Genomic DNA, 56,641 nt, shown 5'->3' on the forward strand with positions numbered 1-56,641 from the left:
GGGTCTGCGGCATCGGGCCGTCGGCCGCCGACACCACCAGGATCGCGCCGTCCATCTGCGCCGCACCCGTGATCATGTTCTTCACGTAGTCGGCGTGCCCGGGGCAGTCGACGTGCGCGTAGTGCCGGTTCGAGGTCTCGTACTCGACGTGCGCCGTCGAGATCGTGATGCCGCGCGCCTTCTCCTCCGGCGCCTTGTCGATCTGGTCGTACGCCGTGAACGTGGCGCCACCCGTCTCGGCCAGGACCTTCGTGATCGCCGCGGTCAGAGAGGTCTTGCCATGGTCAACGTGACCAATGGTGCCGATGTTGCAGTGCGGCTTCGTCCGCGAAAACTTTTCCTTGGCCATATCCATCACCTGCGGCAAGCCCGCCCACGACGTCCAGCCGGGCGGAAGGCGCGGCCCGCTTAGAGGGTTAGCGCCGGTTGATCAAGTCCGCCGTCGCGCGGGGTCCCCCTCAGGGGGTACCCGCGACGCGCCGCCGGTCGAGGCTGCGGGCATAGGCCTCCGCCGTCTCGCGCTCGTGGTCGGAGAGCAATTGCTCGACGGCCCCGACGAGGTCGGGCGCCTCGGTGAAGCCGGCCGCAACGAGGGCCACCGCCTTCGCCCGCGCCGCCTCGCGCTTGGCCGGCAGGCAGATATGCTGCGCCCGCACGGCGAAATGCTCCGCCGTCTCGTGGCGCATCCGCGCCGCGGCGGATTCCCGTGCCAGGCAGCCCTTCAGCCGTGCGATCGCCGCCCCCTCGCGGGCCGGCCGCGCCACCTCGATGGCATGCGTCGCGGTGACCTGTGTCGGACCCGCGAAGGCGACGAGCAGGAGCGGCATCACGGCGCGCATGGCGAGGTCCCGGCGTGTTTGTTCCTGCTATGTTCCATACCACCACTGATTCCCTGCTGCCAAGGTAAACGGGTGGACGGGTGGGGACAACGCAGGAGCCGCCCCCGCCGCGCGGCGGGGGCGGGAGAGGGTCAGGCCGCTTCCGGAGCCTTGCGGCTCTCCAGGAACGCCGCGTGCTCCTCGGCGAGCGCTCCCGACAGGGCGCGGGCGATCAGCGCCCGGGTCTCCTCGACGCCGTAGAGGGCGACGAAAGACCCGAAGCGCGGACCCCGCGCCTCGCCGAGCAGGATACCGTAGAGCGTGGTGAACCAGGTCTGCGACACGCCGGGCCGCCCGTCCGGGCTCTTCGACTTGCCCGACAGGTCGGGGAAGTGGCGCCGCCCGACCTCGTAGACCGCCGCCTGCAGGGCCTCCGGATCGGTCGAGCCTCCTTGCGTCGCCAGGGTCTCGGACAGATCCGTGAGCGCGGCGGCCTCCGCCTCGCTCGGCGTCCGGTAGGTCTTGGCCGGGCGCACGAAATCGCGGAAGTAGCGCACGGCGTGGTGGACCAGCCGGTCCAGGCGCGGATGCGTCTCGGGCGAGGCCTCGGGCGCGTAGCGGCGGATGAAGCCCCACAGCACCGCCGGATCCTCGGTATTGGCCACCGCCACGAGGTTGAGCAGCATCGCGAACGGGATCGCCCCGCCCTCCCCCACCCGCTCGGGCTCCGGCGGCGTGCCGGCATGCAGGTGCCAGGTCGGGTTGCCGAGCTTCAGCTTCGGTTCCTGGCCCGGAAACTTCTCCAGGAACGACAGGTAGTCGTCGACGTGGCGCGGGATGACGTCGAAATGCAGGCGCTTGGCCTCCCGCGGCTTGTTGTACATGAACAAGGCCAGGCTCTCGGGGGTGCCATAGGCCAGCCACTCGTCGATGGTGAGGCCGTTGCCCTTCGACTTCGAGATCTTCTGCCCCTTCTCGTCGAGGAACAGCTCGTAGTTGAAGCCTTCCGGCGGGTCGGCGCCGAGCACCCGGGCGATCTGGCCCGAGAGCTTGACCGAATCGATCAGGTCCTTGCCGGCCATCTCGTAATCGACGCCGAGCGCCACCCAGCGCATCGCCCAGTCGGGCTTCCATTGCAGCTTGGCATGGCCGCCGGTGACCGGGGTCTCGTAGGATTCGCCGGTCGCCGGATCTCGCCACACGATGGTGCCGGAGGACACCTTCACCTCGTCGATCGGCACCTGCATCACGTGCCCGGTGACCGGGTGGAGCGGCAGGAACGGCGAGTAGGAGGCGGAGCGCTCGGCCCGCAGCGACGGCAGCATCACCGCCATCACGGCGTCGTAGCGCTCGAGCACCCGCAGCAGCGTCGCGTCGAAGCGGCCCGCGCGGTAGCACGCGGTCGCCGACAGGAACTCGTAGTCGAAGCCGAACGAATCGAGGAAGCGGCGCAGCTCGGCGTTGTTGTGGGCACCGAAGCTGTCATGGGTGCCGAACGGGTCGGGCACCGCGGTCAGCGGCTTGTTGAGGTTCGAGGCCAGGAGCGCCTTGTTCGGCACGTTCTCCGGCACCTTGCGCAACCCGTCCATGTCGTCCGAGAAGGCGACGAGGCGGGTCGGGACGGAATCGTTCGTCAGCGTCCGGAAGGCGTGGCGCACCATCGAGGTGCGGGCGACCTCGCCGAAGGTCCCGATATGCGGCAGGCCCGAGGGGCCGTAGCCGGTCTCGAACAGCACCTCGCCTTTGCCCGTCCGCTCCAGCCGGGCGACGAGCTTGCGCGCCTCCTCGAAGGGCCAGGCGGATGCGGAGGCGGCGGCCTCCGCCAGGGCGGGATCGATGCGGAATGCGGACATGGCGAGGGGATTCGTGGCCTGACGAGGCCGCGCGGGCGCGGCCCTCGGTTGAGCGTTTCGGGAGCCCGGCACCCTATGGGCCGCGCCCCCGAGGGTCAACGCGAGGCGGATCGGAACCCCCGCAGCCATCGAACGGCCCCGCTCGACGGCTGCGGCCCGCCCGGACGGGTGCCGGCGCCTTCGCGCCGGCATCCCGCACGATCACGCGTGGGCGGGTTCGCGCTGGCCCGCACCGCTTCGCTGCGGATCGGCCATGATGTCGGCCAGGATCTCGTAGGAGCGCAGGCGCGCCCGGTGGTCGTAGATCGCGGCGGCGACCATCAGCTCGTCGGCCTGCGTACGGGCGGCGATCGCATCGAGGCCGCGGCGCACCGTCTCGGGCGAACCGACCACCGAGCAGGCGAGCATGCCGGCGGCCTGCACCTTCTCGTGGCCGGACCAGTAGGTCTCGATGTCGTCGATCGGCGGCGGCAGCTGGCCGCGGGTGCCGCGGAAGATGTTGGTGAAGGCCTGCTGCGCCGAGGTGAACAGGCGGCGCGCCTCCGCATCGGTCTCGGCCGCGATCACGTTGACGCCGACCATCGCGTGGGGCTTGGCCAACTGGCCTGAGGGCTCGAACCGGGCGCGGTAGACCTCAAGCGCCTGCATCAGGGCGTCCGGCGCGAAATGCGACGCGAAGGCGTAAGGCAGGCCCAGCATCGCGGCCAGCTGCGCCCCGAACAGGCTGGAGCCGAGAATCCACAACGGCACGTTGGTGCCCGTGCCCGGCACCGCCTGGATCACCCGGCCGGCATCGAGCGGCCCGAGCAGGGTCTGCAGCTCCAGCACGTCCTGCGGGAAATGGTCGGAGGCCGACGGATCGCGGCGCAGGGCCCGCAGGGTGCGCTGGTCGGTGCCGGGCGCGCGGCCCAGACCGAGATCGATCCGGCCCGGATAGAGCTCGGCCAGGGTGCCGAACTGCTCGGCGATCACCATCGGCGAGTGGTTCGGCAGCATGATGCCGCCCGCCCCGACCCGGATCCGGTGCGTGCCCCCGGCGATGTGCCCCACCACCACCGAGGTCGCCGCGCTGGCGATGCCGGTCATGTTGTGGTGCTCGGCCACCCAGTAGCGGGTGAAGCCCCAGCGTTCGGCATGCTGCGCGAGATCGAGGGTGTTGCGCAGCGCGTCCCCGGGCGTGGACCCTTGCGGGATCGGCGCGAGGTCGAGGATCGAGAGTGGCGGCATCGGCGGATCCCGGAGGTTGTGAGTGCATGTCCCCTGCTGGTGTCCAAGATTTGGCCTGGGGCATGCGGATACAAGCGCGCCGGGCCGATGCGTGACATGCGCGGGCAGCGCAGGCCGGTGAGCGCATCGAAGCCGGCAGCCGCCATACCGCTTGTTCCGACACGATCGAGTTCCCCCCTGCTCCGAACTGTTCCGGAAGCCCGAAATCCGGCCTTGCCCACCGTCGCGCATTCTCCGATGCTGTCCTGACGCCTGCGACGAGACGGGCGAATCCGGGGAGACTCCATGGCGGGCTTGTTCGATCTCACCGGCCGGGTGGCGGTGGTCACCGGCGGCAATGGCGGCATCGGGCTCGGGATGGCGGAGGCCCTGGCCGGCGCCGGCTGCGCGGTCTCGATCTGGGGCCGGGACGCGGCGAAGAACCGGCAGGCGCTCGACCGGCTCGAAGCCACCGGCGCCCCGGTCGCGGTGGAGATCTGCGACGTTGCCGACGCGGACGCCGTGCAGCGCGCCTTCGACGCGACCCTTTCGCGCTTCGGCCGGGTCGACGGGATGTTCGCCAATGCCGGCGTGGCCGGCGGCGGGCGGCGCTCGTTCCTGGACCGGGGGCTCGAGGAGTGGCGGCAGACCTTCGCGGTCAACCTCGACGGGGTGGTGACGAGCTTCCAGGTCGCGGCGAAGCACATGGCCGAGCGTGCCGGCAGCGGCGACGCCTTCGGGCGGCTCGTCGCGACGTCGAGCGTCGCCTCGCTGCTGGGAGCGGCCCGCAACGAGCATTACGGCGCCACCAAGGGGGCGCTCAACGCCATGGTCCGCGCGCTCGCGGTCGAACTCGCGCGCTACGGGGTGACGGCGAACGCGATCCTGCCGGGCTGGATCGAGAGCGACATGACGGCGGGCCTGATGGCGAACGAGAAGTTCGTGACCCTCAACCTGCCGCGGATCCCCGCCCGCCGCTTCGGCCGGCCGGAGGATTTCGGCGGCATCGCCGTCTACCTGATGAGCGGGGCGTCCGCCTACCACACCGGCCAGGTGCTGGTGATCGACGGCGGCTACACGGTCGCATGACGACATTTGCGCGCGAGGGCACGATGGCACGCTTCACCGGCAAGGCGGTCCTCGTCACCGGCGCCGGCAGCGGCATCGGCCGTGCCTCGGCCCTGCTCTTCGCCCGCCAAGGCGCGGCGGTGGCCTTGGTCGACCGGGATCCGGGCAGCGTCGAGGAGAGCGCGGCGTTGATCGCGGCCGAGGGCGGCCGGGCCCTCGCTCTCGCGGCGGATGCCGGCCGCGAGGCCGACGTCGCCGGTTTCCTCGCCTCCGCCGAGCAGGAATTCGGCCGGCTCGACGCGATCCACGCCAATGCCGGGATCGGCGGCGGCACGGTGCCGTTCACCGAGCAGAGCGTGGAGCTCTGGGAGGAGGTGCTGCGGGTGAACCTGATCGGCGCCTTCCTGGCGATCAAGCATGGCGGTCCCCTGCTCCTGCGCCACGGCGGTGGGGCGATCGTCTGCACCGCCTCGGTCGCGGGCCTGCGCGCCAATGCGGCGGGGGCGGCCTACAGCGCCAGCAAGGCCGGGGTGATCAGCCTGGTCCAGACCGCGGCCGACGCCTTCGCGGGCTCGGGCCTCAGGATCAACGCCGTCTGTCCCGGCCTGATCGAGACCGGCATGACGGCGGGCCTGTTCGCCGCGGCACGCGCGAAGGGCAAGGCGGACCGCATCGGCCAGCTCAACCCGCTGCGCCGGGCGGGGCTGCCGGAGGAGGTCGCCGCCGCGGCATTGTTCCTGGCAAGCGACGAGGCGGCCTACGTCAACGGCCAGGCGCTCGCGGTCGATGGCGGGTTGTCGAGCACGCATCCTTTCGTGCCGCGACGGGGCTGACGGTCCGTCGGCTCAGAACGGGCTGACCGGGAAGAACCGCAGGTACAGCTCCGCATACTTGCCCTCGTCCCATAGCCGCTGGAGCGCGTCGTCGAGGGCGCGGGCCAGGACCTCGTCCTCCTTGCGGGTCACGAAGCCGATGCCCTCGCCGAAATAGCGGTTCTCCAGGTAGTCGCCGCCCGCGAAGGCGCAGCACCCCGCGGCGTCGGTGCCGCCGATCCACAGGGACAGCGCCAGCCCGTCGCCGAACAGGTACGCGATCTCGCCCCGGCGCAGGGCCGCCTCAGCGGTGGCGAGATCCGGGTAGGTCTTCGGCGTGACGTGGAAGAAGGCCCGCAGGTAGGCCTCGTGCGCGGTGCCGGCGACCACGCCGGTCGGGTGTTCGGCGATCACCTTGGCGCTCGGCGCCGGCAGGCCCTTGTCGCCCCGCACCGCGAAACGGGCGGGCCAGCGGAAATACGGCCGGGTCGCCCGGTGGCCGGCCCTGAGGGAGGCGGTGAGCGGCACGGCCGCCGCCACCACGTCGCCCTGGTTGGCCTGGAGCGCGTCGAGCAGCGTGTCGAACCGGCGCACCTGCACGGTGCAGGTCAGGCCGAGCTTCTCGCAGGCGGCCCGGGCGAGCTCGACGGCGAACCCCGTCGGATTGCCGTCCGGCCCGGCGAAGTGCAGCGGCGGATACTCGTCGTCGGTGAGGAAGCGTACCGGCCGGGTGGTCTGCGGCGGTTCCGGCCGCTCCAGCCGGGCGCGGGGATTCCAGAAGTTCGGGATCGTCACCGGCTCGGCGGCCGCAGCCGGCACGGCCAGCGCCAGCAGCAGGGCCGCCAGCGCGCGGCGGGCATGACGCTGCGGCATCCGCGCCACGCTCGCGAGAAATCCGCCGGCAGAGGAACGCGACGCTGTCGCGGGAACGGGGAGAGCCATAGGCTCTCGTAGCACGAACCTCCGCCGGGGGAAGGCCGCACCATCGGAGTGCCCGATGTTCGTCGAGGTCCGATCCCCGCACGGCGCCGCCATCGTCCTGCCGGGCGAGCTTGCCTTCCTGCTCGGCCAGGGGGTCGATCTCGCCATCGTCCGGGAGGCCGCGATCCGGGCCGGCCAGGAGGGTACCGAGCCGGTGGCGGCCCTGCTGCGGGCCGGCCTGATGAGCGAGGCCGATTACTACGCGGCGCTCGCCCGGGCGCTCGGCCGGCCGTTCCGCGGTGCCGGCCTCGTCCTGCACCCGGCGGCACGGTTTCCCGAGGATATCCGCCTCGGCGCGGCGGCCGGCGACGCGGGCGCCGTCTACCTCGCCCCGCCGCCCGGGGCGGTGTCGGCCCTTCTCGAGACCGGCGCGCCGCCGGGGGCGGTGTTCACCACGCCGGCGGCGCTGGCGGCCGCGGTGCTCGGCACCGCCGGTCCCCGCGCCGCCGCAAGGGCCGCCGAGGCGCTGGAGGTGCGCGCACCGGATTGGGCCTACCGCCCGGGCCTGCATCCCGGACAGGCCCTGGCTCTGGTCCTCGCAATCGCCCTGATCCTGCTCGTCCTCGACGCGACGTCGTGGCTGCAGCTCCTCGCGGTCGCGGGCCTCAACCTGATGGTCCTGGCGGTGATCGTGTTCCGCCTCGCCGCGCCGCTGCTGCGTCCGGATCCGCTGCCGGACCCTGCCGGGATCCCCGACGCCGCACTGCCGGTCTACACGGTGCTGGTGGCGCTCTACCGGGAGACCCGGGTGGTGCCTCGCCTCGTCGGCGCGCTCGCCCGCCTCGATTACCCGGCCTCAAAGCTCGACCTGAAATTCGTGATCGAGGCCGACGACATGGCAACGGCGGCAGCGCTGGCCGCCCTGCCGCTGCCGGCCCGGTTCGAGATCGTGACCGCGCCCGCCGGCCTGCCCCGCACCAAGCCGCGGGCCCTCAACGTCGCCCTGCCGCTGGCCCGCGGCGAGCACCTGGTGGTCTACGACGCCGAGGACGTGCCGGATCCGGGCCAGCTCAAGGCCGCCGCCGCCCTGTTCCGCGCCAATTCCGGCAGGCTCGCCTGCCTGCAGGGCCGGCTGGTCATCGACAACACCGACGATACCTGGCTCACCCGCTGCTTCATCCTCGAATACGCGGCCCTGTTCGACGTGCTGCTGCCGCTGCTGACGGCCGCCCACCTGCCGGTGCCGCTCGGCGGCACGACCACGCATTTCCGCACCCAGACCTTACGCGAGGTGCACGGCTGGGACGCCTGGAACGTCACCGAGGATGCCGATCTCGGCCTGCGCCTTGCGCTCGCCGGCTACCGGGTCGGCGACCTGCCGCTCTCGACCCTGGAGGAAGCCCCGGCCTTCTGGCGCCCGTGGCTGCGCCAGCGCATCCGCTGGATGAAGGGCTTCGTCCAGACCACGATCACCCACAGCCGCCACCCGGTCGCGGCGTTCCGGTGCCTCGGGCCCCTCGGCCTGCTCTGCGCCGTGGCGATGGTGCCGGGTACGGTGGTCTGCGCCCTCGCCTACCCGTTCGGGCTCGCGCTCGCCGCATGGTCCCTGGCCACCGACCCGCTGCCGGCGACGCCGGATCTCCTCGCCAACCTGGTGACGGCGACCGGCGCCGCGGTCTTCGTCGCCGGCCTCGCGGCGATGTGGCTGCCGGCATTCGCGGGATGCCGGCGGCGGGGCTGGCCCGGGCTCGTCCCGTGGCTCCTCGCCCTGCCGCTCTATTACGGCCTCGTCAGCCTCGCGGCCTGGCTCGGCCTCCTCGAATTGCTGCTGGCGCCCTACCGCTGGAACAAGACCGAGCACGGCCTCGCCGCCACCTCCCGCACCGGGGCGATGCGGCGGACCTGAACCTCAGAGCTGACGCGCGACCTCGTCGGCGGCCTCCTTGGCCGGGCGCATCAGGTTCAGCGAGCCGACGAAGTGCCCGCGCCCGTCCATGATGTAGACGAGGGCCGTGTGCTCCATCGTGTAGTCGCCCTCCTTGAGCGGCACCTTGCGGCTATAGGCCCGGTAGGCCTTCACGGTGGCGGCGACCGCCTCGGGCGAGCCGGTCAGCCCGACGATGCGGGGATCGAAGCTCGACAGGTACTCCTTCAGCGCCTTCGGGTCGTCGCGCTCCGGATCGACGGTGACGAACAGCGCCTTCACCTCGCCGCCCTTCGGCCCGAGCGCCGCCAGCACGTCGGAGATCTGCTGCAGGGTGGTCGGGCAGATGTCCGGGCAATGGGTGAAGCCGAAGAACACGAGATGCGGCTGGCCGGCGAAGTCCCGGTCGGTGACCGTGCGGCCGTCCTGGTTCACCAAGGTGAACGGCCCGCCGACAACGCTGGTGCCGGTGGCGACGGGCCGGCCGAGCATCAGGCTGGCGGCCAGGCCCAGCACCGCGAGGCCGAGGGCGAAGACGAGGAGCGGGATCGCGGCGCGGCGCATCCGGGGCGTGAGGGGCATCGGCGGTCTCTTCCTGGCTTGCCGAGATCGGCTCCGGCCGAAAGCGGGTGCGGCCGGTGGAGCACCGCCGGACCTCGCCGGCAAGGGGGCACGGGGTCGCCCCGACGACGACGCGGGCACGGGGTCGCCCCAAGGCCGGATGAGCGCGGGGCTGCCCGCGCTGTAGGCGCAGCACTGCCCTGCGCGTGAGCAGGCCCCGGCGACCGGCCCCCATGTTGCGTTGCGGCGCGCGCTCTCCTATCGCTCGCGCCGACCGGCCCGCGCCTGCCGCGGTCTCCGCCCCATTCCCAAGACGACCCGTCAAGAAGACCCGCCATGGCCGACAAGCTCTCACTGCCCAAGGACAAGATTCGCGTCCTGCTTCTCGAAGGCATCAACGACAGCGCGGTGTCGCTGCTCGAAGCGTCCGGCTACGTCACCGTCACGCGGCTGGCCAAGGCCCTCGATCCGGCCGACCTGCACCAGGCCCTCAAGGGCGTCCACATCCTCGGCATCCGCTCGCGCACCCAGCTCGACGAAGCCGCCTTCGAGGCGGCCGACCGGCTGATGGCCGTCGGCTGCTTCTCGGTCGGCACCAACCAGGTCGATCTCGAGGCGGCGCGCCGGCGCGGCATCCCGGTCTTCAACGCGCCGTTCTCCAACACCCGCTCGGTGGCCGAGCTCGTCATCGGCGAGATCGTGATGCTCCTGCGCCGCATCGTGCCGCGCTCGGTCTCGGCCCATGTCGGCGGCTGGGACAAGTCGGCCAACGGCTCGTTCGAGGTCCGCGGCAAGACCCTCGGCATCGTCGGCTACGGCAATATCGGCTCGCAGCTCTCGAACCTCGCCGAGGCGATGGGCATGCGGGTGATCTTCCACGATCTCACCGACCGCCTGCGCCACGGCAACACCGAGCCGGTCGACAGCCTCACCGCGCTGCTCGCCCAGAGCGACGTGGTCTCGCTGCACGTGCCCGAGACGGCCTCGACGAACAACATGATCGGCGAGGCCGAGATCCGGGCGATGAAGCCCGGCTCGTACCTGATCAACAATTCCCGCGGCACGGTGGTCGATCTCGACGCCCTGGCCTCGGCCCTCAAGGACGGCCACCTGCGCGGGGCCGCCGTCGACGTGTTCCCGGTCGAGCCGAAATCGAACAGCGAGCGGTTCAACTCGCCGCTCCAGGGCCTCGAGAACGTCATCCTCACCCCGCATGTCGGCGGATCGACCGAGGAGGCGCAGGAGCGCATCGGCGCCGAGGTGGCCCGCAAGCTCGTCGACTATTCCGATATCGGCTCGACGGTCGGCGCGGTGAACTTCCCGCAGGTGCAGCTGCCGGCCCGGCCGACCGGCCTGCGCTTCATCCACGTGCAGCGCAACCTGCCGGGCATGCTCGGGCGGCTCAACGAAACCTTCGCCCGCAAGCACATCAACATCGCGGCGCAGTTCTACCAGACCGACGGCGAGGTCGGTTACGTCGTGGTCGAGACCGATGCGACCGACGTCGATCCGGAGGCCCTGCTCGAGGAGCTGCGCGCCATCGACGGCACGATCCGGGCCCGGCTGCTCTACGAGCGCCGCTGACCGCGATCGGTGCCCGGTTGCCGCGCGACCGGGCGCCGTCTCATGACGTCACGCCTTCAAGCGCCCCGGCCCGCCGGGGCGCTTTGTCGTGTCAGTGAGCCGCCGAGGCCAAAGCCTCGGCGACGACCGCCTCGCGCTCGCCCCGCCCGAGGGCATTGCCCACCATCACGATCGCCGGCCCCTCCAGGCCCGCCGCCTCGACCCGGTCGGCGAGGTCGCGGGCTTGCGCCTGCACCACCGCCTGGTCGGGGCGCGTGGCGTTGAACACCACGAGCGCCGGCGTCGCCGGAGGCAGGCCCTCGGCCACCGCCCTGGCCAGCAGGGCGCGCATCGTGCGCTTGGGCATGTAGATCACCGTCGTGACGGTGGGGTCGGCGAGAGCGGCCCAGTTGAGGTCGTCCGGCAGGGTGCCGCGGCGGTCGTGGCCGGTGACGTATTGCAGGCGCCGCGCCGCGTCGCGGTGGGTGAGCGAGAGGCCGAGGGAGGCCGCCGCCCCCTGCGCCGCCGTGACGCCGGGCACCACGGTCACCGGGATGCCGGCCTCGCGGCAGGCATCGATCTCCTCGCCGGCCCGGCCGAAGACCAGGGGATCGCCGGACTTGAGCCGCACCACCCGCTTGCCGCTCTTGGCCAGCGAGACCATCAGGGCGTTGATGTCGTCCTGGCGGCAGGACGGGCCGTGGCCGGTCTTGCCGACCAGCATCGTGCAGGCCTCGCGCCGGGCGTAATCCAGGATCTCGGGCGCGACGAGGTCGTCGTACAGGATGACGTCGGCGCTGCGCAGCGCCCGCAGGGCCTTGAGGGTGAGAAGCTCGGCATCGCCCGGACCGGCCCCGACCAGCACCACGCTGCCGCCGGTCGGCGCGGCGTCGCTCTCGGCGACCAGCGCCTCGAGGTCGGCGCGGACCGGCGCCCGCTCCGGATTGGCGAAGGCGAGGTCGGTGAAGCGCTCCCAGAACGCCCGGCGCTCACCGAACACGTGATAGCGGGCGCTAACCTCGGCGCGCCAGTCACGGGCGGCGGCCACCCAGGCCTTGAAGCCTGCCGGCAGCATCGCCTCGATGCGGGCGCGCACGGTCTGGCCGAAGACCGGGACCGCGCCCTCGGTCGAGATGCCGACGACGAGCGGCGAGCGGTTGACGATGGCGCCGAACGAGACGTCGCAGAGATGCGGCCGGTCGATGGCGTTGACGATGGCGCCCGCGGCGCGGGCCGCCCCGACGAAGCACTCGCACTCGCCCTCGCTCTCGAAGGCCGCGATGGCGAAGGCGGCGCCGACGAGGTCGGCCGGCGACCAGTCGCGCTCGTGCAGCACGACCTTGCCGGCGACGGCCTCCTGGGGGGCGCCGCGCATCTCCTCGGTGGGTTCCGGCGCGAACACGTCGACATGCGCGCCGGCGGCGGCGAGCAGCTTCACCTTCCAGGCCGCACCGCCATTGGCCCCGGCCAGGACCGCGCGTTTGCCCGTCAGCGTCACGAAGACCGGCAGCACGGCCAGGGGCTCGAGGCCGGGGGAGCGGGTCTCGCGGGGAGCACGGGGCGTACGCATGGGACGTTGGGTTTCTGGCACGAGTCTCGGGAAATCCTGCGCCATCAGATGCGCCTATGCGGAAGCTGGCGCAAGTTCCCCGGCCTTGAGGTCGGCGGCCAGCAGCTTGCGGATCTCCGGGATGCACGAGCCGCAATTCGTCCCGGCCTTGCAGGCGGCGCCCACCGCCTCGACCCCGTGCGCCCCGCCCTTGATCGCCGCCCGGATCGTGTCGAGCCCGACGGTGTGGCAGGCGCAGACCAGCGGCCCGGTGCCGGCGCTCTCGGCCCGCCCCGAGATCAGGGCCCGGCGGGCGGCGGGCTCGAGCATTTCCTGGGTGCGGAAGAACGCCTTGGCGGCGTCCCAGGTCGGACGTTCGGCCGCGGGGGCGAGCGCCAGGACGCCGAGGAGCTGACCGTCCCGGAAGGCGGCGGCGCGGTAGCGGCCGCGGGCCGGGTCGGCGTACTCGCTCAAGGACGCGCCGGGAAACAGCTCGCGCATCAGGGCGGCGGCTTCCTGCGCCCCGTCCTGGGCGGCGAAGATCAGGCCGGTCGCGCCCTCCAGGCTCGCCCGCGCCCACCACCAGCCGAAGGGCGCGGCCACCGTGTCGCGGGTGATGAGGTAGCCACGGGAGCGGTAGGGCTCGGGGGCGATCGAGGCCGGGGTCGCCTTGAGCTCGGGCTGGCCCGAGACCGGATCGACCGCCCCTTGCGCCAGCGCGCCGACGCGGCCGTCCGAGGTATTGGCCTCGCTCCAGTGCATCGGGGCGAACAGCGAGCCTGCTTGCGCGCCCGTCGTCACCATCACCTCGAGCACCGCGGCACCGTGGGCGGTACGCACCCGGGCGAGGTCGCCGTCGGTGACGCCGGCCGCCGCCGCGTCGTCGGGGTGGATCTCGACGAAGGGCACCGCCCGGTGGGCCGAGAGGCGCGGGCTCTTCCCCGTGCGGGTCAGCGTGTGCCAGTGGTCGCGCACCCGGCCGGTATTGAGGCGCAATGGCAGCGCGTCGCTGGTGGCTTGCGCCAGAACCGGCTTCTGCACCGCGACGAAGCGGGCCTTGCGGTCGCGGGTGAAGAAGCCGCCATTGGCGAAGAACCGCGTCTGCGGCGCCTTGGCCTTGCGGGTCAGCGGCCACTGCACCGGCGCGGCGGCCTCGTAGGCCGCGTCCGTGATGTCGGCGAGCCCGCCGAGGTCGAAGTCGCGGCTGCCGCGATTCTCGAACTCGGACAGGGCGGCGTGCTCGCGGAACACCGCGGCCGCGTTGCCCCAGGCGAAGGCCTTGGCGTGGCCGAGGCGCTTGCCCACCTGCGCCATGATCCACCAATCGGCCTTCGCCTCGCCGGGCGCCGCCAGGAAGGCGCGCTGGCGCGAGATCCGGCGCTCGGAATTGGTCACCGTGCCGTCCTTCTCGCCCCAGCCCAGGGCCGGCAGGACGATGGCGTTGCGCGCCCGCACTGTGTCGGTCTCCGCCACCACCTCGGAGACGACGTAGGTGTCGAGTTTGCCAAGCGCCGCCCGCACCCGGTCGGCCCGGGGCATCGAGACGGCGGGGTTGGTGCCCATCACCCACAGGGCCTTGATCTTGCCGCGCTCGATCGCCTCGAACAGCGCCACCGCCTTCATGCCCTCGCCGGTGATGATCTGGGGCGCGTTCCAGAACCGGCGCACCAAATCGACCTCCTCGGGGGTGAAGTGCATGTGGGCCGCCAGCATGTTGGCGAGCCCGCCGACCTCGCGCCCGCCCATGGCGTTGGGCTGGCCGGTGAGCGAGAACGGCCCCATCCCCGGCTTGCCGATGCGGCCGGTGGCGAGGTGGCAGTTGATGATCGCGTTCGCCTTGTCGGTGCCTTGCGCCGACTGGTTCACGCCCTGCGAGTACGCCGTCACGACCCGGGGCGTGGTGCGAAACAGCGTGAAGAAGGTCTCGACTTCCGCTTCGGTCAGGCCTGTGGCGGCGGCGGTGGCGGCGACCGTCGGGGCGATCTGCCGGGCACGCTCCAGGGCCGGCTCGAAGCCGGCGGTGTGATCGGCGATGTAGCGCGGATCGAGGGCGCCGTTATCGGCGAGGTGGACGAGGAGGCCGGAGAACAGCGCGGTGTCGGAGCCCGGGCGCACGCCGAGGAAGAGGTCGGATTCCTCGCCGGTCTGGGTGCAGCGGGGATCGATGGTGACGATCTTGGTACCGCGCTTCTCCCGCGCATCGAGCATGCGGCGAAACAGGATCGGGTGGCACCAGGCGGTGTTGGAGCCGACCAGCACCAGGAGGTCGGCCTCGTCCAGGTCCTCGTAGCAGCCGGGCACGGTGTCGGAGCCGAAGGCCCGGCGATGCGCCGCCACCGAGGACGACATGCACAGGCGCGAATTGGTGTCGACGTGCGGCGTGCCGATGAAGCCCTTCGCCAGCTTGTTGGCGACGTAGTAATCCTCGGTCAGGAGCTGGCCCGAGAGGTAGAACGCCACCGAGTCCGGCCCGTGCGCCGCGATGGTGCGCTTGAACCCCTCGGCCACCGCGTCGAGCGCCTCGTCCCACGCCACCTGCCGCCCGGCGATCTCGGGGTGCAGCACGCGATCGTCGAGGGAGAGGGTCTCGCCCAGCGCCGACCCCTTCGAGCACAGCCGGCCGAAATTCGCCGGATGCTGCGGATCGCCCGCGACGCTCGCGCCCCCCTGCCCGTCCGGCCGGGCGAGCACGCCGCAGCCGACGCCGCAATACGGGCAGGTGGTCCGGACGGGGGCGGCCTCGGGAGGGAGGGCCGGCACGTGCAGGTTCATCGCAGGAGCCTTTCGCCGGGCGTGGGGTGGGGACGGTGGTTGGGGGGCAAGCAAGCGGTGGGCCGTTGCGGCCCGCCGATCAGCCGAGCAGATCGTCCAGGCTGACGTTGAGAACCGTTGCGATCTTGCGATAGGTCTCGACCGTGCCGTCCCGTTTGCCGGTCTCGATCTGCGACAGGTAGGCCTGCGAGAGATCGGCCTGCTCGGCGAGTCCCGCGGCGCTCAAGGCCCGATGCTCGCGCCAGACCCGCACCCGGTTCTCGCCAGACAGAAGACGATCGACGATCGCCGCCGGGATCAGCTCCTCGTCCCCTGCGGCGAGGCGCTGGCGAAATTCGGCCACGGCGAGGCGGTCGGCGTTGTCCTCCGCAGCATCGAGGAGTGCCTGATAGTCGGTCTCGGCCAGGACGATCAGGGTGTCTCCGGCCGGGGTCGTGATCCGCTGGGTGTTCATGGGCGCGAGGTCCGATCAATCGTAGGCGCTGGAGCGCGGGGCGACCCGGATGACCGCCAGCACCACGCCATCTTCCGTGAACAGCACGCGCCAGTCGCCGACGCGCAGCCGAAAAACGCCGGGCTCCCCTTTCAGCGCCCTCACATTGTTGGCCTGCGCCTGAGGGGCGGAGGCATATTGCTCGACCTTCGCGCGGATGAGTGCCGACACATTGGTCGGCATCGGGCTCAAGGTCCGCAGGGCGCCCTTGCTGTAAGCGATCTGCAGCATGCCCAATCATAGCATATCGCTAATCGCTGCGCAGGCCCGTCCGCGGCTGCCAACCGTGACGCAGCGGTCTCAATACACGTCCGCCTGATACCGGTTCGCCTTCTTCAGCGCCGCGAGATAGGCCACCGCCTCCTCCGGGCTCTTGCCGCCATGGGTCGCCGCCACGTCGATGATCGCGCGCTCGACGTCCTTGGCCATGCGCTTGGCGTCGCCGCAGACGTAGAAATGGGCGCCCTCCTCGAACCAGCGCCACAGCTCGCGGCCGTTCTCGCGCATCCGGTCCTGGACGTAGGTCTTCTCGCCCCCGTCGCGCGACCAGGCGAGCGACAGGCGGGTCAGCACGCCCTGGTCCTTCAGGCCGTTCAGCTCGTCGCGGTAGAAGAAGTCCGAGGCCTGGCGCTGGTGGCCGAAGAACAGCCAGTTCTTGCCCGGCGCCGCGGTGGCGGCGCGCTCGCGCAGGAAGGCGCGGAACGGCGCGATGCCGGTGCCGGGGCCGACCATGATGACCGGGGTCTCGGGCGATTCCGGCAGGCCGAAGCCGTGGGCCTTCTGGAGGTAGACCTTCACCTTGGCGGTCTCGGACAGGCGCTCGCCGAGATGGGTCGAGGCGACGCCGAGGCGCAGGCGCGAGCGGTGGCTGTAGCGCACCGCGTCGACAGTGAGCGAGACCCGGCCCGGATCGGCCTTCGGTGAGGACGAGATCGAGTAGAGCCGCGGCTGCAACTCGTCGAGGGCCTCCAAGAAGACCTCGGCATCGGGGCGGGCGCCCGGGAATTTATGCAGGGCGCCGAGCACGTCGAGATAGGCCGCATCGCCATCCGGATCCTCGCCGGCGCTGAGCGACTGGGCCTTCTTGCGCTGCGCGCCGGAGGTGAGAAGCGAGAGGAGCTGGAACAGCCCGTCCGGCGCGCCGCCGAGCGAGTAGTTGGTGAGCAGGTGGTCGCGCAGGGTCTTCTCGCCGAGCTTCGTCGCGATGACCCGCTCCGGCCGGGCGCCGAGCTCGGCGATGACCGCGTCGGCGAGCGCCGGGGCGTTGGCCGGGAAGAGGCCGAGGGAATCGCCGACGACGTAGTCGATGCCGGTGCCGGCGAGATCGATCTCGATATGCCAGGTTTCCTTCTCGCCGCCCGGCGCGTTGAGGCGGCGGCGCGAGAGGAACACCGCCTCGGCCGGGTTCTCACGGCACTGGCCGTATGGGCCGACCGGCGCCTCGGCCTTCGGAGCCTCGTCGGAGGCCGCCGCAGCGCCGGCCGGGGCTGCGGTGCCGAACTCCGCCTCCAGCTTCTTCAGCATCCGGAGCGTCTCCTTGCCGCCCGGCTGGCAGAGGTTCAGGCGCTCCTCCTTCTTGAGGAACAGGGCGTTGGCATAATCGGCGCAGTTGTAGCCGCACTGGCCGCAATCCTGCTGGGCCATGGCGGCCATCAGCTTCTGCGGCTCGGAGCGGTCCTTGGCGAGCGCCATGCGGTCGTCGAGCCCCATCGACGGGTCGTGCCAGGGCGCGTCGCCATTGTCGGCCAGCGCCGGGCCGCCGGGCGCCTCGCCGGCCCCGAGCGCCGTGGCGCCCTCGATGGCCGGCCCGAGCAGGGCCGCGAAGTAGCCCGACAGCCAGGCGCGCTGGTCGGGGTTGAAGGGGGCGGATTCGGGGATCAGGACGAGCGGGGGAGCGACGTGCTGGGTCATCGGAGGGTACCGCGGAAGAGTGGCGTTCGACCGGTGAGGCACCGGGTTCTCCTCTCCCCGCGGGCGGGGAGAGGGTCACGGCCCCCTCGTCGGGGCCGTGACAAGCGCAGGCGAAGCCGGAGCGAGGGTGAGGGGGTGTTTCCGGAGGAGCCACATTCGGCACTTCCCCCTCACCCCCGCCCTGCGGGCTTGCCGCGCCCCCGACCGGGGGGCGCAGCCCTCTCCCCGCCCGCGGGGAGAGGAGGAAGACCGGAGGCTACTCGGCCGCCTCCAGCAGCCGCTCGCCGGCGAGGCCCTTCAGCGCCTCGGGGCCGCGGCGGGCGGTATAGGCCTGGAAGCTCTCCTCCGGGCCGGTGCGGTGGCTGAGGTAGTCGTTGAGCAGGGTCTCGACCCGGCCGGGGCAGTCCTCGGCCTTCACGGCCTTCCAGATCTCGGTGCCGATCTTGGCCGCCTCGCCGAAGCCGCCGCCGACCACGATGTCGTAGCCCTCGACGGTGTCGCCCTCCTCGCTCACCACCACCTTGGCGCCGATGAGCCCGATATCGCCGATATAGTGCTGGGCGCAGGAATGGTGGCAGCCGGTGAGGTGGACGTTGACCGGCACGTCGAGCCCCGGCACCGCCGCCTCGACATGGTCGGCGATGAGCAGCGCGTGGCCCTTGGTGTCGGAGGCGGCGAACTTGCAGCCGCGGTTGCCGGTGCAGGCGACGAGGCCGGCGCGGATGCTCGATGCCTTGGTGGACAGGCCGAGCGCCGCGACGCGCGATTCGACCTCGGCCACCTTGTCGTCGGGCACGCCCGAGAACAGGAAGTTCTGCCACACGGTCAGGCGGATCTGCCCGTCGCCGCATTCCTGGGCGATCTTGGCCAGCGCCCGCATCTGGTCGGTGGTCATCTTGCCGACCGGCAGCACCACGCCGATCCAGTTCAGGCCGGGCTGGACTTGGGCATGCACGCCGACATGGGCGTAGCGGTCGAACCCGCCGCGGGGCTTCACATGGGCCGGATCGACCCGATCCAGCTTGCGGCCGAGCTTCTCCTCGACGGCGGCGAGGTACTTGTCGTAACCCCAGGCGTCGAGGACGTATTTCATCCGCGCCTTGTTGCGGTTGGTGCGGTCGCCGTTCTCGATGAAGACCCGCAGGATCGCGTCGGCGACGGCGTTGCACTCCCGCGGCCGCAGCACCACGCCGGTGTCGCGGGCGATGTCGCGGTGGCCGGTGATGCCGCCGAGGACGAGGCGCATCCAGAGCCCCGGCTCGACCGCCGCTCCTTCCGTCACCTCGACCGCCTGGAAGCCGATGTCGTTGGTCTCCTCGAGCACCGGCAGCACGCCGCCGCCGTCGAAGGCGACGTTGAACTTGCGCGGCAGGCCGTAGAGCGAGCGGTCGTTGAGGATGTGGTTGTGCCAGGACTTGGCGAGCGGGCGGGTGTCGAGCAGTTCCTGGGCGTCGATGCCGGCGGTCGGCGAGCCGGTGACGTTGCGGATGTTGTCGGCGCCGGTGCCCCGCGCCGTGAGGCCGAGATCGATCAGCCCGTCGAGGAAGGGCTGGCCGTGCTCGGGCGAGATCTCCCGCACCTGGAGGTTGGCGCGCGTCGTGACGTGGCTGTAGCCGCCGCCATGGGCATCGGCGAGGTCGGCGATGCCGGCGAACTGCCAGTGGTGCAGGATGCCGTTCGGGATCCGCAGCCGGCACATGTAGGAGTTCTGGGCCGGCGCGACCCAGAACAGGCCGTGATAGCGCCAGCGGAAATTGTCCTCGGGCTTCGGCGCCTTGCCGGTCGCGGCCTCGGCGATCAGCCGGTTGTGGCCGTCGAACGGGTTCTCGGCCCGCTTCCATTTCTCCTGCTCGGCCAGCTTGCCGCCGTTCTTCACGGTGCGGTCCTGCGCCTTGAGGTGGATCGCGTCCGGGCCGGTCGGCTCCGCGGGCGGGGCCGAGGCGGCGCCTCCGCCGGCGAGGCCGCCGGTCATGCGGATTGCGGCGATGCCGTGGGAGAAGCCTTCGAGGTAGCGCTTCTGCTCGGCGTTGAAGTCGTCGACCATCACGGGCTCCTTCACGCTGCGAGGGGTTGGGGGGCAGGAATTTCGGGGGAGACCGGGCGCCCGAACATCAGGTCGTCCCGGTCGTCGGGGCCGAGTGCGTCGCCGGTGCGGATCAGGGTCTTGCACCAGCCCTGCTCGGCGACGTCGCCGACGAAGACCGCGCCGATCAGCCGGTCGCCGTCGATCACGAGCTTGCGGTAGAGGCCGGTGGCCGGGTCGCTCCAGGTCACCGCCTCGGCACCCTCGGGCACGTCGACCGCACCGGCGGAGAAGACCGGCAGTCCCGAGACCTTCAGGCTCGTGGCGAGCGAGGTGCCGGCATAGGCCGCCTCGACGCCGCAGAGGTGGCGGGCCAGCACCTCGGCCTGCTCGTAGGCCGGCTCGACCAGGCCGTAGGTCTGGCCGCGATGCTCGGCGCATTCGCCGAGCGCGTAGATGCCCGGCACCGAGGTCGCCATCGTGTCGTTCACGCGGATGCCGCGGCCGACCTCGAGCCCGGCGCTGGCGGCGAGCGCGGTCGAGGGGCGGACGCCGACCGACATCACCACGAGATCGGCCGGCAGCACCGTGCCGTCGGAGAGAACCAGGCGCTCGACCTTGCCGTCGCCCTCGACCGCGGCGGTGTCGGCTTTCAGGATCACCCGGACGCCGCGGGCCTCCATCGCCTCGCGCACCAGGCTGGCCGCGGCGTGGTCGAGCTGGCGCTCCATCAGCCGGTCCATGACGTGCAGCAGCGTGGTGTCGACGCCGAGGCGGGCCAGGCCCACCGCCGCCTCGAGCCCGAGGAGCCCGCCGCCGATCACGATGGCCTTCGCGCCCGTCACCGCCGCCCGGCGAATCGCCGCGACGTCGGCGAGGTCGCGGAAGGTGATGACGCCGGGCAGGTCCATGCCGGGTTTCGGCAGCCGGATCGGTACCGAGCCGACCGCCAGCACCAGCTTGTCGTAGGGCAGCACCAACCCCTCGCCGACCCGCACGATGCGCTCGGCGGTGTCGATCGCGGTGACCGGCGCGCCGGTGACGAGCGTGATGCCGTGCTCGGCGTACCAGTCGAGTCCGCGGAAGGTGCAGGCCGCCTCGTCGACCTCGCCGCCCAGCAGCGACGACAAGAGCACCCGGTTGTACGCCGCCACCGGCTCGGCCCCGACGCAGGTGACGTCGAAGCGGCCGGGGGCGGTTTCGGTCAGCCGCTCCAGGAAGCGGAGCGAGGCCATGCCGTTGCCGATGACGACGAGGCGATCAGACATGGCGCGCTCAGGCCGCGATCGCGGGCTTGGCGTGGCGGGCGTAGAGGAATTCCAGCACCTCGGCCCGGGCGTGGGTGTAGGTCGGGTCCTCGACCAGCTCGAGGCGCTTGCGCGGCCGGGAAAGCGGCACCGACAGCACCTCGCCGATCGTGGCCGACGGCCCGTTCGTCATCATCACGATCCGGTCCGAGAGCAGCACCGCCTCGTCGACGTCGTGGGTGATCATGATGACGGTGTTCCTCAGCCGCAGGTGGATCTCCATCAGCTGGTCCTGGAGATGCGCCCGGGTCAGCGCGTCGAGGGCGCCGAACGGCTCGTCCATCAGGAGCACCTTCGGCTCCATGGCGAGTGCCCGGGCGATGCCGACGCGCTGCTTCATGCCGCCGGAGATCTCGTGCGGCCGCTTCTCGGCGGCGTGGGTCATGTTGACGAGGGCGAGATTGTGCTCGATCCAGTCGCGGCGCTCCGCCCGGCTCTTCTTCGCCTTCAGCACCTTGTCGACGGCGAGCGCGACGTTCTCGCGCACCGTGAGCCAGGGCAGGAGCGAGTGGTTCTGGAACACCACCGCCCGCTCCGGCCCGGGGCTGTTGACCTCCTTGTCGTCGAGGAGGACGCAGCCGGTCGAGGCCTTGAGCAGGCCCGCCACGATGTTGAGCACCGTCGACTTGCCGCAGCCGGAATGGCCGATCAGCGAGACGAACTCGCCCTTCTCGATCTTCAGGTTGACGTCGCGCAAAACCTCCGTGGTGCGCCCGCCGCGGGTGAAGCTGATGCCGACCTGTTCGAGGCTGAGATGGGTCACGTTGGGAGTGGTCATCGGGGGCCTCCCTCAGGCCGTGGCGGTGCCGCGGGTGACGAGGTGGCCGAGGCCGGCGACGAGGCGGTCGAGCACGAAGCCGATCACCCCGACATAGACCAGGGCCACGATGATCTCGCTGATGTGCGAGGAGTTCCAGGCATCCCAGATGAAGAAGCCGATGCCGACGCCGCCGATCAGCATCTCCGCCGCCACGATGGCGAGCCAGGACAGGCCGACGCCGATGCGCAGGCCGGTGAAGATGTACGGCGCCGCCGAGGGCAGCATCACCTTGCCGAAGAACTCGAAGGCGTTGAGGCGCAGGACCGCGGCGACGTTGCGGTAATCCTGCGGGATGTTGCGGATGCCGACCGCGGTGTTGATGATGATCGGCCAGATCGAGGTGATGAAGATCACGAAGATCGCCGAGGGCTGGCCGTCGCGGAAGGCGGCGAGCGACAGCGGCAGCCAGGCGAGCGGCGGGATGGTGCGCAGGACCTGGAAGATCGGGTCGAGGCCGCGCATCGCCCATTCGGACTGGCCGACGAGCGTCCCGAGCAGCACGCCGGCCACCACCGCCAGGGCGAAGCCCAGCGCCACGCGCTGGAGGCTGGCGGTGATGTGCCAGAACAGCCCCTTGTCGGTGCCGCCATTGTCGTAGAACGGGTGGGCGATGATGTCCCACGCCTCCGTCACCACCCGCGAGGGCGGCGGCAGGCCGGCGCCGGGGCGCTGGCACAACACCTCCCAGAGCAGCAGGAACACCGCCAGCACCACGAGCGGCGGCACGATCCGGAGCGCCAGACCTTTGACGGCGGCGCGGGTGACGAGGGGCGCGCGGGCCCCCTCGGCTTTGGCGGCGCCGACGCGCCCGATGCTTAATCCGAGGGCCATCACGCCACCTTCTTGATGCCGAGGCTGTTGAGGTACGCGGCGGGATCCGCCGGATCGAAGACCTTGCCGTCGAAGAAGGTCTCCTTGCCGCGGGAGGTCGAGGCCGGGGCGGTGACGCCCATGCCCTTCGCCACCTCGCGCCAGATGTCCTCGCGGTTGACCTTCTCGATCAGCGCCTTTGCGTCGGTCTGGGGATCGAACTTGCCCCAGCGGATGTCCTCGGTGATGAACCAGAGATCGTGCGACTTGTACGGGTACGACGCGTTGTCGGCCCAGTACTTCATGATGTGCGGGCTGTTCGCGACCTTGCGGCCGTCGCCGTAATCGAACTCACCCTTCATCCGCTTGACGACGTCGGTGGCCGGGACGTTGATCCACTGGCGCTTGGCGACGATGCCGGCGAGCTCGTCGCGGTTCTCCGGCTTGTCGCACCATTGCTGCGCCTCCATGACGGCGGCGAGCAGGGCCTTGGCGGCGTTCGGGTACTTGTCGACCCAGGCGGCGCGCATGCCGAGCGCCTTCTCCGGGTGGTCCTTCCACAATTCGCCGGTGGTCAGCGCGGTGTAGCCGATGCCCTGCGTGATCAGCTGCTCGTTCCACGGCTCGCAGACGCAGAAGCAGTCCATCGTGCCGACCTTCATGTTCGCCACCATCTGGGGCGGCGGCACGACGATGGTCTCGATGTCCTTGTCGGGATCGATGCCGCCGGCGGCGAGCCAGTAGCGGATCCAGAGGTCGTGGGTGCCGCCCGGGAAGGTCATGGCGGCCTTGACCGACTTGCCCGACGCCTTCTTGCGCTCCAAGGCCGCCTTGAAGGGCTTCGCGTCGAGGGCGACCTTGTCGCCCATATGTTCCTTGGCGACCGAGATGCACTGACCCGCGAGGTTGAGCCGGGCCAGGATGTACATCGGGACGGGGACGTTGTTCTGCGTCACCCGGCCGGCGCTGATCAGGTACGGCATCGGGGTCAGGATGTGGGCCCCGTCGATGCCGTTGCCCTCGGATCCCAGCACCAGGTTGTCCCGGGTGGTGCCCCAGGAGGCCTGCTTCAACACCTCGACGTCGGGCATCCCGTGCTTGGCGAAGATGCCCTTCTCCTTGGCGACGAAGAGGGGAGCGGCGTCGGTGAGCGCGATGAAGCCGAGCTTGGCACCCTTCACCTCGGGCCCGGCTCCTTGCGCGAAGGCGCCGCCCGGCAGGGCGACGCGGCTGGCCGCCGCCAGCGACAGGGCGCCGGCCGCCCCCTGGAGGAGGCCGCGACGCGTGGTGTGCTCAACGCTGCTCATCGATACTCCGCCCTCAAAGCCCCGCGCCGTGACGGCGCGCGATCCGGTGCCGAACGCAAAAAACCGCTGCCCAAGGTCTTCCGCCGGCCGCGCAGATGCGGGCCCACAGGGGAACTCGGGTCAGCGGCTCTGCTGACGGTCGGTGCCCGTCGACGCTGACGGACAGGGGAGGAGGAGCAGGTTCCGTGCCAACTGCCTCGTGGGCCAATCAAGTGGTTGAAATTGGTATCATTCGCAGCTTGGCCGGAATGCCCAGGATAGCGGCTGGGCCGGCGGGTGCGATGCACAAAAGGTAGGCTGGACGGGTGGGGAAATGGGCAGCCGTGCCGTGATCGGGGATAGCGCCCGCTCTTCGGGCAATGCCCGTCAGCAAGCCCGGGCGTGGGGCCGCTTGCGTCCCGGTCCCGGCGGCTCCGTCACGGCCGGGCCGCGGGCGCTCGGCATCGTTCGCGAGGATGCCGCGTCGACGGCGTCGCGTCGCCCGACGACGGGTGTGCCCGTCCTGGCGCCCTTCCCTTCGGCCGCTCCCTCAGGGTCGGAGCGAGGTACCAGACGACGGCGGCCAGAACGATCACGCCGCCCAGCAGCGCGCCCGGGCTGGGATCCTCGGACATCACGATCCACACCCAGAGGGGCCCGAGCACCACGTCGAGAAGGCCGATCAGCGCCGCCTCGGTCGACGGGATGTGACGGCTGCCCAGCAGGAACAGCAGGAAAGAGAGCGCCGTCGTCAGGATGCCCAGGGCGGCGAGAAGCGCCAGGGTGGTCAGGCCCGGCACGGGACCCGACGACAGGGGCAGGGCCACCAGCACGCACCAGAATGCCGCGACCGCGTTGACCCGGACGAGATCGATCCGCTCGAAGCGGCGCGCCAGGATCAGAAGCCCGGCGAAGGCGACCGTCATCACGACCGCGAGCCCGTTCCCGGCCACATCGTCGACGCGCATCGACTGACCGGCGACCGCCAGGACTCCGGTCAGGGACACCGCGCTCGCGATCACGATCCGCCGCGACGAGCGTTCGCCCAGCAGCAGCCACGCCAGCCCCGCCGTGGCAAAGGGGAGCGTCGCGTAGACGATCAGGACGTTGGCGACGCTCGTCAGGGTGAGCGACGCGGCATAGGCGGCCATCGTGACGGCGGCCAGAACCGACGCGCCGAGACCGACCCACCCGAATGTGGCGTCGCGGGCGGGTCGGAGGATCGAGAGCGCCAGAAGGGCGAGGCCGGCGAACACCGAGCGCCACGCGATCAGGTCCCAGACCGGCAGATCGATCAGGCGCACGAACAGCCCGGCGAGGCTCCAGAGGAACGTCGCGGCCGTCACGAGGACGAGCCCGTACCGGCGTCGGTGATCCATGCCCACATTCCCTCAAGCGTCGACGATTAAGACGACCGGTCTACTTGTAGCGTTGACGCGTCGAGACGACCAGTCTAATTTTTGCGCCATGGCACGACGAGACACGCGCGACCTCCTGATCGCGGAGGGCCTCAAGGCCTTCCTCGCCCGCGGCTATGAGGGGATCGGCATCCAGCCCATCCTGTCCGGGGCGGGCGTTCCGAAGGGATCCTTCTACAACTTCTTCCCGAGCAAGGAGGCCTACGCGCTCGAGGTCATCGACGCCTACGCGGCGCGCTACGAGGCCTTCCGGCTTGCCTGCTTCGCAACGGACGGCCCACCCCTGCGACGCCTGCGGCATTACTTCGAGGCGCTGGAGGCGGAGATGGCCGAGGCCGGCGAGACCGGCGGATGCCTCTACGGCGTCCTGGCCCAGACCAGTGCGCCGCACAGCGAGGCGCTTCGCTCACGGCTGAAGGCGGCCTTCGCCCACTGGCGCGCCCAGATCGCCGATCTCCTCGAGACCGCGAAGGCGGCTGGCGAGCTGGCGCCCGCGACCGAATCCGTCGCGCTCGCGGACGCCATCATCGACGCCTACGAGGGCGCCGCCGTACGCGCGCGGGCGGAGGGTGACACGGCTCCGATGCGACGCTTTCGTCGAGTGACGATGGAAGCGCTCCTGTCGGCCGCCACGATGCCTTGAGCACGATCCCATCGACGACCTGACCGCAACCCGCTGCGCAGACGGCAGCGGAATGGATGGGGGTCCTATGAATTAGGTTCTCTTGGCTACGGGATTGCGGACCGGCTCACGCCGCCGCCAGCAGATCCGGCCGGTAGAGGTCCGCTGCCGCCTCCGGCACCGCCCCCGCCTTGACCTGGCCCGCCGCCGCCATCTCGTCGGCGAGCCAGGACAGGGCGGCCGGGTCGGGGGTGAGCTCCGGCTCGCCGAGCACCAGGTAATCTCCCGCCTCGGCCATCGGCCCGCCGGGGCCCAGGTGCAAGGCCCCGACCAAGCCCCGCAGGATCAGCGCCGGATCGAGGCCGAGATGGCGCGGGGCGCCGAGCAACGCCGCCAGATCCGCGCGGTTGTCCGGATCGCCGCACCAGCGGGCGCTGCGCTTGAGAGCGCGCAGCAACGGGGCGGCGCGGTCCTCCATCTCGGCGGGGAGGGCCAGCACCTTCTCCGGGCAATCCGGGGCGATCGCGCTGCCGAGCGCCACGATGCGGCCGACCCCGGCCTCGACCGCGACGCTGCTCCAGGGCGCGCCGACGCAGAATCCGTCGATCCGGCCGCTCTCCAGCGCCGCGACGGTGCGGGGCGGCGGCACCACCACGAGGCGGACGGAGGCGAGCGAGCTGCCGCCGGAGGCCAGCAAGCGCCGCAACTGGTAGGTGTGGCTGGAATAAGGATGGACGGTGGCGAGCGTCAGCGGGCGTCCCTCCGCCGCCCGGGCTTCCGCCACCCGGGCGAGCGCGTGCGCCACGTCGGCCAAGGCGTCGGATTTTGCATCGAGTGCCTGCCAGAGCGGCAGCGACAGGGTCACGGCATTGCCGTTGCGGGCGAGCGCCGCCGGGGCGATCAGGCGGGCCTGCGGACCGCAGAGCCCCAGGTGGCAGGCGAGCGCCAGCGGCGCCAGCATGTGGGCGCCGTCGAGGAGACCGAGCGCAAGGTGGTCGCGCAAGGTCGCCCAGGAGGGTTCGGCCACGAGATCGACCTCGAGCCCCTCCCCCGCCGTGAAGCCGCGCTCCACCGCCGCGATCAGCACCGCGGCGTCGGTGAGCGGGACGTAGCCGAGCTGGAGCCTCATCCGAGCAGGTCCGCGGCGGTGACGATGGCGCGGGCGATGTCGACGATCTTGCGCTTCTCGTTCATGGCCTTGCGCCGGAGCTGCTTGTAGGCCTCGTCCTCGGTCAGCCCCTTGGCGCTCATCAGGATGCCCTTGGCGCGCTCGATCAGCTTGCGGTCGGCAAGCTCGCTCTTCGCCTCGGACAGCTCGCGCTGCAAGCGCGCGAAGGCGTTGAAGCGCAGGATCGCGATCTCGATGATCGGCTTGATCCGCTCGGCGCGCAAACCGTCGACGATGTAGGCCGAGATGCCGGCATCGACCGCCGCCTGCATCATCGGCGCGTCGGTGCGGTCGACGAACATCGCCACCGGCCGCTCGACCAGGCGCGAGACCCCGAACATCTGCTCCAGCAGGTCGCGGCTCGGGCTCTCGAGATGGATCACCACCACGTCGGGCGAGAGGGCGGAGAGCCGGTCGAGGAGGTCGGCGGTGTCGGGGATCACCACCACCCGGGCGCCCTCGACGGCCCGCAGGCCCTCCTCCAGGATCGCGGCCCGGGCGCGGCTCGGGTCGACGACGGCGATGGTGAGGGACTCGCCCGGGGACGGGCCGGGAGAGGCCGGGGCGGGAGAGGCCGAGGAAGGCGTTGCGCGGTCGGGCATGTCGGCGTCGGATCACGCAAGTGTTGGGCCTGAGGGCGCAGGACCGCGCCTTCGACCGCCCCTTACCGCAAGGAGACCCCGAGCGGGAGGGCCACGATGGGCGGAGCGCGGGCGCGCAGCCCTGGCGATCCGCCGGCCGACACGAAAGCGCAAAGAAACGGCCCCGCTTCGGCCCGAAACCCGGGCTTCACTCCGACGCTCTTTCGGCAGGGAGGTTCGGATGCGGCAGAACGGGCGGAGGGGCGACATCGCGGGTGTCAGCATCGGAAGCCTGCCCGGCGCGTCGCGGGGCACCCTGCCGCTGTTACCCACCGCCTGCGTGGCGATCTGCCTGGCGGCGGGCTCGCTCTACTGGCGCGAGGCGCCGCCGCGGGCGCCGGAGGGCCAGGTCGCCGCGATGCAGCCGCTGCCGCCCGGCGCCGACCTGTTCCGGATCGTCCCGGACGGCGAGGGCCGGGTGCGGGCCCCCTACCCGCTCGAATTCGAGCAGCCGTTCCCGCTCGTCGCCGGCCTGCCGGCGGAGGCGGCGGCGCCGGTGCTGCCGGTCGTCGAGAGCCGGGAGCCCGAGGTCAAGGAGACCGAGAGCAGGGCCCCGCGCCGCGCCGCGCCGCATCGCCCCCGGGCGGTCCCCTCCCTCGCGGGCGTAAGGCCGCCGGCCCGGCCGGACGACCTCAAGGTCGCCAAGGCGGTTCCCGACAAGGGGCCGGGCGCCGAATCCGCGTCCCGCACGGCGAGCGCCGCCGAACGTCCGGCGCCGTGGCTGCCCTTCGCGCCGACCGGCCGGCTGGTGACCCAGAGCATGGTGGCCCTCGGCGAGGGCGTCACCAATGCGGGCGCCGCGATGATCGACCTGATCGACCGGCGGCGCTGAAGCCAGGGTCGGGCCGGAGGAGCGGATGCCCGATCGGGATCGAGAGGGCGTGAGCCCGGGTTGGACCTAAGGGGAGGGCCGCTCTAGCTAACGGCGTCACGGCACTGATCGGGACGCACCATGGCGTTGCTCATCGAGGATTACGCGCTCGTCGGCGACGGGCGCAGCGCGGCGCTGATCGGGCGCGACGGCAGCGTCGACTGGCTGTGCTGGCCGCGCTTCGATGCCTCGGCCTGCTTCTCGGCCCTGCTCGGCACCCGCGAGGATCACGGCCACTGGCGCATCGCCCCCGCCGGCGAGGCCACGAGCAGCCGCCGCTACCGGCAGGACACGCTGGTGCTGGAGACCACCCACGAGACCGCCGACGGCGCGGTCCGGGTGATCGACTACATGCCGGTCGAGGACGGCACCCATCTCGTGCGCATCGTCGAGGGCGTGCGCGGCCGGGTGGCGATGCGCATGGACCTGGTGGTGCGCTTCGATTACGGCTCGGCCATCCCCTGGGTGTCGCGCAGCGAGAACGACGACCTGCGGGCGATCGCCGGACCCAACAAGCTGGTGCTCCGCACCCGCGCCCCCCTCAAAGGGGTCGGACAGACGACCGTGTCCGAGTTCACGGTCGAGGCCGGGCAGAGCGTGTCCTTCGTGCTGAGCTACGGCCTGTCGCACGAGGAGGACCCGGCCCCGATCGAGCCGCGCAAGATGCTCAGCGGCACCACCGCCTGGTGGCGCTCCTGGTGCCAGCGCTGCCAGGGCGGCACGCCCTGGGACGACGTGCTGACCCGCTCGCTCCTGACCCTCAAGGCGCTGATCTACCGGCCGACCGGCGGCATCGTGGCGGCGCCCACCACCTCGCTGCCGGAGCAGATCGGCGGCGTGCGCAACTGGGATTACCGGTTCTGCTGGCTGCGCGACTCGACCTTCACGCTGCTGGCGCTGATGGATGCGGGCTATATCGACGAGGCCCGGGCGTGGCGCGACTGGCTCACCCGCGCGGTGGCGGGCAGCCCGTCACAGGCCCACATCCTCTACGGCATCGCCGGCGAGCGCCTGCTGCCGGAAATCGAGCTCGACTGGCTGCCCGGCTACGAGGGCTCGCGCCCGGTCCGGGTCGGCAACGCGGCGGCCCAGCAATTCCAGCTCGACGTCTACGGCGAGCTGTTCGACGCGCTCTACCAGGCCCACCAGCGCGGCATGCGGGCCGACGAATCCGGCGTGCGGGTCGGCCGCGCCCTCCTCGACCACCTGGAGCGGGTCTGGCGCGAGCCCGACGAGGGCATCTGGGAGGTGCGCGGCGGGCGCAAGCACTTCGTCCACTCGAAGGTGATGGCCTGGGTCGCCTTCGACCGGGCGATCCGGTTCTATGAGGCCCAAGTTTCCCCGGCCCATGTCGGCGACGACGAGCCGACCGCCGGCGACGACCAGGCGGTGGCGCGCTGGCGCGCCGCCCGCGACGAGATCCACCGCGAGGTCTGCGAGAAGGGCTTCGACAAGGACCTCAACAGCTTCGTGCAGTATTACGGCTCGAAGGACCTCGATGCGAGCCTGCTGCTGATCGCCCATATGGGCTTCCTGCCCCAGGACGATCCGCGGGTCGTCGGCACCGTCGAGGCGATCGGCCGCGACCTGATGCATGACGGCTTCGTGCTGCGCTACGACACCAGCGGCCAGAGCACCGACGGCCTGCCCGCCGGCGAGGGCGCCTTCCTGCCGTGCAGCTTCTGGTACGCCGACAACCTGATCGGCCTCGGCCGGTGCGACGAAGCGAGGGCGCTGATCGAGCGCCTGCTGTCGCTGTGCAACGACGTCGGGCTGCTCGCCGAGGAGTACGACCCGGTCCGCAAGCGCCAGGTCGGCAATTTTCCGCAGGCGTTCAGCCACGTCGCGCTCGTGAACACGCTTCTGAACTTCAGTCGGGCGACCGGACCCGCTAAGGAGCGCGGCGGAGACCCGGACGCCTCGGGCCATCCGGGCTGACGGCCCGCGATGCCCCCGCGGGCGGCCCAAGGCGCCGCGACCTGACCCGTCGCGGCACCCAGACCCCCATTTCGAGACCACGAGGCGACAGATGAGCGCAGCTGACACCAAGCCGAAGGCCGGCACCAGCGAGATCGACCAGCGCAGCATCGACACGATCCGCACGCTGACGATCGATGCGGTGCAGAAGGCGAATTCGGGCCATGCCGGCGCGCCTCTCGGGCTTGCCCCGGTGGCCTTCACCCTGTGGAACCGCTACCTCCGCTACGACCCGGCGAACCCGCACTGGCCGAACCGCGACCGCTTCGTGCTGTCGGTCGGCCACGCCTCGATGCTGCTCTACAGCCTGCTCCACCTCGCCGAGGTGGCGGAGAAGGACGGGGCGAACGCCCCGGCGGTGAGCCTCGAGGACATCAAGAAGTTCCGCCAGCTCGACAGCCGCACCCCGGGCCACCCGGAATACCACTTCACCACCGGCGTCGAGGTCACGACGGGACCGCTCGGCCAGGGCGTCGCCAACTCGGTCGGCATGGCGATGGGCGCCCGCTTCCTCGGCGAGCGCCTGGCCTACGGTGACCGCCCGATCTTCGACTACAACGTCTATGCGATGTGCAGCGACGGCGACCTGATGGAGGGCGTGGCGTCGGAGGCCGCCTCGATCGCCGGGCACCTGCGCCTGTCGAACCTGTGCTGGATCTACGACAACAACACCATCACCATCGAGGGCCACACCGACCTCGCCTTCAGCGAGGAGGTCGCCGCCCGCTTCCTGGCCTATGGCTGGCAGGTGCTGCGCGTCGCCGACGCCAACGACACCGTGGCGACCGCCCATGCCCTGGAGACCTTCCTGCAATCGGGCGACCGCCCGACGCTGATCATCGTCAACTCGGTGATCGGCTACGGCGCGCCGACCAAGCAGGGCACCCCGAAGGCCCATTCGGACGCGCTCGGCCCCGACGAGGTCAAGGGCGCCAAGCGCGCCTATGGATGGCCGGAGGACGCGCAGTTCCTGGTGCCGGACGGCGTCTACGACAACTTCCGCAACGGGATCGGCGCCCGCGGCAAGGCCCTGCGCGAGCAGTGGCTGGCCCTCGTCGAGGAGGTGAAGGCCGGGGATCCCGACCTCGCCAAGGACCTCGCCGCCTACCTCGCCGGCGAGCCGCCGGAGGGCTGGGATGCCGACATCCCGGTCTTCCCCACCGATGCCAAGGGCCTCGCCACCCGCGAATCGTCGGGCAAGGTGCTGAACGCCATCGCCAACCGGGTGCCGTGGCTGCTCGGCGGCTCGGCCGACCTCGCGCCCTCGAACAAGACCAAGCTCGAGAGCCCGGAGGCCGGCACCCTCGGCCCGTTCACGCCGGGCGGGCGCAACATCCATTTCGGCGTGCGCGAGCACGCGATGGGCTCGATCGTCAACGGGCTCGGCCTCGTCGGCCTGCGCGCCTTCGGGGCGACCTTCCTGGTCTTCTCCGACTACATGCGCCCGCCGATCCGGCTCGCCGCCCTGATGGAGCTGCCGGTCTTCCACGTCTTCACCCACGACTCGATCGGGGTCGGCGAGGACGGGCCGACCCACCAGCCGGTGGAGCACCTGCTGGCGCTCCGCGCGATTCCCGGTCTCATCACCTTCCGGCCCGCCGACGCCAACGAGGTGGCGGAGGCGTATCGCGTCATCATGCAGCTCAAGCACCAGCCGGCGGTGCTGGCGCTGAGCCGCCAGCCGCTGCCGACCGTCGACCGGGCCACCTACGCCCCGGCCTCCGGCGTGGCGAAGGGCGCCTACGTGCTGGCCGGCGCCGACGAGGCGAAGCCCGACGTGATCCTGATCGGCACCGGCTCCGAGGTGCAGCTCTGCCTCGGCGCCTACCAGACCCTGAAGGCCGAAGGCGTGAAGGCCCGGGTGGTGTCGATGCCGTCCTGGGAGCTGTTCGAGCAGCAGGACGAGTCCTACCGCAACAGCGTGCTGCCGCCCGAGGTGACCGCCCGCGTCGCCGTCGAGCAGGGCTCGGTGATCGGCTGGGACCGCTATGCCGGCAGCGCCGGCACGATCCTCGGCATGCACACCTTCGGCTCCTCGGCGCCGATCAAGGACCTGCAGTCGAAGTTCGGCTTCACGCCCGAGAAGGTGCTGGAGGCCGCCCGCGCCCAGCTGGCCAAAACGAAGGGCTGAGGCGATAGACAGTGGGAGCCCGTCGGATCGTCTCCGGCGGGCTCCCGATCCTCCGCGTCAGTCCCGGAGCAGCGCAGCGGAGCCCGGATTCCCGGCCAGCCGATCGATTCAGGGTGCATCCCGTCTCATACCGCCGCGCCGTCGAACGGATCGGTTCGACGGCGCAAGGCAAGCCCGAACGGGCGTCGGCGCCGATGCGCCGGACGCTTTCGCATCGACGTGTCGATGCCAAGGCGCGAGGGTATCATTCGGCCGACTTGCGCTTCCGGTTTCCGGGGCTCGCCGCCGGCGAGCCCCGGACTGACCCGGTGGCTCCGGGAATCGCCGGCGGCATCGGAAATTTCTACCGCACCGCCGGGACGTCCACCGGCGGTCCTCGAACGCCCCGGCGGTGAGCATGGCCGCCGCTTTGCGGGACGCGGCCGGCCCGATCAGGCGACGGCCTGGACCGGCGTGATCGACCGCACCGCCTCGGCGTCGAGGTAGCGCAGGGTCTCGGCGAAGCCCATCGGTCGGCTGAAATGATAGCCCTGCATCAGCACGCAGCCCAGATTATCGAGTAGGCGAGCCTGCTCGGCGGTCTCGATGCCCTCGACCACGCAGTCGAGCTTCAGGTTGCGGGCCAGGCCGACGATCGACGTGACGATGTCGCGGCTGGCCGGGCTCGCGATGATCTCGCTGGTGAAGCTGCGGTCGATCTTGAGCTTGTCGAGGGGCAGGCGGTGGACGTAGCCGAGGGACGAGTAGCCGGTGCCGAAATCGTCGAGCGCGATGGCGATGCCACTCGCCTTCAGGGTCTCGAGCACCGTCTGCGCCTGGGCCACGTCCTGGATCAGGGCGGTCTCGGTCACCTCCAGGATCACCCGCCCGGGACGAAGGCCGCTCGCGCGGATCGCCGCGACGAGCCCCTCGGCCGCCTGCGGCGAGGCGATGTCCGCCATCGACAGGTTGAAGGACAGGGCGACCGTCTCGGGCCAGGCCTTCGCGGCGGCGAGCGCCCGGCCGAGCAGCACGGCGGTGATGCGGGTGATCAGCCCCGAACGTTCGGCGATCGGCACGAAGACCGAGGGGGAGACCGGGCCGAGATCCGGACTGGTCCAGCGCGCCAGCGCCTCGAACGCCACGGTGCGGCCGCGCCGCACGTCGACGATCGGCTGGAAGACCAGGCTCATCTCCCGGGACAGGTCGGCGTGGCGCAGAGCCTGCTCGATCACGCTCTGGGTGCGGAGCCGCCGCTCGTGCTCCTCGGTGAACAGCACGGCGGTGCCGCGGCTGTTCGCCTTGGCATAGTACAGGGCGTAATCCGCCCGCTCGACCAGCACGGCCGCCCGGGAGCCGGCCTCGGGATAGGTCGCGAAGCCGATCGAGGCACCGATCTGGGCGGAGCCGCCATGCGGCAGCCGGAACGGCGCGCCGAGCGCGGTCCGGATCGCCTCGCCCATCGCCCCGGCCGCGCCGCCGGCGCCGCGCAGGACGAGGCCGAACTCGTCGCCGCCGAGCCGTGCCACCGCGCCCGCCTCACCGACGACCTCGCGCAGGCGCCGGGCGGCCTCCTGCAGCACCGCGTCGCCAGCGCCGTGCCCGTGTGCGTCGTTGACCGGCTTGAATCCGTCGAGATCGACCAGCCCGACGACGACCGGCTCGCCGGCGCGCTCGGCCTCGACCAGGGCCTGATCCAGGGAAGCGAAGAAGCTGCGGCGGTTGGGCAGCTCGGTCAGCGTGTCGAGATTGGCCAGTCGCAGGTTCTCGCGGCTCAGGCGCTCCAGCTCGACCTGCTGCCCGATCAGGCGGGTGAAGTCGCGGTAATAGGCCATGAGCACGAAGGCGACGCCCCCCATGACCATCAGCAGGTTGAAGGCGATCGCCTTCATGACGAAGCTGTCGAGCTGACCGACATGCAGGCAGAACGGGATGGTCACGATCAGCGTGACCAGAAGCGCCGCCGGCCGCAGATGTGCGATGCAGAACACGCAGGCGATCATCGTGGTGCCGACATAGAACAGGGTGTGGGCCTTCGCGACGGTGTCGCCATACACGAACAGCGTGTTGGACCAGGCCATGAAGCCGAGAGCCAGGACCGCGGAGAGCCCGAGGGTGAGACGTAGCTTGGCGGCGAGCCGCGTCTCGTCGATCGATCTCCGGCTCCGGCGCAGCCACAGCGCGAGGCGCACGACGCACAGGGCCAGCAGGCCGCAGAGCGGGTAGAGGGTGACCCAGTTCGGCGCCACCCCGTGATAGGTCACGGCCAACGCCGCCGAATTCATCGCGAGAATCACGTAGAGCAGCGGCACCTGGTTCTGCAGGGCGCGCATCTGCGCCCGCATCAGGTCCGGGTTCGCGGCATCGATCCGGAAGAGATCGATGATGGTCAGCAACCTGCGCACAGCGCGTCCACCCCTATCGGACCAGCCGAGCCCGGCATTGCCCCGTCAGCCAAAAACCATGCCGGCTTGAATGAAGGGTTACCCCGTGATGCTGTGCCAGCAAGTCACGGTTATGACCCCAGAATGCTGCCCGATAGGCCAGCGCCGCGGATACCGCAATAGGTCTGCAAATAACGTTCAGGACGGGCGGGACGGGTTTTTGTTTCGGCACGTTTGAGCAGAATTGCTTCGAAGATGGCTGCGAGACCTCGGGACTACGCGAGGGATGGGGGAATTGCCGCCGATGGCGATCTTAGGACGATAATCCTTCACCCGGCCCCGGTCCGCCCCGGCGCGCGGCATCCAGCTGGGGTCGCTCCCGCCGGGGACACATGCGCCGCTGGCCGCCCTATATCCCGGTCGCAGCCCCTGGCCGCGACGGGAGACGCGATCCCTTGACCGATACCGCCTACGCCCTCTTCCTCGATTTCGACGGCACCCTGGTCGAGATCGCGCCGCGCCCCGACGGGGTCGTGGTGCCGCCGGCTCTGCCGCCCGCCCTCGCGCGGCTCCGCACCCGCCTCGGCGGCGCGCTCGCCCTGGTGACCGGCCGGCCGATCGCCACCATCGACGGCTTCCTGACGCCGGAGCGCTTCGACGTCGCCGGCCTGCACGGGGTCGAGATGCGCCGCGGCGGCCCGGTGACGGGCGGGGACCCGGCGGAGCACCCCGCCCTGCGGGCCGGCGTCGCGACCCTGCAGCGGGCGGTGGCCGATCTCGACGGGGTGCTGATCGAGGACAAGGGCTGCTCGGTCGCGGTGCATTGGCGCCTTGCCGGCGAGGCGGAGGCCAGGCAGGCGCAATCCGCCGCCGCATCGGTGGCCGGCATCCTCGGCGAGGCCTACCGGCTGCAGCAGGGCAAGGCGGTGGCGGAGATCCTGCCGGCCAGCGCCACCAAGGGCCACGCCATCCGGGCCTTCCTGCGCGAGGCGCCCTATGCCGGCCGCCGGGCGATCTTCATCGGCGACGACCTCACCGACGAGAAAGCGTTCGTGCCGGTCGACGAGGATGGCGGGATCACGATCCGGGTCGGGCCCGGCGAGACGGTGGCCCGCCACCGCCTTGCCGATCCGGCGGCGGTGCGGGCGCTGCTAATGGGCTGGGCCGAGGGCGGGACGATCGATCCCGAATCGCTGCCGGCGGCCTGACGGCCTATCCGCCGGGGCGGCAATGCCCTAACTCGTCTCCCGACGTCACGCACAGGAACGATCCCGTCGATGCGCCGTTCGCCGTTCTACCTTGTCGGAGCCCTCACGATCGCCATGACCGCTTCAGCCTCCGCCGCCTCGTTCTCCACCACCCCGTCCGGCCTTCAGGTCAAGGACGACGTGGTCGGCACCGGTCCGCAGCCCAAGGCCGGCCAGACCGTCAGCGTCCACTATACCGGCTGGCTCTACCAGGACGGCAAGAAGGGCGCGAAGTTCGACAGCTCGCTCGACCGCAAGCAGCCGCTCAACTTCGCGGTCGGCACCGGCCAGGTGATCAAGGGCTGGGACGAGGGCCTGTCGACCATGAAGGTCGGGGGCAAGCGCACCCTGATCATCCCGCCCGAGCTCGGCTACGGCGCCCGCGGCGCCGGCGGCGTGATCCCGCCGAACGCCACGCTGATGTTCGACGTCGAGTTGCTCGGCGTGCGCTGAGGCCGGTCCGGACGCGGCGATCACCGCACGCGTCGCGACCGTCCCACCGCACAGGGTCGTCCCGGGTCCGCGACAGCGGAGCCCGGGACGACGCGCAGAATGTCTCGACCCGGGCGCAGAATCGGCCTGCACTCGTCGGGCGAACCTACACCTCCAGCCACTCCCGCCGGACCGCCTCGTTGGCGGACAGCGCCGCCGGCGTGCCGGCGAACACCACGTGGCCGTGGCCCATCACGTAGAGGCGCTGCGACAGCTTCAGCGCGATGGTCAGCTTCTGCTCGACCAGCAGCACCGCCACGCCGCGGGCGGCGATCTCGCCGATCATCTCGGCGACGCGGGCGACCATCTGGGGCGACAGGCCCTCGGTCGGCTCGTCGATCATGATCAGGTCGGGGTCGCCCATCAGGGTGCGGCAGATCGTGAGCATCTGCTGCTCGCCGCCCGACAGCACGCCGCCGGGCGTGTCGATCCGCTCCTCCAGCCGCGGGAACAGCCGGAAGATGTCGGCGTAGGACCAGCGTCCGCCACGTCTCCCGCTCTTCTCGCCGAGCGCCAGGTTCTGCCGCACCGTGAGCTTGGGAAAGATCGCCCGCTCCTCCGGCACGTAGCCCAGCCCCCGGCGGGCGACCGTGTAGGGCTTCAGGCCGGCGATCGGCTGGCCCTTGAAGCGGATCTGCCCGCGGGGCGGCACGTCGCCCATGATCGCCTTGAGGGTGGTCGAGCGCCCCACCCCGTTGCGGCCGAGGATCGACACGATCTCGCCGGCCCCGACCCGGAAGCTCACCCCCTGGAGGATGTGGCTCTTGCCGTAATAGGCGTGCAGGTCCTCGACCTCGAGGAGCGCGGGGGCGGTGGCAGACGACACTGCCGGCATCGCGAGGGCGGCGCTCACGCGGCCTCCTCCCCGGTGGCGACCCCGAGATAGGCTTCCTGCACGGCGCGGTTCTCCCGGATGCGGGCGGGCGTGTCGGTGGCGATGATCCGGCCGTAGACCAGGACCGAGATGCGGTCGGCGAGCCCGAACACCACCGCCATGTCGTGCTCGACCATCAGCAGCGTGCGCCCCGTCGTGACCTCGCGGATCAGTTGCGTCGCGTGCTCGCTCTCGCTGTGGCTCATCCCGGCCATCGGCTCGTCGAGGAGGATGACCTTGGCGTCGCTGGCGATGGCGATGCCGATCTCCAGCGCCCGCTGCTCGGCATAGGCGAGCAGCCCCGCGGCGATTCCGGCACGGTGGCCGAGGCGGATGCGGGTCAGGATCTCCTCGGTGCGCTCGGCGACGCCGGGCAGCCCCTCGACCCCGCGCCAGAAGGACGGGCCGTGGCCCATCGCCCGCAGCACCGCGCAGCGCACGTTCTCCCACACGGTGAGCTTGGGGAAGATGTTGGTGACCTGGAAGCTGCGGGCGAGGCCGGCCCGGTTGATCGCGGCCGGGCGCCAGCCGGTGATGTCCCGCCCCTCGAGCCGGATCGTGCCGCTCGACGGGGCGAAGCGGCCGCTGATCAGGTGGAACAGGGTCGACTTGCCGGCACCGTTCGGCCCGATGATCGCGTGGCGCTCCCCCGTCGGCACCGACAGGTCGACGCCGTTGATGATCTTGGCCGGACCGAAGCTCTTGTGGACGCCGGACAATTCGATCGCGGGGGCAGTCATGCCAGCTTCTCCTTGGCGGCTTCGGAGGCGTCGTGCCAGGCGGCCGCAACCCGCGGCAGCACGGCCCGCAGGGCGAGTGCGCCGCCGGCCGCCATCGCACCGGCGACGAGCCACGGCAGCACATGGGCGGCGTCGAAGGAGATGCCGGCGAGCGTCATCTCGGTCCCGTCGGAGGCCTTCACCAGCACGCGGAACGCCATCTCGATCAGCGCGATCGTACCGGCCAGCAGGAGGAGAAACGGCCCGAGGGCCAGGAGGTAGGCCGGGACCAGCCGGTGGGCGGTGCCAGCGCGCAGGAGCGGGCCGTGCATCAGCGCCAGGCCGGCGATGCCGCCGGGGGCGAACATCACGATGGCGATGAACAGCAGCCCGAAATAGAGCTGCCAGATCTCGGTCAGGTCGCTGAGCGAGACCTGGAGCAGGGTCACCACCACGGCGCCGACGACCGGGCCGATGAAGGTGCCGATGCCGCCGATGAAGGTCGCGAGCAGGACGACGCCCGATTGGTGCACGCCGAGATAGGCCGAGTTGGCGATCTCGAAGTTGATCGCGGCGAGCGCGCCCGCGACACCGGCGAAGAGCGCCGACAGGCAGAAGGCGGTGACGCGGATCGTCTGCGGCTCGTAGCCCAGGAACTCGACCCGCTCCGGGTTCTCGCGCACCGCGTTGCACAGGCGGCCGAGCGGCGTGCGGGTGATCGCGTACATCGCGAGCGCGCAGATCAGGCACCAGGCGGCGATCAGGTAATAGACCTGGATCTGCGGCCCGAAGCTCACGTCGAACAGGCGCAGCATCTTGGTGCGGTTGGCGGTGATGCCCTCCTCGCCGCCGAAGAAGCTGTGCAGGATGTGCGAGCCGGAGGCCACCAGCTCGGCGATGCCGAGCGAGATCATGGCGAAGACGGTGCCGGCACGCCGCGTCGAGATCAGCCCGAACAGGATGCCGAAGGCGAGGCCGGCGAGCCCGCCGACGAGCGGCATCACCGGCAGCGGCACCGGCAGGCGGTTCGCCGCCACGACGTTCATCGCGTGGACGGTGAAGAAGGCCCCGAGCCCGTAATAGACCGCGTGGCCGAAGGACAGCAGACCGGTCTGCCCGAGCAGCATGTTGTAGGAGAGCGAGAACACCACCATGATGCCCATCAGGCTCATCATGGTCAGCGCCGTGCCGCTGGTGAAGACGAGAGGCGCGGCGACCAGGATCCCGGCGGCGACGAGCCAGGGCAGCACCTGGGCGACGAGGCCCAGCCCCCGCGGGCGGATCGACGGGCGGGAGCCTGCCTGCGCGAAGGTCCCGGACGGCGCGATGTCGGCGAGGTCGCTCATGCTTCGCGGTTCCCGAGGAGGCCGGTCGGCCGCGCGATCAGCACGATGACCAGCAGGAGATAGGGGATGATCGGCCCGATCTGGGCGATCGTCACGGTCCACAGATCACCAAGCACGCCGCCGGACGGCGCGGCGTCGATGCCGGCGGCCTGGAGCACGCTGGCGACCGAGACGTCGAGGGAGATGGCGAAGGTCTGCACCAGCCCGATCAGGAGCGAGGCCGCGAAGGCGCCGGTGAGCGAGCCGAGGCCTCCCACCACCACGACCACGAACAAGATCGGCCCGAGCAGGCCCGCCATGTTGGCCTGGGTGACGAGGGCCGGCCCGGCGATGACGCCGGCCACGGCGGCGAGCCCCGTGCCGACGCCGAAGACCAGCATGAAGACCTTCGGCACGTCGTGGCCGAGCATCGCCACCATGTTGGGATGGGTCAGCGCCGCCTGGATGATCAGCCCGACCCGGGTGCGCGTCAGCACGGCAAGCAGCGCGATGAAGATCGCTACCGAGATCACCAGCATGAACAGCTTGTAGGCCGGGTAGTTGGTGCCGAAGACCGTGAAAGCGGGAAAATCAAGGATCGCCGGCACCCGGTAATCGACCGGCAGCTTGCCCCACACCATCTGCACCACCTCCTCGATCACGTAGGCGAGACCGAAGGTGAAGAGCAGCTCCGGCACGTGGCCGTGACGGTGGACGTTGCGCAGGCCGTAGCGCTCGACCAGCGCGCCGATGCCGCCGACGACGACCGGCGCCGCGACGAGGCCGACCCAGAAGCCGGTGAACTTGCTGATCTGGTAGCCGAAGAACGCGCCCAGCATGTAGAAGCTGGCATGGGCGAAGTTCAGCACGCCCATCATGCTGAAGATCAGGGTCAGGCCGCTCGCCATCAGGAAGAGCAGCATCCCGTAGAGCACGCCGTTCAGCGTCGAGACGATGACGAGTTCGAGCACGCGGGGGTCTCCTGCCGGTGCGAGGTGCAGTGTCTTGGGACAGTGTGCGGTCGGCGAAGCGCCCGCCGGTCTGGGCTGTATCAGCTCCGCCCTTTCCCGGACGACTGAAACGAAGTGGAAGGAGATCCGGGATCCAGCACGAGGAGCGCCGCGAAGCGGCTCAACCTTTGCTAGGTGGCAACCACAAAGACGCTTCGCGACTTTTTGTGCTGGATCCCGGGTAACATGCGCCCGGGAAAGGGCCGTTGCGTTTCAAGGGCGAGCCCGAGAGCAAAACGAACCGACGCGGCACCCCGTCCCCCGGAGCGCCGCCCCTCCCCCGCCCTCAGCTCGGGCGGTCCATCTTGCAGGTGGTCGGCAGCAGGGTGTCCTTGGCCTCGACCACGCCGTCGCCGGTCCAGCCCCAGCCGGTATTCTCGCTGTCGAGCACCTTCGCCGTGTCGACCGGCCCGAACCGCGAGATGTAGATCGGCTGGAAGATCTGATGGTCGTCCGGCCGGATGAAGCTGTCCTTGCCGTAGAGCGTGTCGTTGTGGATCGAATCCATCGCCTTGGCGATCGCCTTCGGGTCGGTCGACTTGGCGGCGAGCGTCGCCTTGGCCAGGATGTTCATCAGGTTGACCACCCGCGGGTAGGTCAGCTCCTGGCCGGTCTTGGCGCGGAAGGCGGCCTCGAAGTCGTGACCGGGCTTGTAATCGATGTTGGCGTAGCCCTCGGAGATCTGGAACACCCGGTCGGGCAGGTTCGCCTGCTTGATCGCCGTCGGGCCGCCGCTGCCGCCGCCGTAATAGGTGTAGAAGTTCGCCGGGAGCCCGGCATCGCCCGCCGCCTTGAGCAGCAGCGCCATGTCCTGCGCCCAGTTGCCGGTGATCACCGTGTCGGCACCCGAGGCCTTGATCTTGGCGATGTAGGGCGAGAAGTCGTTGACCTTCTGCAGCGGCGCCACCTCGTCGCCGACGATCTGGATATCGGGCCGCTTCTCCTTCAGCATCGCCCGGGCGGCGGCGCGCACCGCCTGGCCATGCGAGTAGTCCTGGTTGATCAGGTAGACCTTCTTGATTTCCGGCTTGCCCTTGATGTAGTTGGTCAGGGCCTGCATCTTGATGTCGGAATTGGCATCGAACCGGAAGTGCCAGTAATTGCACTTGGCGTTGGTCAGCGCCGGATCGACCGCGGCGTAATTGAGATACAGGATCTCCTTGCCGGGGTTGCGGTCGTTGTACTTGCCGACGAAGTCGATCAGCGCCGCCCCGACCGACGAGCCGTTGCCCTGCACCACCACGCGGGCGCCGGAATCGATCGCCTTCTGGAGCTGGACCAGGCTCTCCTGCGGGTTGAGCTTGTTGTCGTAGCCGGTCACCTCGAGCTTCAGGTCGGGGTTCTTGGCGTTGATCTGGTCGGCCATGAACTGGAAGGTCTTCAGCCCAGCCTCGCCGGTGCTGGCTCCGCCGCCGGAGAGCGGATCGACGAAGGCGATCTTCAGGCTCATCGGCGCGGCGAGCGCAGTCGAGGCCGCCAGGGCCACGAGGCCGGCGGCCGTGATGCGCGCGAGGGTCTTGACCAAGGCGTCCTCCTGGAATGGCGTTCCCGGTATTCTTGAGGGCGCGCCGCGTTCGGCGTCGCCGACGGATCCTGTGCCCGCCTTGCGCGAACACTGCCTCCCGGCCCGGAGCGGGTCAAGATGCGAAATTCCGATCCGCATCGCGAAACATGTTGCCGAGCCGGCGCGCCATCGTCACCTTAGGGCGACCTCGGGCGGCGCCGTCGGCGACCGCGCGCGCTCGAGCGTTCCGGGACCGCGAACGACATCGGGCGCAAGGCAAGACTTCGGGTCGACGAAAAGACCGCGGGCCCGAGAAGAGACCGGGGACCCGAGACAAGATCTGGGGTCCGACAAGAGGCGTGGGATCCGGGACGACGGCACCGAGAGCACGGCCGAATCGGGGGAGGCGGCAGCATGGCACAGGCGATGGCGGCGCGCATCGGCGCGATCAACCAGGACCCGGCGGAGGGCGAGGACGGCGACCGGCAGTTCGTCACGGCGCTCGCGCGCGGCCTTCAGGTGCTGCGCGTCTTCGGGGACGCCGCCGAGATGCTGGGCAACCGCGAGATCGCCGCCCGGACCGGGCTGCCGAAGCCCACCGTCTCGCGCCTGACCCACACGCTGCTGTCCCTCGGCTACCTGGTCCACGACCCGGAGGGCGAGCGGTACGGCCTCGGGCCGGCAGTGCTGGCGCTCAGTGCCGCCTTCCTGCGCCAGAACTCGTTCCCGCAGATGGTGCGGCCCTTCCTGCAGGACCTCGCGACGGCGGTGCAGGCGCACGTGGCGCTCGGCCTCCTCGACGGGTTGTCGAGCGTGTACGTCCAGCTCTGGCGCGGCCAGGGCCAGCGCATCGTGCTGTCGAGCGAGGTCGGCTACCGTCTGCCGCTCGCCCGCAGCGCCATGGGCATGGCGACGCTGGCGAGCCTCGACGAGGCCGAGCGCGCCGCCCTCGTCACCCGCCTGCGCCGCGACGGAACTGACGCGGCGCGGCTGGACCAGACCTACGATCGCTGCGCCGGCGAGATCGCCCGGCACGGCTTCTGCGTCGGCATCGGCATCTGGCACCAGGACATCAACGCCGTGGCGGCGCCGATCCACGCGCCCGGCGGTCGTGGCCAGTTCGCGGTCAATGTCAGCGGCCCCGCCTTCCTGCTGACCGAGGAGGTTCTGCGCCGCGACACCGGCCCGAAGCTGATGGAGACGATCGAGCGGATGCGCGCCCTCGGGATCGTCGATTGAGCGGGCGCGCCTCTCACCCCTCCAGCCCGGCGAACCACTCGGCATAGGGCGTATTGCGGGCGAGGCGGCGATTGTAGTCCGGGGCACCGTCCGTCCACCAGGGCGGTCCGCGCTCGCCGAGGCCGTGCTTGGCCGCATCGACCGCGGCGCGGGCCGCCGCCAGGGCCGCGCCGCCCTCCGGCTCTCCGGCCCCCTTGGCATCGCGCACCGCGCGGCGGGCCCGCATCAGGTCGTGGACCAGCGCCTCGCGCCGCTCCGGCGCCAGGCCCGGATCGCTGCGCCGCCACAGCCGCCCGCGCACCACGATGTAGCGCCCGTCCGGCGTCACCGGCACCTCGTTCCGGGACATCACCGTAAGCTCCGCGATTGCGCGCACCACCTTGAGGGGGCGTTAAACCTTCGGGCGCAACCTTTTCGCGGGAAGCGGGGGCCCGTCCTCCTGCCTGGGGGCGTCATGCACATCGTCGTCGTCGATCCGAGCCGGGTGGTGCTCAAGGTCATCAGCGGGCTCCTGACGCCCCGCGGCCATACCGTGGACGCGTTCACGGATTCGCGCGAGGCACTCGATTTCGTCACCGGCAACGCGTCGGTCACGGCGCTGATCACCAGCCTCGAGGTGCGGCCGTTGAGCGGCCTCGAACTGTGCTGGTCGGCCCGCCTGCTCGCGGACGCGCACCGGCCGCTCTACATCATCACCATGTCGTCGGCCCGCAACGCCCGCAACCTGGCGGAGGCGCTGGACAGCGGCTCGGACGACTTCATCGACAAGCCGCCGGGCCCGGAAGAGCTTTACGCCCGCCTGCGCGCCGCCGAACGGATGACCGGGATGCAGCGCGAGCTGATCCGGCTGGCCGAGACCGACGCGCTCACCGGGCTCCTCAACCGCCGCGCCTTCCTGCAGCGGGTCGGCGAATCGGCCGACCGGGCCGGTGCCCATGGCCGGCTGTCGATGGTCGTCGCCGATATCGACCACTTCAAGTCCATCAACGACCAGCACGGGCACGAGGTCGGCGATACGGCGATCCGGGGCGTCGCCCAGGAGATGCTGTCGGAGGCCGGCGGCATCGCCGGGCGCCTCGGCGGCGAGGAATTCGCCGTGGCGCTCCCCGGGCGCAGCCTGGAGGAGGCGGAGGCCGCCGCTGGGCGCCTGCGGCTGCGCTGCACGCAGCTGCGCTTCAAGGGCCAGCGCGGCCCGGTCCAGCTCACCGCGAGCTTCGGCGTCAGCACCTGGTCGGAGGGCGAGACCACCGGCGGCCTGCTCAAGCGCGCCGACATCGCCCTCTACGAGGCCAAGTCGACGGGCCGCAACCGCGTCGTCTCGGCGGCCACCGACCTGATCCTGGCGCGGGCGGGGTGAACCGCCCTACGGCTCGCCCGGCCCGTAGATCGCCAGCCTGAGCGCGGGGTCGCCCGTCGCCTGGAAGGTCGCGTAGTCGTAGGCGAGCCGGCCGTGCCGGGGGTGATGCAGCACCTTGCGGCCGGCGCCCCCGCCGCGCACCTCATGGGCGTCCCACCATTCCGCGAAGGACCGGCAGCCCGCCGTCAGGCGGCCGAGGAGATCGGTGAAGGCCGGATCCGCCGCCGCGAGGTCGTGGACGGCGCGGAACTGCGCCACCATGCGCTGTGCCTCCTCCGCCCAGCCCGGCCCGAACAGCCCCCTCGCCCGCGGATCGGTGAGGACGAAGAGCAGGATGTTGCGCTCTTCCTCCGGAAGGTCGTCGAAGCCGAAGAGGTCGGCGGCGGCCGCGTTCCAGGCCAGCAGGTCCCAGCGCCGCCCCGTGACGTAGGCCGGCTGCGGCAGCGCGCCGAGGAGGCGCCGGATCGTCGGCGGCACCTCCTCGCGGACGAAGGCGCGCGGCCGGCCGCGGCCCGCCAGGGCGCGCAGATGGGCGTGCTCGGCCTCGGTCAGGCACAGGGCTCGGGCCAGGGCGTCGACGGTGGTGGCCGAGGGGCTCACGTCGCGCCCCTGCTCCAGGCGCACGTACCAGTCGATGCCGATGCCGGCCCGCTCGGCGACCTCCTCCCGGCGCAGGCCCGGCGTGCGGCGGCGGCGCCCGGACGCCGGCGCAAGGGCGGCAGGGTCGAGCTGCGCACGGCGGGAGCGCAGGAAGTCGCCGAGGGCCTTCTGCCGGGGATCGCTCACACGGGTCTCGCGCAGCAGGAGGGTCGGCCACGGGGCGGGCCAGGCGATGGCCAGGAGAACGGGCAGGTGGGTAGGCCTGCCCCATCCCAGGATCATACCAGTCCTTCCCGCCTCCCGCACGACCGTCATCCTGCTCCCGTCGCGACCCTGCTCCCGTCGCGACGAGGAGACGCGTGAGATGAAAGCTGCCGTGCTCAAGGCGTTCGGGTCGCCGCTCGTCGTCGAGGAGGTGCCGGACCCGGTGATCGGAACCGGCGAGGTCATCGTCGACGTCGCGGCCGCCCCGGTCCTGGCCTACGCCGACGAGGTCTTCTCCGGCGCCCGCCGCTACCTCCTGCCACCGCCCGTCATCCCCGGTTGCGGAGCGATCGGGCGGGTGCGCACGGTCGGACCGGACGCGACGGTGCTGCAGGCCGGCGACTGGGTGTTCTGCGACCCGACCGTGCGCTCCCGCGACGACGCGCGCATGCCCGACATCGTGCTCCAGGGCTGGAGCGCGCGGGGCGACGGCGGGCAGAGGCTCCAGCAGTACCACCGCCACGGGGGCTTCGCCGAGCAGCTGCGGGTGCCGACCGAGAACGCGATCCGGATCGGCCCGATCACCGAGGCGGAGGCCGGGCCCTGGTGTGCGCTCACCACCCTGCTCGTGCCCTATGGCGGCCTCCTCGCCGCGGATCTCCGGGCCGGCGAGACGCTGCTGGTGAGCGGCGCGACCGGCCATTTCGGCAGCGCCGCCGTCGCGGTCGGCCTCGCCATGGGGGCGGCCTGCATCGTCGCCCCGGGCCGCAACCGGGCCGTGCTCGCCGATCTCGTCCGCCGCTTCGGCGACCGGATCCGCCCGGTGACCTTGACCGGCGACGAGGAGACCGACCGCGCCCGCATGAGGGCAGCCGCGCCCGGCCCGATCGACTGCGTGCTCGACACCCTGCCGCCCTCGGTCGGATCCCCGGTCGTGCGCGCCGCCGTGATGAGCGTGCGGCCCGGCGGACAGGTGGTGCTCATGGGCGGCGTCGGCATGCTCGGCGGCGACGACCTCGCGCTGCCCTATCCCTGGATCATGCGCAACGACGTCACGGTGCGGGGGAAATGGATGTACCCGCCGGACGCGGTGGCTCGCCTGGCCGGCCTCATCCGCGCCGGGCTGCTGCGCCTGGAGGATTACGCGGTCGCGGAATTCCCCCTCGCGGCGGCGAACGAGGCGGTCGCGCATGCCGCCGGCCATGGCGGGCCGTTCCGCCTGACGGTGCTGCGCCCCGGGCCGGCATGACGGCGGCCGTCCCGCCACCTCTTCCGGGCGGCCTTCCCACCGGCTAACCTCCCGCCATGGCCAAGGCGGCGAACATCGGGGTGGAGACGTCCCTCCAGGACGACGTGACCGGGCTGCTGGCCGAGGCGGCGGCGGTCGCGGCGCGGCTCTATCCGGGGGAGCCGCGCCGGCCGATCACGCCCGGCAGCCTGGCCGCGCCGGGCATCCATGTCCTCGTGGCGCGCGGCGACGGCGCGGCGCTCGGCCTCTGCGCTATCATCGAGCGCGGCGACGGCGAGGTCGAGCTGAAGCGCCTGATCGTCACGGCCGATGCGCGGGGCCGCGGCGTCGGGTCCGCCCTGGTGCGGGGCGCCGAGGCGCTGGCGCGCCGGCTCGGCGCCCGGGCGATCGTGCTGGAGGTCGGCATCGAGAACCGGGCGGCGCAGGCGCTCTATCGCCGGGCAGGCTTCACGCCGCGCGGGCCGTTCCCACCCTACCGCGACCTGCCGGTCAGCCTGTTCCTGGAACGCCCCGTCCCGGCTTGACCCAATGCGGGAAAATACCGAGGGCCACGTTCCAAACTGGCCCGCGCCGACGGGCCCGATCTTAACGGCCCCGCGCCTCCGCGAGCCCCGTGACCGCGACATCCCGCCGCGGAGTCGGTCTACCTAGGCACTCCTCCCCTCGGGGGCGCCGCCGACCGGTCGCCGATCCCGTCCGGATCGGCGCAAGTCCGGCCAAGTGGAACAGGGCTTGATCAGTCTCCTCCGTAGGCAAGGCGCCTGTATCGCGCTGGGACGGAGGCAAACGGCATGAGTGACGCCGTCAAGGTTCTGATCATCAACGAGCCGGCAGATCTCGGCGCCGCCTTTCGGGCGACGCTGGAGCACGCCCCGGCCCTGCGGACCGTGGGCGAGGAGGAGCTGGACGAGTCAGGCACGCCGTGCGTGGTCCTGGCCTTCGCGCCGGAATTCGGCCCGGCGGATCTCGCCGCCCTGCGCGAGCGGGCGCCGGAGGCGCGCATCCTGGTGGCGTTCCAGGCCGCCGAGGCGGCGGAGCTCGGCCGCTTCGCCGGCGCCGGGGCCGATGCCTTCGTGGCCCGCTGCGCCCCGCCCCAGGACATCTGCGCGACGATCCTGGCGCTCGCCCGCGGCCTGCCCCTGAACGAGGGCGACGCGGAGGCCGTGGCCCCCGAGGCGGTGGCGGCCGAGAGCCTGGGCCTCACCCCGCGCGAGGCCGAGGTGCTGCGCTTCCTCAGCGCCGGCTTCAGCAACAAGGAGGTGGCCCGCCGCCTCACGGTCAGCGTCCGCACCGTCGAGACCCACCGGCTCAACCTGCGGCGCAAGACCAAGACCGGCCGGCTCAAGGATCTGGTGCAGCTCGCCCGGCAGATCGGGCTCGCCCCGGTGCTCGAGGGCGAGGCCCGGCCGCTGCGGCGGGCCAACCACGAGGCGCACCGCGCCGTCCCTCATTGAGGGGCGGCGCGGGATCGGGCGGTCCGCCATGGACCGCCAAGTTGATTTATTTGGACATCAGGCGGCCTTGCGGGCCGCCGCCTTGCCCGTCCGGGACCCCTTGCCAGTTCGGGCGCTGCCCTTGATCGAGCGGCCCGTCGCCGAACTCTGCTTGGCAGGACTCTGCTTGGCAGAACTTTCCTTGGCAGAACTCTCCTTGGCCCGCCCCTCCTTGGTCGCCGCCGTCTTGCTGCGCGCCCGCCGCGGCGCCGCCTTCGCCTCCTGCTCGATCCGGGCGAGTCGGCCCTGGAGCAGGCCGAGCACCGCCGTCTCCTCCGGACGCAGGCGGGCGATGTTCTCGCGGAGCGCCGCCTGCACCTCCTCCTTGACCTGGATGAGCAGCTCGCCCTCGAGGTAGCAGCCCAGGATCTCCGGGTGGACGTAACACTTGCGGCAGATCGTCGGCGTGTTGCCGAGCCGCTCGGCCACCCGCTCGATGGCCGCGCGCACGTTGCGCTTGGCCACCGCCTGGGTGTCGAAGGTCTCGAACTCGCGCAGCGCCATCGCGGCCAGCACCGTGCCGGACCACGTGCGGAAATCCTTGGCGGTGATGTCGCGCCCGGTGATCTCGCGCAGATACGCGTTCACGTCGGCCGAGGTCACGTCGCGCTGCACCCCGTCCTCGTCGAGATACTGGAACAGCTCCTGGCCGGGCAGGTCCTGGCAGGCCTTGACGATCTTGGCCACCCGGCGGTCGTGGACCGCGAGCTCCCAGACCTTGTTGCTCTTGCCCTTGAAGCGGAACCTCAGCTCCTTGCCGTCGATCCGGACATGCGGGTCGCGCAGGGTGGTGAGGCCGTAGCTCTTGTTCTGCTTGGCGTAGTCGTCGTTGCCGACCCGGATCAGGGTGGTCTCGAGCAGGTGCACCACCGTCGCCAGCACCTTCTCGCGCGGCAGGCCGCGCCGGCCCATATGCGCCTCGACCGTCGCGCGGAGGCCGGGCAGCACCTCGGCGAAGCTCATCATGTGGGCGAACTTGGTGCTCTCCCGGGCCTGGCGGAACTCGGGATGATAGCGGTACTGCTTGCGGCCTCGCGCGTCGCGGCCGGTCGCCTGGATGTGGCCGTTGGCGTGGCGGCAGATCCACACGTCGGTATAGGCCGGCGGGATCGCCAGCGCCTTGATCCGCGCGAGGGTTCCCTCGTCCCGGATCCTGGCGCCGGTCGCGTCGACATAGGTGAAGCCGCGGCCGTTGCGCTTGCGGCGGATGCCCGCCTCCTCGTCGCTGACGTAGCGCAGACCCGCCTCGCGGGCGGCGTCGCGGGTGTCGACGCGATCCTCGGCGGCCGATTCCGCCATCTCGGGATCCGACAGCATGGGCTTCCCACCTCACCGGGTTCAGGTCGTGATCAACCGGCGCCCGGCCGCGCCGGTTCCTACCGGCGCGGGGTATGAGGGCGTATCCCCGCGCCGCGGCGCGGGTTAGGGAGGGCGGGACGGAGCGGGAGGGGACCGGGTGGAGCCACAGGACGCGGCGGAAGCGGGTGAGCGGGCGCACGTCGCCTTCGTGGTCACCGAGGACTGGTTCTTCGCCTCGCACTTCCTGCCGATGGCCCGCGCCGCCGTGGCGGCCGGCCACCGGGTCTCGGTCGTCACCCGGGTGCGGGCCCACCGGGACGTCATCGCGGCGACCGGCGCCCGGGTGGTGGAGCTGGAGGCCGAGCGATCGAGCCTGAACCCGATGGCGGCGGGCTACGCCGCCGGCCAGCTCGCGGCGATCCTGAAGGCGCTGAAGGCCGACATCGTCCACTGCATCGCGTTGCGCGGCATCCTGGTCGGCGGCGCGGCGGCGACGCTCGCCGGCATCCCGTCGCGGGTCTACGCGCTGACCGGCCTCGGGCTGATCGGCGCCCGCCAGGACCGGACCGGGCGCCTCGCCCGCGCCGCCCTGCGCCTCTTGATCCGCGGACCGCTGGAGACGGCGCGCACCCGTTACCTGTTCGAGAACCCGGACGATGCGCGGCTGCTCGGGCTCGACCCGGACGGCCCGCGCGTCACGGTGGTCGGCGGCGCCGGCATCGACCCGGAGGTGTGGGCGCCCGCGCCGCTGCCGCCCCACCCTCCCCTCAGGATCGCGCTGACCGCCCGGATGCTGTGGTCGAAGGGGATCGATACCGCGGTCGAGGCAGCGCGCCGCGCGCGGGCCGGGGGCGCGGATCTGGAACTGGCGCTCTACGGCGCACCCGATCCCTCGAACCGCCGCGCGATCCCGGAGGCCACCCTGCGGGACTGGTCGCGGGACGGAATCACCTGGCACGGAGCCACCGGCGACGTCGCCGGGGCGCTGGCCCGAGCCCACGTCGCCTGCCTGCCCTCGCGCGGCGGCGAGGGATTGCCGCGCGCGCTGCTCGAGGCCGCGGCAAGCGGCCGGGCTGTTCTGACGACGGACGTGCCGGGCTGCCGGACCCTGGTGCGGGACGGGATCGAGGGATTGATCGTCCCGCCGGACGATCCCGGGGCGCTCGCCGCCGCCATGTCGCGCCTCGCCGCCGATCCGGCCCTGGTCGACCGGATGGGCGCGGCGGCGCGGGCCCGCATCGTCACGGGCGGCTTCACCGAGGCGGCGGTGACGGACCGCGTGCTCCGGCTCTACGCGGAGCTCGCCTGATGGATCCGGCCGCCTTCATCCGCGCCCACACCGCCCTGCGCCCGGTGCCGCACGCCCCGGCGATCCGCCTGCACGTCGCCGACGAGGCGACGGAATTGTGGGGCCGCACCGAGGAGGAGCTCGGCGAGATCGGCCTGCCGCCGCCCTTCTGGGCCTTCGCCTGGGCCGGTGGCCAGGCCCTGGCGGCCTACGTGATGGAGCATCCGGAGACGGTGGCCGGCGCCCGGGTGCTCGACTTCGCCTCCGGCTCGGGCCTCGTCGCCATCGCGGCGGCGATGGCCGGCGCGGCCGTGATCGAGGCGAGCGACCTCGACCCCTTCGCGCTGGCGGCGATCGGCCTCAATGCGGCGGAGAACGGCGTCGCGGACCGGATCACCGCGACGGGCGCCGACCTGATCGGCCGCGACGAGGGCTGGGATTGCGTGCTCGCCGCCGACATCTTCTACGAGCGCGACCTCGCCGCGAAGGTCGGCGACTGGCTGGCGGGACTCCACGCCCGAGGCGCGCGGGTGCTGCTGGGCGATCCCGGCCGGGCCTACCTGCCGAAGGACCGGCTGGAGTCCCTTGCCACCTACGCGGTGCCGGTGACCCGGGCGCTGGAGGATTCGGAGATCAAGCGGACGGGGGTGTGGCGGTTCAAGGGATGAGGGGCCGGGCGCGCGCTCCGGCCCCGGATGCCTGCGCAAGGCCGGCGGCGGGATTTCGCGCCCCCGGAAGTCATAGGTATATTTTCTGCAATTTAGCGCTCAACCGTGCGACATGAGACGCCTTATGGTTGTGCCTTCGATCTTCTCGGAGGTAGGCTCACGTCAGCCGGGTCTCGTCGGAGACTCTCCATCTTGCATCCAAGACGATCGGGATAATTTATCATTCCGTTAGGGGAATTTTCGCCATGTCGGCGCATCGTCGCCGTCGTCGCGAAAGGTCGGTGTGATGGATGCCGTGCAGGCATACGCAGTGAGTCTCTACGCGCTGTCCCTCGGCTGCGCCGTCTTCGCGACCTGCCAGACCGCCGCCATGACCCGGCTGGTGCAGGCGCCCTCCCTCCGGCTGTTCTGGTACCTCGTCACGGCGGTGAGCGGCGCCGTCGAGATCCTGCACGCGGCCTTTACGGTACGGCTCGCCCTCCTCACCTCTCCGCCCACGGACATCGCGGTCTCCGCCACGATCATGCTGGGGGCCGGCGGCATCTTCGCCGGCATGGCGCGGTTCATGCGGGCCTCGATCCTCGACGTGCAGCAGGCGGCCACGCTGAAGCAGCTGGCCTACCGTGACCCGCTGACCGAGATCGGCAACCGCCGCGCCTTCGACACCAGCATGGCCGAGGGCGAGACGAGCGGGCGGCCGACGACGGTCATCCTGTTCGACGTCGATCACTTCAAGACCTACAACGATACGCACGGCCACGAGGTCGGCGATCTGGTGCTGAAGCACCTCGCCCGCGTCATCGCCGGGACCGCTCCGGGCTATTCCCTGTACCGGGTCGGCGGCGAGGAATTCGCCATCGTGGCGCCGATCCGCCAGGACGAGGCGGCCATGCTGGCCAACCTGTGCCGTGCGTCGATCGAGCTCGTCCCGCTCCTCCACATGGACCAGCCGATCCACATCACGGCGAGCGCCGGCGTGGCGCAGTTCCGGGACGGCGACACCGTCTCGACGGTGATGCGCCGGGCCGACCAGGCGCTCTACGCCGCCAAGCGTGCCGGCCGGAACCGGGTGGTCGAGGCGGCCTGACCCACCCCGCCCTTCAATGCGCCGCCGGCTGCTTCGCCCGCGCCACGATCTGCGTCGGGTTGACGACGCGGAGCGCGATCACCAGCCAGACCAGCGTCAGCGCCATGTAGACCACCGCCATCGCGTCGATCGACTGCCCGGCCCGGACGCCGGCGGCGAAGACCGCGTAGTAGAGCGCCACCACCAGGGTCTGGCTCGTCGGCCCGGCGACCAGGAAGGTGAGTTCGAACATCGCGATGGTGCGCACCAGCACCAGCAGCAAAGCCGCCAGGATGCCGGGGAGCAGCAGCGGCAGCAGCACCCGCAGGAAGAGCTGGCGCGTCCCGGCGCCGAACACCCGGGCCGCCGCCTCGATCCGCGGGTCGATCTGCTCGATGAACGGGATCATCACCAGCACCACGAAGGGCACGCTCGGCACGAGGTTGGCCAGCACCACGCCCCACAGCGTGCCGGCGAGCCCCGCCTGGTAGAGTACCGTGGCGAGCGGGATGCCGTAGGTGATCGGCGGCACCAGGAGCGGCAGCAGGAAGACCAGCATCACCAGCCGCTTGCCCGGAAAGTCGCGCCGCGCGAGCGCGTAGGCCGCCGTGACGCCGAGGAGCCCGGACAGGACCACCACGAGGAACACGACCTGGAGCGTCACCACCAGCACCTCGCCGAGCTGGAACTCGTCCCAGGCCGACCCGTACCAGCGGGTGGTGAAGCCGAGCGGCAGCCAGGTGCCGAGCCAGCGCGTGGCGAAGGAGTTGAGCACCACCGCGGCGATCATCGCCAGGAGGTTGAGGCAGAACAGCAGCGTGACGGCCCAGACCGCCATCCGCCACAGGCGCGAGCCGAGGCCGGTGTCGCGGATCATCCCTTGGTGCCTCCGACCGGGCCGGTATAGAGGAGCGTGCGCGCCCAGAGCAGGGCCGCCACGATGGCGAGCTGCACCGCGCCCATGATCATCGCGATCGCCGAGGCGAGCGAGTAGTCGTATTCCTCGAACGCCGCCTGATAGGCCGCGATCGAGATCACCCGCGTCGCGCCGGCCGGGGCGCCGAGCAGCACCGCCGAGGGAAAGACCGAGAAGGCCTGGACGAAGGACAGGCAGAAGGTGACGGCGAGCCCCGGCAGGATCAGCGGCAGGATCACCCGGGTGAAGCGCTGCCAGGCATTGGCGCCGTGGGTCGCTGCCGCCTGCTCCAGGGCCGGATCGATGCCGGTGACCGCGGACAGGGTCAGCAGGAAGGCGAACGGGAAGCCGGTGATGAGCAGCGAGGCGAACACGCCCCAGTAATTGTTGGTGAGCTTGAGCGGGCCGGCGATCACGCCGAGCCAGACCAGCGAGCGGTTGAACCAGCCCTGCGGCCCGAGGAAATTCAGCAGGCCCTCCGCCACCAGCACCGTGCCGAGCGTGATCGGCAGGACCAGGATGGTGGTCAGCAGCCGCTGGCGCCGCATCAGCCGGACCCGCAGCGCGATCGGCACCGCCAGCGCGAGGTTGAGCACGGTCACCGGCAGCGCGAGGCGCAGGGTAGCGCCGATCGTGTCGGAGAGGAACGGATCGGAGAAGAAGCGGGCATAGTTCGCCCACCATGCCCCGGCCTTCGGCTGCAGCGACAGCACTAGGCCGTAGGCGAAGGGATAGACGAACAGCCCGAGGATCGCGAGGAGCGCCGGCAGGACCAGCAGCGTGGTGCCGTCGAGGCCGCGGGCGGCGAGGCGCACCGAGAGCGGCGGCCGCTCGGTCCGGGACGGGACCGGCGCTGCCGTGGGGAGCGAGGCCGAGGTCACGCGGCCTCCCCGGGGAAGACCAGCACCCGCGGCGAGGCGGCGGCGAGGCGCACCGCTTCGTCCTGTGCGACGGCCCGGTCGGAGCGGAAGAACAATTCGGTCCCGTCCGCCGCCAGGGCGGTGCCGAAGAAGGCCCGGCCGCGATACTCGACGCTCGAGACCCGGGCCGGCACGCCGTCGGCAGCGGGGATCAGGTCCTCCGGGCGGATCGAGGCGACGGCGGGGGCGCCGGGTGCCAAGGATTCGCGCAAGGTCCCGGCGAGGCGGGTACCGCAGACCTCGACCTCGGCCCGCTCGCCGCTGACCGCGACCGTCCGGCCGCGCAGGCGATTGCGGAACCCCATGAAGTCGGCGACGTCCGGATGGGCGGGGCGCTCGTAGAGATCCTCCGGCGTGCCGACCTGGCGGATGCGCCCGTCGCGCATCACGACGATCCGGTCGGCCATCGACAGGGCCTCGTCCTGGTCGTGGGTGACGTAGATCGTGGTCGAGCCGATCGCGTCGTGGATGCGGCGGATCTCGGCCCGCATCTCGAGGCGCAGCTTGGCGTCGAGATTCGACAGAGGCTCGTCCATCAGCACCACCGGCGGCTCGATCACGATGGCCCGGGCGATGGCGACGCGCTGCTGCTGGCCGCCGGACATCTGGCCCGGGAGCTTCGCGGCTTGCGATTGCAGCCGCACCAGCGCCAGCGCGTCGTCGACCCGGCGCGCGGCCTCCGCGCCCTTGATGCCCCGCATGGCGAGGCCGAAGCCGACATTCTTCGCCACGTTCATGTGCGGAAACAGGGCGTAGCTCTGGAACACCATCCCGAAGCCGCGCTCCTCGGGCTTCAGCCGGTCGATGCGGCGCTCGCCGAGATGGATCGACCCGCCGGTGAGGGGCAGGAGCCCGGCGATGCAGTTGAGCGCCGTCGACTTGCCGCAGCCCGACGGCCCGAGGAGGGCGATGAACTCACCCCCCCTGATCGTCAGGTCGAGCCCGTCGAGGGCCGTCATCGCGCCGAACCGGCGGCTCAGGCCGCTCAGGCGCAGATCCTGCGGCGCCAGATTCTGCGGCACATCGTGCTGGCGTCCCATCGCTGTCCTCCCCTGCCGCGTCGCGCCTCTTCCCGGGCACTCGTCGCAGTGTTAGCGCTTCTTGCCGGAACCGACCTGCTCGTCCCAGCGGCGGAAGGCCACCACCAGCTTGTCGGGGTCGAGGGGCATCTCGATCGGGGTCTCGGCGATCATCCGGTCGTATTCGGGCCGGCCGAACTCCTTGAGCGCCGCGCGGCTCTCCGGCGGGGCCATGTCGAGGGTCACGCCCTTCACCGCCGGGCCGGGATAGAAGTAGCCCTCGTCGTAGGTATAGGCCTGCTGCGCCGGCTGGAGCAGGAACGCCATCAGGTCGAGGATGACCGCCAGCTTCTCGTCCGGCACGCCCTTCGGCACCGCCATGTAATGGGCGTCGGCCACCCAGCGGAAGTTCTGCAGCGCCCCGACCTTGGCCTCCGCCGGCACGACGCCGAGCACCCGGGGATTGATGTCCCAGCCGGTGGTCGAGACCACGATGTCGCGGCTGCCCTCGCCGAGCTCCTTCATCGTCTGCGAGGTGCCGCCCGGATAGTAATCGACCGTCTCGCCGATCGCCGTCAGGTACTCCCAGGTCTTGTCCCAGCCCTTGGCCGGGTCGGTCGGGTCCTTGTCGCCGAGGATGTAGGGCAGGCCCATGATCCAGGTGCGGCCAGGCCCCGAATTCGCCGGGCGGGCATACATGAACTTGCCCTTGTTCTGGCGCGCCCAGGCCAGCAGCTCGTCGGCGGTTTTCGGCACCGTCTTCACCCGTTCGGGCATGTACTCGATCAGCGGGCCGGACGGGTACCAGGCGACGCACAGGCCCTGGTCCTGGGCGAGGGCGTTCAGGCGCAGAGCGGCGGGCTGGTAGATGTCGGCGGGCTTCGGCAGCTGGCCGGCATGGGATTTCAGGTCGACCCACAGCTTCTGCTCGATGCCGGCGGCGATGCCGTCGGTGCCGGTGAGCACGAGGTCGATATCGACCCGGCCGGCGGCCTGCTGCGCCTTGAGCTTCGAGGGCAGCTCCGGCGCCGGGGCCTTGGTGAAGGCAAAGCGCGAGACGATGCCCGGCCGCGCCCGGCGATAGGCCTCGATCGCCTTCTGGGTCAGGGCGAGGTTGCCGGCCACGTCGACCACGGTGACGACGACGGGGGATTTGGGCAGGGCGAGCTGCGCGAAGGCCCGGCCCGGGAGGGCCAGCCCCGCCCCGGCGGCCAGCCCGGCGACCGCGCTGCGGCGTGTGATCGTCATGTTTCCCCCGTTCCGG

50 protein-coding genes are annotated in these 56,641 nt (G+C 71.3%); 18 read left to right on the forward strand and 32 right to left on the reverse strand.

What is annotated here, in order from left to right:
* The 4 genes from FF100_RS12505 to FF100_RS12520 form a co-directional block, all read right to left on the reverse strand.
* On the reverse strand, positions 1-349 hold a 349-nt coding region (locus tag FF100_RS12505), incomplete at its 3' end, for a GTP-binding protein (protein ID WP_171070138.1).
* A gap of 109 nt (positions 350-458) precedes the next feature.
* Complete coding sequence (locus FF100_RS12510; protein ID WP_139036004.1) at positions 459-839, reverse strand: hypothetical protein; 381 nt, start codon at positions 837-839, stop codon at positions 459-461.
* A gap of 131 nt (positions 840-970) precedes the next feature.
* A complete protein-coding gene (locus tag FF100_RS12515) occupies positions 971-2,671 on the reverse strand; it encodes a lysine--tRNA ligase (RefSeq protein ID WP_139036005.1) in 1,701 nt (566 codons plus the stop codon).
* A 201-nt stretch (positions 2,672-2,872) separates the two neighbouring features.
* Entirely contained in the window at positions 2,873-3,898 is a 1,026-nt protein-coding gene (locus FF100_RS12520) for an LLM class flavin-dependent oxidoreductase (RefSeq protein ID WP_139036006.1), read from the reverse strand.
* 285 nt (positions 3,899-4,183) lie between these two features.
* Here FF100_RS12520 and FF100_RS12525 point away from each other — a divergent pair, with 285 nt between their 5' ends.
* Together FF100_RS12525 and FF100_RS12530 are read left to right on the forward strand one after the other, a co-directional pair.
* Positions 4,184-4,966, forward strand: coding sequence for an SDR family NAD(P)-dependent oxidoreductase (locus FF100_RS12525; RefSeq protein ID WP_139036007.1), 783 nt, complete (start codon positions 4,184-4,186; stop codon positions 4,964-4,966).
* A 23-nt stretch (positions 4,967-4,989) separates the two neighbouring features.
* Positions 4,990-5,778: an SDR family NAD(P)-dependent oxidoreductase gene (locus FF100_RS12530; protein WP_139036008.1), complete on the forward strand. Its 789-nt coding sequence runs from the start codon at positions 4,990-4,992 to the stop codon at positions 5,776-5,778.
* Between the two features lie 12 nt (positions 5,779-5,790).
* On the opposite strand, the gene FF100_RS12535 is transcribed toward FF100_RS12530, so the two are convergent.
* The gene (locus FF100_RS12535) at positions 5,791-6,630 is read right to left on the reverse strand and encodes a transporter substrate-binding domain-containing protein (RefSeq protein WP_139036009.1); all 840 of its coding nucleotides are present in this window, start codon (positions 6,628-6,630) and stop codon (positions 5,791-5,793) included.
* A gap of 124 nt (positions 6,631-6,754) precedes the next feature.
* On the opposite strand from FF100_RS12535, the gene FF100_RS12540 reads away from it, so the two are divergent.
* Positions 6,755-8,584: a glycosyltransferase family 2 protein gene (locus tag FF100_RS12540; RefSeq protein WP_246102045.1), complete on the forward strand. Its 1,830-nt coding sequence runs from the start codon at positions 6,755-6,757 to the stop codon at positions 8,582-8,584.
* Between the two features lie 3 nt (positions 8,585-8,587).
* On the opposite strand, the gene FF100_RS37800 is transcribed toward FF100_RS12540, so the two are convergent.
* A complete protein-coding gene (locus tag FF100_RS37800; RefSeq protein ID WP_246102046.1) occupies positions 8,588-9,184 on the reverse strand; it encodes an SCO family protein in 597 nt (198 codons plus the stop codon).
* Between the two features lie 315 nt (positions 9,185-9,499).
* On the opposite strand from FF100_RS37800, the gene serA reads away from it, so the two are divergent.
* Positions 9,500-10,747 (forward strand): phosphoglycerate dehydrogenase, encoded by a 1,248-nt coding sequence (gene serA, locus FF100_RS12545; RefSeq protein WP_139036010.1) that lies wholly within the window; start codon positions 9,500-9,502, stop codon positions 10,745-10,747.
* Between the two features lie 91 nt (positions 10,748-10,838).
* On the opposite strand, the gene cysG is transcribed toward serA, so the two are convergent.
* The 11 genes from cysG to FF100_RS12600 all read right to left on the reverse strand — a co-directional run bounded on the left by cysG (position 10,839) and on the right by FF100_RS12600 (position 25,076).
* On the reverse strand, positions 10,839-12,296 hold the full coding sequence (gene cysG / locus FF100_RS12550; protein ID WP_139036011.1) for a siroheme synthase CysG: 1,458 nt from the start codon (positions 12,294-12,296) through the stop codon (positions 10,839-10,841).
* A gap of 54 nt (positions 12,297-12,350) precedes the next feature.
* Positions 12,351-15,047 (reverse strand): nitrate reductase, encoded by a 2,697-nt coding sequence (locus FF100_RS12555; RefSeq protein ID WP_139036012.1) that lies wholly within the window; start codon positions 15,045-15,047, stop codon positions 12,351-12,353.
* Between the two features lie 79 nt (positions 15,048-15,126).
* Positions 15,127-15,501: a helix-turn-helix domain-containing protein gene (locus tag FF100_RS12560; protein WP_139036013.1), complete on the reverse strand. Its 375-nt coding sequence runs from the start codon at positions 15,499-15,501 to the stop codon at positions 15,127-15,129.
* 15 nt (positions 15,502-15,516) lie between these two features.
* Positions 15,517-15,771 carry a type II toxin-antitoxin system RelE family toxin gene (locus tag FF100_RS12565; RefSeq protein WP_139036014.1) on the reverse strand — a complete coding sequence of 85 codons (255 nt, stop codon included), beginning with the start codon at positions 15,769-15,771 and terminating at the stop codon, positions 15,517-15,519.
* 69 nt (positions 15,772-15,840) lie between these two features.
* A complete protein-coding gene (locus tag FF100_RS12570; RefSeq protein WP_139036015.1) occupies positions 15,841-17,451 on the reverse strand; it encodes a sulfite reductase subunit alpha in 1,611 nt (536 codons plus the stop codon).
* 256 nt (positions 17,452-17,707) lie between these two features.
* Positions 17,708-19,495, reverse strand: coding sequence for a NirA family protein (locus FF100_RS12575; protein ID WP_139036016.1), 1,788 nt, complete (start codon positions 19,493-19,495; stop codon positions 17,708-17,710).
* 11 nt (positions 19,496-19,506) lie between these two features.
* Positions 19,507-20,742, reverse strand: a complete 1,236-nt coding sequence (locus tag FF100_RS12580; protein WP_139036017.1) for an NAD(P)/FAD-dependent oxidoreductase — start codon at positions 20,740-20,742, stop codon at positions 19,507-19,509.
* 7 nt (positions 20,743-20,749) lie between these two features.
* On the reverse strand, positions 20,750-21,544 hold the full coding sequence (locus FF100_RS12585) for an ABC transporter ATP-binding protein (RefSeq protein WP_139036194.1): 795 nt from the start codon (positions 21,542-21,544) through the stop codon (positions 20,750-20,752).
* A gap of 27 nt (positions 21,545-21,571) precedes the next feature.
* A complete protein-coding gene (ntrB, locus tag FF100_RS12590) occupies positions 21,572-22,432 on the reverse strand; it encodes a nitrate ABC transporter permease (RefSeq protein ID WP_139036018.1) in 861 nt (286 codons plus the stop codon).
* Positions 22,432-23,718, reverse strand: coding sequence for a CmpA/NrtA family ABC transporter substrate-binding protein (locus FF100_RS12595; protein WP_139036019.1), 1,287 nt, complete (start codon positions 23,716-23,718; stop codon positions 22,432-22,434). The genes ntrB and FF100_RS12595 overlap by 1 nt, the downstream gene beginning before the upstream one ends.
* Before the next feature lie 416 nt (positions 23,719-24,134).
* A complete protein-coding gene (locus FF100_RS12600) occupies positions 24,135-25,076 on the reverse strand; it encodes a DMT family transporter (protein ID WP_205824847.1) in 942 nt (313 codons plus the stop codon).
* Between the two features lie 88 nt (positions 25,077-25,164).
* Here FF100_RS12600 and FF100_RS12605 point away from each other — a divergent pair, with 88 nt between their 5' ends.
* Entirely contained in the window at positions 25,165-25,758 is a 594-nt protein-coding gene (locus tag FF100_RS12605) for a TetR family transcriptional regulator C-terminal domain-containing protein (protein WP_171070139.1), read from the forward strand.
* A 106-nt stretch (positions 25,759-25,864) separates the two neighbouring features.
* Here the strand turns inward: FF100_RS12605 and FF100_RS12610 are convergent, their stop codons facing one another.
* A complete protein-coding gene (locus FF100_RS12610) occupies positions 25,865-26,866 on the reverse strand; it encodes a CmpA/NrtA family ABC transporter substrate-binding protein (RefSeq protein WP_139036021.1) in 1,002 nt (333 codons plus the stop codon).
* The gene (locus tag FF100_RS12615) at positions 26,863-27,507 is read right to left on the reverse strand and encodes an ANTAR domain-containing response regulator (protein ID WP_139036022.1); all 645 of its coding nucleotides are present in this window, start codon (positions 27,505-27,507) and stop codon (positions 26,863-26,865) included. The genes FF100_RS12610 and FF100_RS12615 overlap by 4 nt, the downstream gene beginning before the upstream one ends.
* Before the next feature lie 220 nt (positions 27,508-27,727).
* On the opposite strand from FF100_RS12615, the gene FF100_RS12620 reads away from it, so the two are divergent.
* The 3 genes from FF100_RS12620 to tkt all read left to right on the forward strand — a co-directional run bounded on the left by FF100_RS12620 (position 27,728) and on the right by tkt (position 32,525).
* A complete protein-coding gene (locus FF100_RS12620) occupies positions 27,728-28,378 on the forward strand; it encodes a hypothetical protein (RefSeq protein WP_139036023.1) in 651 nt (216 codons plus the stop codon).
* A gap of 120 nt (positions 28,379-28,498) precedes the next feature.
* On the forward strand, positions 28,499-30,355 hold the full coding sequence (locus FF100_RS12625) for a glycoside hydrolase family 15 protein (RefSeq protein ID WP_139036024.1): 1,857 nt from the start codon (positions 28,499-28,501) through the stop codon (positions 30,353-30,355).
* Between the two features lie 91 nt (positions 30,356-30,446).
* The gene (tkt, locus tag FF100_RS12630; protein WP_139036025.1) at positions 30,447-32,525 is read left to right on the forward strand and encodes a transketolase; all 2,079 of its coding nucleotides are present in this window, start codon (positions 30,447-30,449) and stop codon (positions 32,523-32,525) included.
* 431 nt (positions 32,526-32,956) lie between these two features.
* On the opposite strand, the gene FF100_RS12635 is transcribed toward tkt, so the two are convergent.
* Positions 32,957-34,909: a putative bifunctional diguanylate cyclase/phosphodiesterase gene (locus tag FF100_RS12635; RefSeq protein ID WP_139036026.1), complete on the reverse strand. Its 1,953-nt coding sequence runs from the start codon at positions 34,907-34,909 to the stop codon at positions 32,957-32,959.
* A 434-nt stretch (positions 34,910-35,343) separates the two neighbouring features.
* On the opposite strand from FF100_RS12635, the gene otsB reads away from it, so the two are divergent.
* Positions 35,344-36,096, forward strand: a complete 753-nt coding sequence (otsB, locus tag FF100_RS12640; RefSeq protein ID WP_139036027.1) for a trehalose-phosphatase — start codon at positions 35,344-35,346, stop codon at positions 36,094-36,096.
* A 69-nt stretch (positions 36,097-36,165) separates the two neighbouring features.
* The gene (locus FF100_RS12645) at positions 36,166-36,588 is read left to right on the forward strand and encodes an FKBP-type peptidyl-prolyl cis-trans isomerase (protein ID WP_139036028.1); all 423 of its coding nucleotides are present in this window, start codon (positions 36,166-36,168) and stop codon (positions 36,586-36,588) included.
* 145 nt (positions 36,589-36,733) lie between these two features.
* Here the strand turns inward: FF100_RS12645 and FF100_RS12650 are convergent, their stop codons facing one another.
* The 5 genes from FF100_RS12650 to FF100_RS12670 form a co-directional block, all read right to left on the reverse strand.
* On the reverse strand, positions 36,734-37,462 hold the full coding sequence (locus tag FF100_RS12650; RefSeq protein WP_139036196.1) for an ABC transporter ATP-binding protein: 729 nt from the start codon (positions 37,460-37,462) through the stop codon (positions 36,734-36,736).
* Positions 37,463-37,476: 14 nt separating this feature from the next.
* On the reverse strand, positions 37,477-38,241 hold the full coding sequence (locus FF100_RS12655; protein ID WP_139036029.1) for an ABC transporter ATP-binding protein: 765 nt from the start codon (positions 38,239-38,241) through the stop codon (positions 37,477-37,479).
* On the reverse strand, positions 38,238-39,566 hold the full coding sequence (locus FF100_RS12660; protein WP_139036030.1) for a branched-chain amino acid ABC transporter permease: 1,329 nt from the start codon (positions 39,564-39,566) through the stop codon (positions 38,238-38,240). Before FF100_RS12660 ends, FF100_RS12655 begins: the two co-directional genes overlap by 4 nt.
* Positions 39,563-40,516, reverse strand: coding sequence for a branched-chain amino acid ABC transporter permease (locus FF100_RS12665; RefSeq protein WP_139036031.1), 954 nt, complete (start codon positions 40,514-40,516; stop codon positions 39,563-39,565). Before FF100_RS12665 ends, FF100_RS12660 begins: the two co-directional genes overlap by 4 nt.
* Before the next feature lie 325 nt (positions 40,517-40,841).
* The gene (locus FF100_RS12670) at positions 40,842-42,080 is read right to left on the reverse strand and encodes a branched-chain amino acid ABC transporter substrate-binding protein (protein WP_246102047.1); all 1,239 of its coding nucleotides are present in this window, start codon (positions 42,078-42,080) and stop codon (positions 40,842-40,844) included.
* 393 nt (positions 42,081-42,473) lie between these two features.
* On the opposite strand from FF100_RS12670, the gene FF100_RS12675 reads away from it, so the two are divergent.
* Entirely contained in the window at positions 42,474-43,298 is an 825-nt protein-coding gene (locus FF100_RS12675; protein WP_139036033.1) for an IclR family transcriptional regulator, read from the forward strand.
* Between the two features lie 13 nt (positions 43,299-43,311).
* Here the strand turns inward: FF100_RS12675 and FF100_RS12680 are convergent, their stop codons facing one another.
* On the reverse strand, positions 43,312-43,647 hold the full coding sequence (locus FF100_RS12680) for a hypothetical protein (protein ID WP_139036034.1): 336 nt from the start codon (positions 43,645-43,647) through the stop codon (positions 43,312-43,314).
* 105 nt (positions 43,648-43,752) lie between these two features.
* On the opposite strand from FF100_RS12680, the gene FF100_RS12685 reads away from it, so the two are divergent.
* Entirely contained in the window at positions 43,753-44,655 is a 903-nt protein-coding gene (locus FF100_RS12685) for a GGDEF domain-containing response regulator (protein ID WP_139036035.1), read from the forward strand.
* Positions 44,656-44,661: 6 nt separating this feature from the next.
* Here FF100_RS12685 and FF100_RS12690 read toward each other — a convergent pair whose 3' ends face one another.
* Positions 44,662-45,441 (reverse strand): helix-turn-helix transcriptional regulator, encoded by a 780-nt coding sequence (locus tag FF100_RS12690; RefSeq protein ID WP_171070150.1) that lies wholly within the window; start codon positions 45,439-45,441, stop codon positions 44,662-44,664.
* 178 nt (positions 45,442-45,619) lie between these two features.
* Between FF100_RS12690 and FF100_RS12695 the strand changes: the two genes are divergently transcribed.
* The 3 genes from FF100_RS12695 to FF100_RS12705 all read left to right on the forward strand — a co-directional run bounded on the left by FF100_RS12695 (position 45,620) and on the right by FF100_RS12705 (position 48,162).
* Positions 45,620-46,708 carry a quinone oxidoreductase family protein gene (locus FF100_RS12695; protein WP_139036037.1) on the forward strand — a complete coding sequence of 363 codons (1,089 nt, stop codon included), beginning with the start codon at positions 45,620-45,622 and terminating at the stop codon, positions 46,706-46,708.
* A 56-nt stretch (positions 46,709-46,764) separates the two neighbouring features.
* Positions 46,765-47,232 carry a GNAT family N-acetyltransferase gene (locus FF100_RS12700; RefSeq protein ID WP_139036038.1) on the forward strand — a complete coding sequence of 156 codons (468 nt, stop codon included), beginning with the start codon at positions 46,765-46,767 and terminating at the stop codon, positions 47,230-47,232.
* A gap of 267 nt (positions 47,233-47,499) precedes the next feature.
* Positions 47,500-48,162 (forward strand): response regulator transcription factor, encoded by a 663-nt coding sequence (locus FF100_RS12705; protein ID WP_139036039.1) that lies wholly within the window; start codon positions 47,500-47,502, stop codon positions 48,160-48,162.
* Positions 48,163-48,219: 57 nt separating this feature from the next.
* On the opposite strand, the gene FF100_RS12710 is transcribed toward FF100_RS12705, so the two are convergent.
* A complete protein-coding gene (locus tag FF100_RS12710) occupies positions 48,220-49,518 on the reverse strand; it encodes a DNA topoisomerase IB (RefSeq protein ID WP_139036040.1) in 1,299 nt (432 codons plus the stop codon).
* Positions 49,519-49,657: 139 nt separating this feature from the next.
* Between FF100_RS12710 and FF100_RS12715 the strand changes: the two genes are divergently transcribed.
* From FF100_RS12715 to FF100_RS12725, 3 genes are all read left to right on the forward strand, one after another.
* Positions 49,658-50,809 carry a glycosyltransferase family 4 protein gene (locus FF100_RS12715; RefSeq protein WP_139036041.1) on the forward strand — a complete coding sequence of 384 codons (1,152 nt, stop codon included), beginning with the start codon at positions 49,658-49,660 and terminating at the stop codon, positions 50,807-50,809.
* On the forward strand, positions 50,809-51,456 hold the full coding sequence (locus FF100_RS12720) for a class I SAM-dependent methyltransferase (protein WP_139036042.1): 648 nt from the start codon (positions 50,809-50,811) through the stop codon (positions 51,454-51,456). Before FF100_RS12715 ends, FF100_RS12720 begins: the two co-directional genes overlap by 1 nt.
* Positions 51,457-51,751: 295 nt before the next feature.
* Complete coding sequence (locus FF100_RS12725) at positions 51,752-52,543, forward strand: GGDEF domain-containing protein (RefSeq protein WP_171070140.1); 792 nt, start codon at positions 51,752-51,754, stop codon at positions 52,541-52,543.
* Between the two features lie 13 nt (positions 52,544-52,556).
* Here FF100_RS12725 and FF100_RS12730 read toward each other — a convergent pair whose 3' ends face one another.
* From FF100_RS12730 to FF100_RS12745, 4 genes are read right to left on the reverse strand one after another with little or no spacing between them, the layout of a single operon-like run.
* A complete protein-coding gene (locus FF100_RS12730) occupies positions 52,557-53,399 on the reverse strand; it encodes an ABC transporter permease (RefSeq protein ID WP_139036044.1) in 843 nt (280 codons plus the stop codon).
* A complete protein-coding gene (locus tag FF100_RS12735) occupies positions 53,396-54,319 on the reverse strand; it encodes an ABC transporter permease (protein WP_425463304.1) in 924 nt (307 codons plus the stop codon). Before FF100_RS12735 ends, FF100_RS12730 begins: the two co-directional genes overlap by 4 nt.
* On the reverse strand, positions 54,316-55,398 hold the full coding sequence (locus FF100_RS12740) for an ABC transporter ATP-binding protein (protein WP_139036045.1): 1,083 nt from the start codon (positions 55,396-55,398) through the stop codon (positions 54,316-54,318). Before FF100_RS12740 ends, FF100_RS12735 begins: the two co-directional genes overlap by 4 nt.
* A 51-nt stretch (positions 55,399-55,449) precedes the next feature.
* Positions 55,450-56,625 carry an ABC transporter substrate-binding protein gene (locus tag FF100_RS12745; protein WP_139036046.1) on the reverse strand — a complete coding sequence of 392 codons (1,176 nt, stop codon included), beginning with the start codon at positions 56,623-56,625 and terminating at the stop codon, positions 55,450-55,452.
* Between the last annotated feature and the right edge of the window lie 16 nt (positions 56,626-56,641).

It is taken from the genome of Methylobacterium terricola (assembly GCF_006151805.1).
Taxonomy (GTDB): domain Bacteria; phylum Pseudomonadota; class Alphaproteobacteria; order Rhizobiales; family Beijerinckiaceae; genus Methylobacterium; species Methylobacterium terricola.

Excerpts from the sequence above, each read along its gene's own strand:
- FF100_RS12510 (WP_139036004.1), bottom strand. The coding sequence starts at position 839 with ATGCGCGCCGTGATGCCGCTCCTGCTCGTCGCCTTCGCGGGTCCGACA.
- FF100_RS12515 (WP_139036005.1), bottom strand. The coding sequence starts at position 2,671 with ATGTCCGCATTCCGCATCGATCCCGCCCTGGCGGAGGCCGCCGCCTCC.
- FF100_RS12520 (WP_139036006.1), bottom strand. The coding sequence starts at position 3,898 with ATGCCGCCACTCTCGATCCTCGACCTCGCGCCGATCCCGCAAGGGTCC.
- FF100_RS12525 (WP_139036007.1), top strand. The coding sequence starts at position 4,184 with ATGGCGGGCTTGTTCGATCTCACCGGCCGGGTGGCGGTGGTCACCGGC.
- FF100_RS12530 (WP_139036008.1), top strand. The coding sequence starts at position 4,990 with ATGGCACGCTTCACCGGCAAGGCGGTCCTCGTCACCGGCGCCGGCAGC.
- FF100_RS12535 (WP_139036009.1), bottom strand. The coding sequence starts at position 6,630 with ATGCCGCAGCGTCATGCCCGCCGCGCGCTGGCGGCCCTGCTGCTGGCG.
- FF100_RS12540 (WP_246102045.1), top strand. The coding sequence starts at position 6,755 with ATGTTCGTCGAGGTCCGATCCCCGCACGGCGCCGCCATCGTCCTGCCG.
- FF100_RS37800 (WP_246102046.1), bottom strand. The coding sequence starts at position 9,184 with ATGCCCCTCACGCCCCGGATGCGCCGCGCCGCGATCCCGCTCCTCGTC.
- serA (WP_139036010.1), top strand. The coding sequence starts at position 9,500 with ATGGCCGACAAGCTCTCACTGCCCAAGGACAAGATTCGCGTCCTGCTT.
- cysG (WP_139036011.1), bottom strand. The coding sequence starts at position 12,296 with ATGCGTACGCCCCGTGCTCCCCGCGAGACCCGCTCCCCCGGCCTCGAG.
- FF100_RS12555 (WP_139036012.1), bottom strand. The coding sequence starts at position 15,047 with ATGAACCTGCACGTGCCGGCCCTCCCTCCCGAGGCCGCCCCCGTCCGG.
- FF100_RS12560 (WP_139036013.1), bottom strand. The coding sequence starts at position 15,501 with ATGAACACCCAGCGGATCACGACCCCGGCCGGAGACACCCTGATCGTC.
- FF100_RS12565 (WP_139036014.1), bottom strand. The coding sequence starts at position 15,771 with ATGCTGCAGATCGCTTACAGCAAGGGCGCCCTGCGGACCTTGAGCCCG.
- FF100_RS12570 (WP_139036015.1), bottom strand. The coding sequence starts at position 17,451 with ATGACCCAGCACGTCGCTCCCCCGCTCGTCCTGATCCCCGAATCCGCC.
- FF100_RS12575 (WP_139036016.1), bottom strand. The coding sequence starts at position 19,495 with ATGGTCGACGACTTCAACGCCGAGCAGAAGCGCTACCTCGAAGGCTTC.
- FF100_RS12580 (WP_139036017.1), bottom strand. The coding sequence starts at position 20,742 with ATGTCTGATCGCCTCGTCGTCATCGGCAACGGCATGGCCTCGCTCCGC.
- ntrB (WP_139036018.1), bottom strand. The coding sequence starts at position 22,432 with ATGGCCCTCGGATTAAGCATCGGGCGCGTCGGCGCCGCCAAAGCCGAG.
- FF100_RS12595 (WP_139036019.1), bottom strand. The coding sequence starts at position 23,718 with ATGAGCAGCGTTGAGCACACCACGCGTCGCGGCCTCCTCCAGGGGGCG.
- FF100_RS12600 (WP_205824847.1), bottom strand. The coding sequence starts at position 25,076 with ATGGATCACCGACGCCGGTACGGGCTCGTCCTCGTGACGGCCGCGACG.
- FF100_RS12605 (WP_171070139.1), top strand. The coding sequence starts at position 25,165 with ATGGCACGACGAGACACGCGCGACCTCCTGATCGCGGAGGGCCTCAAG.
- FF100_RS12610 (WP_139036021.1), bottom strand. The coding sequence starts at position 26,866 with ATGAGGCTCCAGCTCGGCTACGTCCCGCTCACCGACGCCGCGGTGCTG.
- FF100_RS12615 (WP_139036022.1), bottom strand. The coding sequence starts at position 27,507 with ATGCCCGACCGCGCAACGCCTTCCTCGGCCTCTCCCGCCCCGGCCTCT.
- FF100_RS12620 (WP_139036023.1), top strand. The coding sequence starts at position 27,728 with ATGCGGCAGAACGGGCGGAGGGGCGACATCGCGGGTGTCAGCATCGGA.
- FF100_RS12625 (WP_139036024.1), top strand. The coding sequence starts at position 28,499 with ATGGCGTTGCTCATCGAGGATTACGCGCTCGTCGGCGACGGGCGCAGC.
- tkt (WP_139036025.1), top strand. The coding sequence starts at position 30,447 with ATGAGCGCAGCTGACACCAAGCCGAAGGCCGGCACCAGCGAGATCGAC.
- FF100_RS12645 (WP_139036028.1), top strand. The coding sequence starts at position 36,166 with ATGCGCCGTTCGCCGTTCTACCTTGTCGGAGCCCTCACGATCGCCATG.
- FF100_RS12650 (WP_139036196.1), bottom strand. The coding sequence starts at position 37,462 with ATGCCGGCAGTGTCGTCTGCCACCGCCCCCGCGCTCCTCGAGGTCGAG.
- FF100_RS12655 (WP_139036029.1), bottom strand. The coding sequence starts at position 38,241 with ATGACTGCCCCCGCGATCGAATTGTCCGGCGTCCACAAGAGCTTCGGT.
- FF100_RS12660 (WP_139036030.1), bottom strand. The coding sequence starts at position 39,566 with ATGAGCGACCTCGCCGACATCGCGCCGTCCGGGACCTTCGCGCAGGCA.
- FF100_RS12675 (WP_139036033.1), top strand. The coding sequence starts at position 42,474 with ATGGCACAGGCGATGGCGGCGCGCATCGGCGCGATCAACCAGGACCCG.
- FF100_RS12680 (WP_139036034.1), bottom strand. The coding sequence starts at position 43,647 with ATGTCCCGGAACGAGGTGCCGGTGACGCCGGACGGGCGCTACATCGTG.
- FF100_RS12685 (WP_139036035.1), top strand. The coding sequence starts at position 43,753 with ATGCACATCGTCGTCGTCGATCCGAGCCGGGTGGTGCTCAAGGTCATC.
- FF100_RS12695 (WP_139036037.1), top strand. The coding sequence starts at position 45,620 with ATGAAAGCTGCCGTGCTCAAGGCGTTCGGGTCGCCGCTCGTCGTCGAG.
- FF100_RS12700 (WP_139036038.1), top strand. The coding sequence starts at position 46,765 with ATGGCCAAGGCGGCGAACATCGGGGTGGAGACGTCCCTCCAGGACGAC.
- FF100_RS12705 (WP_139036039.1), top strand. The coding sequence starts at position 47,500 with ATGAGTGACGCCGTCAAGGTTCTGATCATCAACGAGCCGGCAGATCTC.
- FF100_RS12710 (WP_139036040.1), bottom strand. The coding sequence starts at position 49,518 with ATGCTGTCGGATCCCGAGATGGCGGAATCGGCCGCCGAGGATCGCGTC.
- FF100_RS12720 (WP_139036042.1), top strand. The coding sequence starts at position 50,809 with ATGGATCCGGCCGCCTTCATCCGCGCCCACACCGCCCTGCGCCCGGTG.
- FF100_RS12730 (WP_139036044.1), bottom strand. The coding sequence starts at position 53,399 with ATGATCCGCGACACCGGCCTCGGCTCGCGCCTGTGGCGGATGGCGGTC.
- FF100_RS12740 (WP_139036045.1), bottom strand. The coding sequence starts at position 55,398 with ATGGGACGCCAGCACGATGTGCCGCAGAATCTGGCGCCGCAGGATCTG.
- FF100_RS12745 (WP_139036046.1), bottom strand. The coding sequence starts at position 56,625 with ATGACGATCACACGCCGCAGCGCGGTCGCCGGGCTGGCCGCCGGGGCG.